At 37.3% G+C, this 57,671-nt stretch carries 47 protein-coding genes (2 of these 47 cut by a window edge); 30 read left to right on the top strand and 17 right to left on the bottom strand.

Going from position 1 to position 57,671, the window contains the following annotated elements; genetic code table 11:
• The 4 genes from FRZ67_RS21070 to FRZ67_RS21055 form a co-directional block, all read left to right on the top strand.
• On the top strand, positions 1 to 2,001 hold the 3' portion of the coding sequence (locus tag FRZ67_RS21070; protein ID WP_225975426.1) for a TonB-dependent receptor. Its footprint begins 933 nt before the window's first position; the window shows 2,001 of its 2,934 coding nt (coding positions 934-2,934); the start codon falls outside the window, past its left edge; its stop codon occupies positions 1,999 to 2,001.
• A gap of 426 nt (positions 2,002 to 2,427) precedes the next feature.
• Positions 2,428 to 2,751, top strand: coding sequence for a circularly permuted type 2 ATP-grasp protein (locus tag FRZ67_RS21065; RefSeq protein WP_225975425.1), 324 nt, complete (start codon positions 2,428 to 2,430; stop codon positions 2,749 to 2,751).
• Between the two features lie 93 nt (positions 2,752 to 2,844).
• Positions 2,845 to 2,976: a hypothetical protein gene (locus FRZ67_RS23835; RefSeq protein ID WP_262713652.1), complete on the top strand. Its 132-nt coding sequence runs from the start codon at positions 2,845 to 2,847 to the stop codon at positions 2,974 to 2,976.
• 169 nt (positions 2,977 to 3,145) lie between these two features.
• Positions 3,146 to 3,610 (top strand): hypothetical protein, encoded by a 465-nt coding sequence (locus FRZ67_RS21055; RefSeq protein ID WP_147192544.1) that lies wholly within the window; start codon positions 3,146 to 3,148, stop codon positions 3,608 to 3,610.
• 109 nt (positions 3,611 to 3,719) lie between these two features.
• On the opposite strand, the gene FRZ67_RS21050 is transcribed toward FRZ67_RS21055, so the two are convergent.
• Together FRZ67_RS21050 and FRZ67_RS21045 are read right to left on the bottom strand one after the other, a co-directional pair.
• Positions 3,720 to 4,658 carry an SGNH/GDSL hydrolase family protein gene (locus FRZ67_RS21050; RefSeq protein ID WP_147192543.1) on the bottom strand — a complete coding sequence of 313 codons (939 nt, stop codon included), beginning with the start codon at positions 4,656 to 4,658 and terminating at the stop codon, positions 3,720 to 3,722.
• Between the two features lie 10 nt (positions 4,659 to 4,668).
• On the bottom strand, positions 4,669 to 5,973 hold the full coding sequence (locus FRZ67_RS21045) for an MBOAT family O-acyltransferase (protein WP_225975604.1): 1,305 nt from the start codon (positions 5,971 to 5,973) through the stop codon (positions 4,669 to 4,671).
• Between the two features lie 343 nt (positions 5,974 to 6,316).
• Here FRZ67_RS21045 and FRZ67_RS21040 point away from each other — a divergent pair, with 343 nt between their 5' ends.
• Positions 6,317 to 8,359 (top strand): glycoside hydrolase family protein, encoded by a 2,043-nt coding sequence (locus tag FRZ67_RS21040; protein WP_147192541.1) that lies wholly within the window; start codon positions 6,317 to 6,319, stop codon positions 8,357 to 8,359.
• Between the two features lie 263 nt (positions 8,360 to 8,622).
• Entirely contained in the window at positions 8,623 to 9,066 is a 444-nt protein-coding gene (locus FRZ67_RS21035) for a hypothetical protein (RefSeq protein WP_147192540.1), read from the top strand.
• Positions 9,067 to 9,349: 283 nt separating this feature from the next.
• Here the strand turns inward: FRZ67_RS21035 and lon are convergent, their stop codons facing one another.
• Positions 9,350 to 11,752, bottom strand: a complete 2,403-nt coding sequence (gene lon, locus FRZ67_RS21030; RefSeq protein ID WP_147192539.1) for an endopeptidase La — start codon at positions 11,750 to 11,752, stop codon at positions 9,350 to 9,352.
• A 180-nt stretch (positions 11,753 to 11,932) separates the two neighbouring features.
• Complete coding sequence (locus FRZ67_RS21025; protein ID WP_147192538.1) at positions 11,933 to 12,508, bottom strand: porin family protein; 576 nt, start codon at positions 12,506 to 12,508, stop codon at positions 11,933 to 11,935.
• Positions 12,509 to 13,146: 638 nt separating this feature from the next.
• On the opposite strand from FRZ67_RS21025, the gene FRZ67_RS21020 reads away from it, so the two are divergent.
• Positions 13,147 to 13,653 (top strand): c-type cytochrome, encoded by a 507-nt coding sequence (locus FRZ67_RS21020; RefSeq protein ID WP_147192537.1) that lies wholly within the window; start codon positions 13,147 to 13,149, stop codon positions 13,651 to 13,653.
• Between the two features lie 166 nt (positions 13,654 to 13,819).
• On the opposite strand, the gene FRZ67_RS21015 is transcribed toward FRZ67_RS21020, so the two are convergent.
• Positions 13,820 to 15,046 (bottom strand): TCR/Tet family MFS transporter, encoded by a 1,227-nt coding sequence (locus FRZ67_RS21015; RefSeq protein ID WP_192903888.1) that lies wholly within the window; start codon positions 15,044 to 15,046, stop codon positions 13,820 to 13,822.
• Between the two features lie 419 nt (positions 15,047 to 15,465).
• On the opposite strand from FRZ67_RS21015, the gene FRZ67_RS21010 reads away from it, so the two are divergent.
• Together FRZ67_RS21010 and FRZ67_RS21005 are read left to right on the top strand one after the other, a co-directional pair.
• Positions 15,466 to 18,615 (top strand): 4-alpha-glucanotransferase, encoded by a 3,150-nt coding sequence (locus tag FRZ67_RS21010; RefSeq protein WP_225975424.1) that lies wholly within the window; start codon positions 15,466 to 15,468, stop codon positions 18,613 to 18,615.
• 160 nt (positions 18,616 to 18,775) lie between these two features.
• Positions 18,776 to 19,789 (top strand): dipeptide epimerase, encoded by a 1,014-nt coding sequence (locus tag FRZ67_RS21005; RefSeq protein ID WP_147192536.1) that lies wholly within the window; start codon positions 18,776 to 18,778, stop codon positions 19,787 to 19,789.
• An 87-nt stretch (positions 19,790 to 19,876) separates the two neighbouring features.
• On the opposite strand, the gene FRZ67_RS21000 is transcribed toward FRZ67_RS21005, so the two are convergent.
• A complete protein-coding gene (locus tag FRZ67_RS21000) occupies positions 19,877 to 21,202 on the bottom strand; it encodes a 4Fe-4S dicluster domain-containing protein (protein ID WP_147192535.1) in 1,326 nt (441 codons plus the stop codon).
• A gap of 194 nt (positions 21,203 to 21,396) precedes the next feature.
• On the opposite strand from FRZ67_RS21000, the gene FRZ67_RS20995 reads away from it, so the two are divergent.
• From FRZ67_RS20995 to FRZ67_RS20970, 6 genes are all read left to right on the top strand, one after another.
• Complete coding sequence (locus FRZ67_RS20995; RefSeq protein WP_147192534.1) at positions 21,397 to 21,897, top strand: phosphoribosyltransferase family protein; 501 nt, start codon at positions 21,397 to 21,399, stop codon at positions 21,895 to 21,897.
• A 158-nt stretch (positions 21,898 to 22,055) separates the two neighbouring features.
• Complete coding sequence (locus tag FRZ67_RS20990) at positions 22,056 to 22,871, top strand: alpha/beta hydrolase (RefSeq protein WP_225975423.1); 816 nt, start codon at positions 22,056 to 22,058, stop codon at positions 22,869 to 22,871.
• Positions 22,872 to 22,880: 9 nt separating this feature from the next.
• Positions 22,881 to 23,693: an alpha/beta hydrolase gene (locus FRZ67_RS20985; RefSeq protein ID WP_147192533.1), complete on the top strand. Its 813-nt coding sequence runs from the start codon at positions 22,881 to 22,883 to the stop codon at positions 23,691 to 23,693.
• A 96-nt stretch (positions 23,694 to 23,789) separates the two neighbouring features.
• Positions 23,790 to 25,106: a GntT/GntP/DsdX family permease gene (locus tag FRZ67_RS20980; RefSeq protein WP_147192532.1), complete on the top strand. Its 1,317-nt coding sequence runs from the start codon at positions 23,790 to 23,792 to the stop codon at positions 25,104 to 25,106.
• Between the two features lie 11 nt (positions 25,107 to 25,117).
• Positions 25,118 to 25,579, top strand: a complete 462-nt coding sequence (locus FRZ67_RS20975; protein ID WP_147192531.1) for a RidA family protein — start codon at positions 25,118 to 25,120, stop codon at positions 25,577 to 25,579.
• Between the two features lie 270 nt (positions 25,580 to 25,849).
• Positions 25,850 to 26,950 carry a D-TA family PLP-dependent enzyme gene (locus FRZ67_RS20970; protein WP_147192530.1) on the top strand — a complete coding sequence of 367 codons (1,101 nt, stop codon included), beginning with the start codon at positions 25,850 to 25,852 and terminating at the stop codon, positions 26,948 to 26,950.
• A 166-nt stretch (positions 26,951 to 27,116) separates the two neighbouring features.
• Here the strand turns inward: FRZ67_RS20970 and FRZ67_RS20965 are convergent, their stop codons facing one another.
• Positions 27,117 to 27,791, bottom strand: coding sequence for an NlpC/P60 family protein (locus tag FRZ67_RS20965; protein ID WP_147192529.1), 675 nt, complete (start codon positions 27,789 to 27,791; stop codon positions 27,117 to 27,119).
• Between the two features lie 163 nt (positions 27,792 to 27,954).
• Between FRZ67_RS20965 and dnaE the strand changes: the two genes are divergently transcribed.
• The gene (gene dnaE, locus FRZ67_RS20960; RefSeq protein ID WP_147192528.1) at positions 27,955 to 31,632 is read left to right on the top strand and encodes a DNA polymerase III subunit alpha; all 3,678 of its coding nucleotides are present in this window, start codon (positions 27,955 to 27,957) and stop codon (positions 31,630 to 31,632) included.
• 102 nt (positions 31,633 to 31,734) lie between these two features.
• Here the strand turns inward: dnaE and FRZ67_RS20955 are convergent, their stop codons facing one another.
• The 3 genes from FRZ67_RS20955 to FRZ67_RS20945 all read right to left on the bottom strand — a co-directional run bounded on the left by FRZ67_RS20955 (position 31,735) and on the right by FRZ67_RS20945 (position 36,045).
• Positions 31,735 to 32,847, bottom strand: coding sequence for an HNH endonuclease (locus tag FRZ67_RS20955; RefSeq protein WP_147192527.1), 1,113 nt, complete (start codon positions 32,845 to 32,847; stop codon positions 31,735 to 31,737).
• Positions 32,848 to 33,520: 673 nt separating this feature from the next.
• A complete protein-coding gene (locus FRZ67_RS20950; RefSeq protein ID WP_147192526.1) occupies positions 33,521 to 34,252 on the bottom strand; it encodes a CPBP family intramembrane glutamic endopeptidase in 732 nt (243 codons plus the stop codon).
• Positions 34,253 to 34,638: 386 nt separating this feature from the next.
• The gene (locus tag FRZ67_RS20945) at positions 34,639 to 36,045 is read right to left on the bottom strand and encodes an OmpA family protein (protein ID WP_147192525.1); all 1,407 of its coding nucleotides are present in this window, start codon (positions 36,043 to 36,045) and stop codon (positions 34,639 to 34,641) included.
• Between the two features lie 325 nt (positions 36,046 to 36,370).
• Between FRZ67_RS20945 and FRZ67_RS20940 the strand changes: the two genes are divergently transcribed.
• From FRZ67_RS20940 to FRZ67_RS20915, 6 genes are all read left to right on the top strand, one after another.
• On the top strand, positions 36,371 to 37,135 hold the full coding sequence (locus FRZ67_RS20940) for a hypothetical protein (RefSeq protein ID WP_147192524.1): 765 nt from the start codon (positions 36,371 to 36,373) through the stop codon (positions 37,133 to 37,135).
• Positions 37,136 to 37,372: 237 nt separating this feature from the next.
• On the top strand, positions 37,373 to 38,050 hold the full coding sequence (locus FRZ67_RS20935; RefSeq protein WP_147192523.1) for a DUF4328 domain-containing protein: 678 nt from the start codon (positions 37,373 to 37,375) through the stop codon (positions 38,048 to 38,050).
• 164 nt (positions 38,051 to 38,214) lie between these two features.
• The gene (locus tag FRZ67_RS20930) at positions 38,215 to 39,711 is read left to right on the top strand and encodes a YfcC family protein (RefSeq protein ID WP_147192522.1); all 1,497 of its coding nucleotides are present in this window, start codon (positions 38,215 to 38,217) and stop codon (positions 39,709 to 39,711) included.
• A 91-nt stretch (positions 39,712 to 39,802) separates the two neighbouring features.
• Complete coding sequence (locus FRZ67_RS20925; protein ID WP_147192521.1) at positions 39,803 to 40,174, top strand: hypothetical protein; 372 nt, start codon at positions 39,803 to 39,805, stop codon at positions 40,172 to 40,174.
• A 190-nt stretch (positions 40,175 to 40,364) separates the two neighbouring features.
• Entirely contained in the window at positions 40,365 to 41,273 is a 909-nt protein-coding gene (locus tag FRZ67_RS20920) for a hypothetical protein (protein ID WP_147192520.1), read from the top strand.
• A gap of 182 nt (positions 41,274 to 41,455) precedes the next feature.
• Positions 41,456 to 42,118: an O-methyltransferase gene (locus FRZ67_RS20915; RefSeq protein ID WP_147192519.1), complete on the top strand. Its 663-nt coding sequence runs from the start codon at positions 41,456 to 41,458 to the stop codon at positions 42,116 to 42,118.
• An 89-nt stretch (positions 42,119 to 42,207) separates the two neighbouring features.
• Here the strand turns inward: FRZ67_RS20915 and FRZ67_RS20910 are convergent, their stop codons facing one another.
• From FRZ67_RS20910 to FRZ67_RS20900, 3 genes are all read right to left on the bottom strand, one after another.
• Positions 42,208 to 42,939 carry a LytR/AlgR family response regulator transcription factor gene (locus FRZ67_RS20910; protein WP_147192518.1) on the bottom strand — a complete coding sequence of 244 codons (732 nt, stop codon included), beginning with the start codon at positions 42,937 to 42,939 and terminating at the stop codon, positions 42,208 to 42,210.
• Positions 42,940 to 42,948: 9 nt separating this feature from the next.
• Entirely contained in the window at positions 42,949 to 43,806 is an 858-nt protein-coding gene (locus FRZ67_RS20905) for a sensor histidine kinase (RefSeq protein ID WP_158638421.1), read from the bottom strand.
• A gap of 286 nt (positions 43,807 to 44,092) precedes the next feature.
• Entirely contained in the window at positions 44,093 to 45,091 is a 999-nt protein-coding gene (locus FRZ67_RS20900) for a sensor histidine kinase (protein ID WP_147192516.1), read from the bottom strand.
• Between the two features lie 306 nt (positions 45,092 to 45,397).
• On the opposite strand from FRZ67_RS20900, the gene FRZ67_RS20895 reads away from it, so the two are divergent.
• Positions 45,398 to 47,845 carry a tail fiber domain-containing protein gene (locus FRZ67_RS20895; protein WP_147192515.1) on the top strand — a complete coding sequence of 816 codons (2,448 nt, stop codon included), beginning with the start codon at positions 45,398 to 45,400 and terminating at the stop codon, positions 47,843 to 47,845.
• A gap of 196 nt (positions 47,846 to 48,041) precedes the next feature.
• Positions 48,042 to 50,477 carry a beta strand repeat-containing protein gene (locus tag FRZ67_RS20890; protein ID WP_147192514.1) on the top strand — a complete coding sequence of 812 codons (2,436 nt, stop codon included), beginning with the start codon at positions 48,042 to 48,044 and terminating at the stop codon, positions 50,475 to 50,477.
• 164 nt (positions 50,478 to 50,641) lie between these two features.
• On the opposite strand, the gene FRZ67_RS20885 is transcribed toward FRZ67_RS20890, so the two are convergent.
• Positions 50,642 to 51,412, bottom strand: a complete 771-nt coding sequence (locus tag FRZ67_RS20885; protein ID WP_147192513.1) for a LuxR C-terminal-related transcriptional regulator — start codon at positions 51,410 to 51,412, stop codon at positions 50,642 to 50,644.
• A gap of 234 nt (positions 51,413 to 51,646) precedes the next feature.
• On the opposite strand from FRZ67_RS20885, the gene FRZ67_RS20880 reads away from it, so the two are divergent.
• The 3 genes from FRZ67_RS20880 (at position 51,647) to FRZ67_RS20870 (ending at position 53,036) form a co-directional block, all read left to right on the top strand.
• The gene (locus FRZ67_RS20880) at positions 51,647 to 52,045 is read left to right on the top strand and encodes a hypothetical protein (protein WP_147192512.1); all 399 of its coding nucleotides are present in this window, start codon (positions 51,647 to 51,649) and stop codon (positions 52,043 to 52,045) included.
• Entirely contained in the window at positions 52,005 to 52,367 is a 363-nt protein-coding gene (locus FRZ67_RS20875; RefSeq protein ID WP_147192511.1) for a hypothetical protein, read from the top strand. Before FRZ67_RS20880 ends, FRZ67_RS20875 begins: the two co-directional genes overlap by 41 nt.
• A gap of 126 nt (positions 52,368 to 52,493) precedes the next feature.
• Positions 52,494 to 53,036 (top strand): vanadium-dependent haloperoxidase, encoded by a 543-nt coding sequence (locus FRZ67_RS20870; protein WP_147192510.1) that lies wholly within the window; start codon positions 52,494 to 52,496, stop codon positions 53,034 to 53,036.
• Between the two features lie 142 nt (positions 53,037 to 53,178).
• Here the strand turns inward: FRZ67_RS20870 and FRZ67_RS20865 are convergent, their stop codons facing one another.
• Positions 53,179 to 53,538 (bottom strand): nuclear transport factor 2 family protein, encoded by a 360-nt coding sequence (locus tag FRZ67_RS20865; protein WP_147192509.1) that lies wholly within the window; start codon positions 53,536 to 53,538, stop codon positions 53,179 to 53,181.
• Positions 53,539 to 53,714: 176 nt separating this feature from the next.
• Here FRZ67_RS20865 and FRZ67_RS20860 point away from each other — a divergent pair, with 176 nt between their 5' ends.
• Positions 53,715 to 54,107: a VOC family protein gene (locus tag FRZ67_RS20860; RefSeq protein ID WP_225975422.1), complete on the top strand. Its 393-nt coding sequence runs from the start codon at positions 53,715 to 53,717 to the stop codon at positions 54,105 to 54,107.
• On the opposite strand, the gene FRZ67_RS20855 is transcribed toward FRZ67_RS20860, so the two are convergent.
• Both FRZ67_RS20855 and FRZ67_RS20850 read right to left on the bottom strand, forming a co-directional pair.
• Positions 54,104 to 54,490 (bottom strand): Dabb family protein, encoded by a 387-nt coding sequence (locus tag FRZ67_RS20855; protein WP_147192508.1) that lies wholly within the window; start codon positions 54,488 to 54,490, stop codon positions 54,104 to 54,106. The genes FRZ67_RS20860 and FRZ67_RS20855 overlap by 4 nt on opposite strands.
• A gap of 22 nt (positions 54,491 to 54,512) precedes the next feature.
• Positions 54,513 to 55,412, bottom strand: coding sequence for a class I SAM-dependent methyltransferase (locus tag FRZ67_RS20850; RefSeq protein WP_147192507.1), 900 nt, complete (start codon positions 55,410 to 55,412; stop codon positions 54,513 to 54,515).
• A gap of 97 nt (positions 55,413 to 55,509) precedes the next feature.
• Between FRZ67_RS20850 and FRZ67_RS20845 the strand changes: the two genes are divergently transcribed.
• Both FRZ67_RS20845 and FRZ67_RS20840 read left to right on the top strand, forming a co-directional pair.
• Positions 55,510 to 56,883, top strand: a complete 1,374-nt coding sequence (locus tag FRZ67_RS20845; RefSeq protein WP_147192506.1) for a DUF58 domain-containing protein — start codon at positions 55,510 to 55,512, stop codon at positions 56,881 to 56,883.
• Positions 56,884 to 57,071: 188 nt separating this feature from the next.
• Positions 57,072 to 57,671, top strand: the start of a protein-coding gene (locus FRZ67_RS20840; protein WP_147192505.1) for a transglutaminase-like domain-containing protein. It continues 2,025 nt past the right edge of the window; the window shows 600 of its 2,625 coding nt (coding positions 1-600); its start codon is at positions 57,072 to 57,074; the stop codon falls past the right edge of the window.

The following is a 57,671-nucleotide window of genomic DNA, read 5'->3' as shown; positions in this document are numbered from 1 at the left end:
ATACCAGGCACAAGAGCTAGTGACCCTAATTACGATGGAGTGAATGTATTTGGTGATGAAGCAAGCGCGAATATGAATGCATTTGCAAACGTTGTACAATATCAAACTCAGCAAGGTATACTTGCCGCAACAGGAGGTACTTTAGATATAGTAAACTATTTGAATACGTACCTACCTTCTCCGATGCCAACTCCCGATCAAGTTACTGCTGCAATCGGTGGACTTTATAATATTGACCCCAGTGGTGGTTTGGCTCAATCTACAACAAACCTTTTGCCATTTTATTTGGGTTTAAGGAATAATATTTATGGCTCGCAGAATGTAAGCCGCACCGGCTATTATGAAAAGGATATCGTTAATTATGATGCCAAAAATTTAAAATTTACTGCTGGTTTATATTTTAATATAACAAACAGCACCCAGCTATCGCTAACAGGTAATTGGGGATCAGGAACAAGTGTTTATACAGGTGCTGACAGATATTCATTAAAAAATTTTAGAATTGGTCAATATAAATTAGAAATCAAAAGCAAAAACTGGTTCTTCAGAGGGTATACTACTCAGGAAAATTCAGGCGACTCCTATGCTTCAACGCTTACTGCTTTGGCAGTAAACAATGCATGGAAAGCAAATAGTGATTGGTTTGGACAATATGTGGGTTATTATTCAGGTGTTGTTTTAGGTGGGGGTGATGCTGAAACTGCACATGCGTATGCCCGCAGTAAAGCTGATTCAGGAAGGGCTTTGCCTGGATCTGCGGCATTTAATACTGCTTTTAATAATTCAGTTACTACCTCTATCAGCAAAGGAGGCTCACAATTTGCAGATAAATCAAGTCTATATCAATTCGAAGGACAATATAACTTGACTCCTTATATTAAAGTAATAGATGTTCTTGTAGGTGCCAGCTATCGCTGGTATAACTTAAATTCTAATGGTACTATTTTCGCTGATACAATGGGTTCTATAAAAATTGGAGAATTTGGTGGTTACGTACAATTACAAAAGGCTTTGCTTAATGATGTATTGAAATTAACTGCCTCAGGAAGATTTGATAAAAATGAAAATTTCGACGGTCGCTTTACACCACGAGTAACAGCTTCTGTAAAAGTTGCCAAAGACAATCGTATACGTCTTTCCTACCAGCAGGCATATCGTTTCCCTACTAACCAGGATCAATGGATCAATCTGAGAACACCAGGAAGTCTTTTGATTGGGTCACTGCCTAGTTTTGACGATCACTATAAATTTTCCTCTACTAATCCTGTTTTCACTGCAGAAAGTATCGTGGCTTACAGGGATGCATATGGACAAACGGGAGTACCTGATCCAACAAAACTTGTTCAGGTACAATTAGCAAAAGTTGGTCCTGAATCTATGCAATCTTTTGAAATAGGTTATAGGGGTATTATAGCAAAAAAATTACTCATTGATGCTTATTATTATACCAGCAAATACAAAGACTTTATTGGTAGAGTAGCTGTAGGTGGTGGTGCAAGTATGGATGCTACAAAAACTTATACTGAACTTTTAAGTCCATTTACTACGCAAAATTATTCCTTTGTAACTAACAGCACTCACCCTGTAACAGCAAATGGATGGGGCATTGGTGGGGAATATGCTGCAGGGAAAGGTTATACCATTAAAGCAAATATTTATGGCGACCAGTTAAAAGATGTTGACGAAGGTTTTGTAGCTTTCTTCAACACGCCAAAAATACGTTACAACCTTGGCTTTGGTAATCCGAATGCATTTAAAGGAATTGGTTTCAATATACTTTACAAATGGCAGGATAAAGTTGATTGGGAAGGCACTTTTGGTACAGGACAGATACCCTCATTCGGCACAATGGATTTTTTGCTGAGCTATAAAATTGGTAAATCAAAAAACCTAATCAAACTCGGCGCTACTAACCTCTTTAATAATTACTATCGTAATGCATTTGGTAATCCTTATATAGGCGGCTTATACTATGTAAGTTTTGGCTATAATGTTTTTTAGTTCCTAATGGTTGCTTGCTTTGCTCTGAAACCCTCTCACTGTGGAGGGTTTCTCTTTTAATATAATTATTTTTTGTACACGGCTTATGTACAGGTATTTGGCTTTTGTTGCGTCGCACTCCTGTACGTTTTGTTCATTAACGATCTTAACGTTGAAGTGAGTGACACAACAACCGATGCCATATAATACAAAAGCAGGCATCCTAAAAAAACTACCTTAACTTACTGTAAAAATTTTTCCTGATACCATTCTTCTTGTATTGAGCAGGTAAAGGGTTGCCTGCCATTTTTTATGGAGTGCAACCCTTTTACGTTTTATATAAATACCGCGCATATGAGCATTGAAAATTTGTTTGACTATAATTGCGGGGAAGGCATATGGGATGAAATGTGCCATAAAAAACAGGTGCGTGAGCCTTAGAGTAAAGTGTTTAATGCACTCCAGTATTTACAGGTAAATGATCTTCACCTGAAAGACAGGCTGGCCGGTGAACTTTTTATGAACCAGGGTATAACTTTCACCGTGTACAGCGATAATGCAGGTATTGAAAGAATATTACCTTTCGATATTATTCCACGCATCATTACAGGCAAAGAATGGGATCATGTAGAGAAAGGCATTCAGCAAAGATTGAAAGCGCTGAACCTTTTCCTGAAAGATATTTACAATGACCAGGAAATTATAAAGGCAGGTGTAATACCTGCTGAGTTGGCTGGGCCGGAATTGATCCCACCAACAATATGTGGGTAACCAACAATCACATTAAACTGGCTGTGGGCAGGCATTCAACGATTGCAGCCCCGTAAGAGGAACTTTTAAGGGCCTGCCAAACAAAATTCATCAGTGTATGTTTCTGTTGGCTATGAGGATGGACACATTTTTGAAGAAGTAAACAACGTACAAATAGAGCTTGTGGATTCAGGCATTAAAGATGATATGATTGAGGCACATATTGCGGAACAGCAACAACAATAACTTTTTGGTTCCCACTGTTGATCATATATTAAGCCTCCGTTGTGTCACTCACTTTTACGTTCCTATCATTATTCAACAAACAGTGCTACTATACAAAAATTAACTGTATGTGTCATTTTATATAGCGCAATACTTAGTTTCTTTGCAGTCCTGAAAATAAATATATACAATGATCATTTACCGCATACTTAGTTTTATTGTTACAGTGTTTTGCTCTTTACTTGCTATGATAACATTGTTTGGCATTATGATGGCGTTCTCAAACCCGGCTGTACTTTTCCAATGTTTCTTAATGGCAGGTGTTGTGCTGTACGGATGGTTTGCTAACAGGTTCTTTGCTTATGTTGTTATTGGTAAACGCCAAATGAGTAAAAAACAAAAAGACTGGTTACAGGTAAATGCAATAGTTGCTTTTATTTTCAGTCTAATGGGTGTGGTAAGTTGTATTGCTATCATTACAAATCCGGATCAGTTAAATGAACTGATCAAACAAATACCTTCTGAAACAGAAATTACAATAAAAACTTTTCTGAATATTTCTTATGGCCTGCTTGTTATATGTAGTCTTCTACTAGTGCATATTGTATGGACCTACTTATTATTAAGAAATAATAAGGCTGGTATAGAATCGTAGAATTACAAGGCGTTTTGAGAAGTTTTAAAATGCTGATTAATGAACAAAGCGAGCAAGTGAGTGACACAACAGGCGATGCCATCTTTTACCATTGCCCGAAACAAAAAAATTATTGCTTAATAATCCCTTCGCGCTTCATTCTTGACGCAATTTCTTCGGAAAATAATTTAGCGCCTTCTGCATTCATATGAGCCATGTCATAAAAAAGTTCCTTTTTTACAAACCTTGGATCCGTAGAATAATCCCAAACCTGTACGCCATATTTGGCAACGATCTGTTTGCTCAGTGTAAGCGCATAATTTTCTTTGAATGGCTGCACATACATGGGGGATACGATAACAACGAGCGGTATTTTTTTGTCGGTAACAGATTTCACGAAATACTCTAATTTCTCCTTACTAAATTCATCGATCTTATCGACGCCCGCGGTATATACTTCGGGCTCTTTGGATACTTTGCTACCATGTAAAGGCTGAAAACCATTTATATTATCATTGTGACGACGTGAATAATTTTTAATAATAGAAACTATGTGCGAGTTATAAGCGTATAGTTTAGATACTCTGGCCTTATAATATTCTTTGGGAAAAAGATCTTTTGCAAGCGATGCAAAATTATCGTTGGTAAGCACGTACGGCAATAGCATATTTGCCAAAACATCTCCACCGTATTGGTCTGAACGCCATGCTATTTCTTTTGCTACAAGATCAAGCACAATTGCTTTGGGCTTATGTGGGCCATTAAGTGCCCCGGGTAAAATTGCGGAATGATAAATAACATTGGAAGCATTACGACCGCAATTAAAAGTAGAAACGCCAAGTGTATCTACAAATACTTTTGTATTGTAAGTATGGACTGCGCGTGAACTTCCATAGATTAACAGGTCCTCAGTTGGATTATTGATAGCATGTGAGAAGGCAGCCACATCGCCCATTGGCTCGTGCAGGTATAAGTATTCAACGAGGCCTCCAAGGCTTCTGTCTACTATAAACATTATAGCAAGCAGCAGGAAGGCTTTTTTAATAAATTTTATGTAATCCTTATTCATAGTGCTGGATTTAAAATTGGAAATAAATAAATTGACCACCATTAAATACACCCACCATCAGTAAAATTGTAAGCAGCAAAACATAACCCGTATACCTTACCACAACATTACTATTACCCATAATTTTAAAGTTTGGATAGTATTCCTGTATATGTTCCACTATAACAAGAAAAAAAACAGCGAACAGGTAGTATGCAAAATTAGTTGGTGGCTCCCCTTTGAAAATTCCGCCATGTTTCATGGTAAGTATTGACTTGGTAATATACCAACCCTGCTCTACTGTCAACGACCTAAACCAAACTGCAGTGAGCGTTACAAATACAAATACCCCAATGCTTCTAAAAAAGTTAGCTGTAAACCCAAGCAGTTTATGAATTTTACGCAGGAATGGATTAATAAGCCTTTCTACGGAAATGAGTAATCCATTTAGGAGACCCCATATTACAAATGTCCAGTTAGCTCCATGCCACAAACCACTTAACGCAAATACAATAAGTACATTTCTTGTGCTTTTTAATGCTCCTCCCCTGTTACCACCTAAAGGAAAATAAAGGTAATCCCTGAACCATGTTGTAAGAGATATGTGCCAACGCTGCCACAATTCACCTACACTTTTTGAAATGAACATCGGCCTTCTGAAATTGGTCATCAGATCATAGCCCATTACTTTTGCTGCGCCAATAGCTATATCGGAATAACCGGAAAAATCACAGTATATCTGAAAACCGAAAAAGATTGTGGCTATTGCCATGCTTATACCGCTATGATGCTGGGCATTGTTATAAACTGCATCTACATATATAGAAAGTCGGTCTGCTACCACCAGCTTTTTAATAAAGCCCCATAACATCAATTTTAAACCACTTACAACCCTGTCGTAATCAAAATATTTTTTCTCATAAAACTGGTGCAATATATTTTGCGGACGTTCAATTGGACCTGCTACCAACTGTGGATAAAACATCACATACAATGCATAAATACCAAAATGTTTTTCAGGTTTTTGATGACCACGATAAACTTCAATGGTATAACTCATGGCCTGAAAAGTGTGGAATGAAAGACCTACAGGGAGTAATATATCAAGGTGAGGGATTGGATCTTTATACCCAAAGTCACCTAATAAAGATGCGATATTATAATTGAGGAAGTTATAATATTTGAAAAATGCCAGCACTCCAATATTGGCAACTAAACTGCAAATAAGCCATAATTTTCTTTTCCGGCCCTCGCTTTTGGCAATATAGATACCTGCAAAATAATCAACCACAATTGTAAAACCCAGTATCAGAATGTAAATGGGCAAGAAGTACATGTAGAAATAACAGCTTGCCATTAACAATAAGAACCATCTGTATTTATGTGGCAATACAAAAAAAAGGGTTGTTACAACGATAAAAAAAGCGATGAAGATTAATGAATTGAATACCATTAAACGTATAGTTTTGGATAGGAATTTAGCCGCAATGATACTGAAAAAATCAACAGCCTGACCGTCTCAAACATCATGGCATATTAAATTATTCTGATTATTGGAGCCTATTCGGTTTAAAAGATAAAAGTAATTAAACAAGAAATACTTTAATATAACTTCGGCACGATAATAGTTTTTTTGCTGCTGCATCATGAAATAAGACTATTAATTAAACCTACACCATATGTTATACAACAAAATCTTCTTTGGCGCTTTCTGTATGCTTTTCATGACGCTTTGCTCAACCCCTACAAATAACGCACAAAGTAACGAGAACGAAAAAGAAAATACCACCGCTTCAAATCAAAACAATTCTGGTACAAATAACGCTTCAACCAATAATATAGTATATAATACAACTGGAAAATACAATAGTATTTGGGGTGTTTGGGGGGGTGGAGAATTAACTTCTGATCAAATGACAAAGTACAGTTTTCTCAAAGGCTGGTATATTGTTTATCAATGGAGAAAATTGGAACCTCAAAAAGATAATTTTGACTGGAATTATTTTGACGAACAAATGAAATTTGCTGCTGATCATAACCTTGCAATTGGTTTCATGGTTTGGGTAGGGCCACACAGCCCGGAATGGTTGTATAGTAATGGTGTTCCAAAAGTTACCTCCCAAACAGTTAAAAGATCTGGAGAATTTCCTTATTATCTGGATAAAACTTACAAAGACCGATATTACAATATGCTCGCTAAAATATCTGAGCACATAAAAAAAATGCCCCCAAAGATCAGGGATAAAGTTGTTATGTGGATGTCAGCAGAAGGAAGTACAGGAGATCCGCAACCTTATAAAGGCTTGCTTGATGATTCAAAATATAATATCTCTGAACAACAATGGTTCGATTTTAAAAAAGAAGTATGGACTTACATGTATAAGCTCTGTGCATCTGAAAACCCAAGTGTTCATTTACTCGTTAACCAGGCAAATGATGGAAAATATTTCAATTGGCTATTTAATAATTTACCGGGCGTTTGGATGAAGGCAGGGGATATCTCGCACACTTACCAATTTAATGGCGAATTGGATTTTTATGATCGAATGAAAAAAATGGAAACTAAAACGCAGCAAGACATCAGTTCAAGTAGGCTACGTGGCGAAATCACTGTTCAGGGTACATGGTTTAATCAAAATGAAAGCTGGAATATGTATGCTTTATTAACATCAGCACTTCATTTTGGTCTGGACATTTTTAATGCAGCTCCAAAGTATCTTCAAAACCCTACTGACACAATTGCCTTTAATTTTTTCAATCTATATGCTGGTCAAAAAGTAGCTTCAGAATCACCCGGTGCTTTTTGCGTTTTAAAAGATGCATTGGATGCCGCAGATACAAAGCGCTTTCCAGAATCGAAATATGGGCCAGTTCTCGATCCTGAAAAGGTTACCAACTATACAAGAGAAGTAGAAAAAAAGAAAATGAAAGCCATCAAAACAGGTGATGCCGAAGATGAAGATAATGATGAGGACCAGGGTGCTGTTGAATCTACAGCTAAAAACAATAATCTCTCTGAAGAAAGGATTAATAAAATTTTACAGGAGTACTCTGCTTATGGGGCTAAAAGAGGAGATTTTAGTGACCTTGATGCTACACCAGAAAGTGACAATAGCGCAGAAACATATAAACAAACACGCACTACAACAAAAGACGGCAGACCACTAAACGCAAAGCGCCAGGAAAAATTAGCGGCTAAAACTAAAAAAGGTGCGGGTAAAGATCAGTCAACCAATTACCAGAAAAAGAGAGAAGCTAATATGGTTATCAATGATATCGGCGTAAATCTCATCCCCGATAATTATTATCGTTTCCTTACCCAATATTCTCCAAATACTACAAGCCGTGGCTACTGGCGTGTTGGTCCGGGGAATCAGCCTTATGGAAGATTTGCCCGTGGTTTTGAAGCTAAAACCGGCAGAACTGAAATGTTCTTTGCATTGGATAAGACCTTTTTCAAAGACAATACGTCTCAAAAAAAAGTTTCTATAAAAATAATTTATCTTGATAAGGGCACCGGATCATGGTCACTTAATTATTTTGATGGCTCCGCTAAAAAAGAAGCGTATAAAGTAATATGCACCAATTCCGGGAACTGGCAAACTAAATTAGTAACGATAGACGCTGTTTTTGCTCAAAAGCTCGAACATAGTTGCGATATATCTATTAAATATTTATCAGGTGATAATACTATTTTTAATTCTATAGAAATTTTAAGATAATAATTATCAGCCAATAAAAAGGCCCTGCTGTCAGCGGGGCTTTTTTTATTAAGATTTATTTTTAAACCGGCTTTCACCCATCTGTTAAGCTTCGTTGTGTCACTCACTTGTACTTTCCGTCCTTATCTGATCATTTTAATTTTTATTCCCGTTCATCAATTCTAATAACCGTTCGACTTAAAACATGGTACTATGTGTTACATAGTACTTACTTTTGACTTGTAATAATCAAACACAAGTACTGAAAATATAAGGAGGACATTATGAAAAAGAATTTAATTATCGCAGGAATTGTAGCAGCTACAGTAGTAATAGGGTTAATTGCATATAAACCCATAAAACAGGCATTAACCGAAAGACCAGTAGAAAAAAGCATTGCTTTCTCTGTTTACAGGGCAAACAATTATACATCTGATGCCTATAACCAAACCTCTGCCCAGGTGCATATTATTGTAGAAAAGGTTAGTAAGCATAGCCGCACAATTGTTTGGGAAAAAACAATGGATGCAAAATTGCTGAAGCAATATCCCAGCGCAGACCAGGCAATGTCTCAAAAAATCATAGTTCCAGGCATATTGGACAAAAAAGAACACCTTGAAGTAAAATATGTACTTATCTATGATTCAAAGGGAAGTCAACTGGAAATGCAGGATGGAACAGTTGTATCAACTGGTGCAAAATCTGGCAGATTGGATATTACTATATAATGGCTGATTTTTGAAAAACACATGCCCACTTTTAATATGGCAGCCTTGAGCTGCCATATTGTTTTTATTATCGCTTACCTAAAACAATGCAAATACCTGCTGAAAGGCATTCTGAAAGTACAAGTGAGTGACACAACAAAGATGACAGCGATCCATAAGTTAAGCAAAAAAAATCCCCCATAGAAATGGAGGATCATTAACCCTTAAAACAACCAACATGAAAAATAATTCAACTACATAACAACAAGAACAACGCCATATTTGTTGATGCCGGTTGCAAAAATTATTGTAGAGCAATATCGAGTACCTGCTGCATTGTTTTTACATAGTGAAACTGCAGGCCTTTTATAAAATTGCTGTCGATTTCTTTTACATCTTTTTCGTTTTGTGCGCAGAGAATAATTTCCTTGAGGCCCGCCCGCCTTGCTGCGAGTACTTTTTCTTTAATACCCCCCACCGGCAGTACTTGTCCGCGCAAAGTAATTTCTCCTGTCATTGCCAGGTATGGTTTAACTCTCCTGCCTGTAAATGCAGAGGCAAGTGATGTAAGCATAGTAACACCTGCACTTGGCCCATCTTTTGGAACAGCGCCCTCCGGCACATGAATGTGTGGATTTTTTTTACCAAAAAACTCAGGATCAACGCCCAACTTTTTTGCGTTTGCCTGTAAATAAGTGTAAGCCGTGGTGGCACTTTCTTTCATTACATTACCAAGATTGCCGGTAAGTTTAAGATCACCTTTTCCGTCACTTAAAACTGTTTCTATAAAAAGGATGTCGCCGCCAACATATGTCCATGCAAGACCAACTGTTACACCAGGCATATTGGCCGTTTTATATATCTCATTACTGTAACGGGATGAACCAAGAATTTTTTCTACATCATTTTGTGTGAGTATTGATTTGATCTTATTTTTTACAGCATATTCTTTTGCTTCGAAACGCATAATACTGGCAAGCTGCCTGTCTAACTCACGTACACCACTCTCTCTGGTATATTGTTCAATTACCTTTTCCAGTACTTTATCACTTATCTTAAAATTGACTTTATCCAATCCATGCGCCTCTTTTTGTTTGGGAACAAGGTGACGTTTTGCAATTTCAATTTTTTCTTCTACTGCATATCCACTTAGGTCGATAATCTCAAGCCGGTCGCGCAAGGCAGGTTGAATATTCTGAATATTATTTGCAGTTGCTATAAACAATACCTTGCTAAGATCATACTCCAGTTCAAGATAATTATCGTAGAAGCTATTGTTTTGTTCCGGGTCTAAGACTTCCAACAAAGCAGAAGAAGGGTCACCACGAAAATCGCTGCCGATCTTATCGATTTCATCCAATATCATTACAGGATTTGAGGATTTTATTTTTCTGATATTCTGTATGATCCTGCCAGGCATTGCACCAATGTATGTTTTACGATGGCCGCGTATCTCACTTTCATCATGCAGGCCCCCAAGACTCACACGCACATATTTTCTGCCTACTGCATGTGCAATGCTTTTACCCAGAGATGTCTTACCAATACCAGGAGCCCCAACAAAACAAAGAATGGGACTCTTCATATCTCCTTTTAGTTTTAATACTGCGAGATATTCGAGAATACGTTCTTTTATTTTTTTCATGCCATAGTGATCATTATCCAATATTTTGGCGGCACGTTTAAGATCGTAATTGTCTGTGGTATAATCCTGCCATGGAAGATCAAGCATCAGGTCCAAATGATTATATACAACAGAATAATCGGGTGTACTTGGATGCATGCGTTCAAGTTTTTCAACACCGGATTTGAACATACTTTTTGCAGCATCTGGCCATTTTTTTGTTTCGGCTTTTTTCTTCATTTGAGCTATTTCACGCTCGTTGGTATCGCCACCCAGTTCTTCTTTAATACTCTTCATCTGTTGCTGCAAAAAGTATTCTCTTTGCTGCTTATCAATTTCAGTACGCGTTTTATTGGTTACTTTGTTTTTTAATTCGGCAAATTGTAATTCACGTTGTAAAAGATGCACCAATTTTTCTGCCCGCAATTTTATATCATCTGTTTCAAGCAGTGTTTGCTTTTCTGTCAACTCACTGTTTAAATTACTACTTACAAAGTTTATGAGGAATGAAGCGTTCTCTATATTCTTTAAAATAATAGAAGCCTCCGTAGGCATATTGGGTGAAAGTTGAATGATCTGCGCAGCAAGATCCTTTATAGTAGCAGTATACGCATCAAAGTCATCCCCTGCAAGTAATTCATCCATGGGCAGCAACTGAATACTAGCCTTAAAATATGGTTCTTCTTCTACTATGGATAGCATTTTAAAACGCTTCTTTCCCTGTATAATAATAGTAGTGCCCCCATCGGGCATTTTAATAAGCTTAACGATCTTAGCCACTGTTCCTGTGGTACAAAGATCTTTCAGCTCCGGGTCTTCTATATTCGAATCATTTTGTGCCACAACACCAATCAGTTTATCACCTTTGTAAGCATCATTAACTGCTTTTATACTTTTATCACGTCCAACTGTTATTGGGATTACAACACCTGGAAACAAAACTGTATTTCGCAAGGGTAGCAATGGAAGTGTATCAGGAATGGGCATGTTCTTATCCTGCTCACTCTCATTTTCATTGATGGGAATTATAGGAAGAAAATCTGTATCCTCATCTGTTCCAAACATTAATCCATTAATATTCATAATTCTTTTCTTAAAGTCAAATTGTCATTAATAGCCTGAATATAACAAATTCAGGGCGGAAGTACAATTGGTCAATTAAAGTGCCAAAGGAAATCAATTGTTGCTCCACTAACAAATTGACGTAAAAAAGGCGCAAAGATTTTTTCTTTGCGCCACGTTAGTATATCTAAAAGTCAGCGATTACAAAATTTTAATGCCTACGCCAAATTGTATTTGCTGGCTCTTCCAATTACCTTGATCACTTACATCTTTTATATCACTTAATCCAATATTATAACGCCCATACACTTTAAGCATGCCAAGATTTACCTGCGCACCGGCAACCATTGCAAAATCTCCACCTTTAAATGCATCAACAACATTGCCTGCTGTTGTCTTGTGATTATTGGTAAGTATGCTAAATTGCGGACCTACATGAAATGTTAACAGCTTGCTCGCATTTAGTCTTAAGAGAACAGGTACACTTATATAATTGAGATTTATTTTTTCTCCCCCTTTTAAACCGCTCAAAGGTTCATCTGTAACAGTGGTGTTTGTCTGGCTAAACAATACTTCGGGTTGTATACCAAAACCCTTTGTAAAATCAATTTCAGCAAATCCTCCGAGTTGATAACCCAGGTTAAACTCATCTTTAAAAGATGTGCCGTCTATCTTACCAAGATTTGCGCCTGCTTTGGCGCCAAGATGAAACCCCTGTGCATTTGCAATTGATACAACTGCAAACATTGTTACAACTGATAATAAGATCCTTTTCATAGTTTGTTTGTTTTAAAAATTTTATTAGCCAATTCCTGTGCCATATTAATGCAAAAAACGAACACTGCTGAACATGTATTGTTAAAAGAAATCCTAATTAACATGATATACACCGGTTTACACAATATTATATCTCCGGATTATTGAAGTAAAATACCTGTATGCTATTTTAAAATCAATTTCAATTTGGCATCCGTTAAAAACTGATTGAAAATTGTTACGCACCATATGAAACAAAACAGCACAATACTTAAGAAACGTATGCAACACAGAAAAACAAAAGTTATACGTTTTACTGAAAAAAATGTTACAGATCCCAAATGCATCAAGCAAAAAAATATCAGCATGAATATAATTTCAAAACAATGATATTACTTATGTGCCCATCATTAGTAATACTATTATACTTTCGTTGCGTCGCACACTGCATCGTTCAGCTCATTAATGTGCAAAGTGTACGAGTGAGTGACACAACAGAAGCTGATAAAACTACTATGATAACTACGAAAAATTAACTGCTTTATTAAATTAAACATGAGGTTTGACTGGTTACATTATCTTTTTGTCGCTTGATTTTCCAATTTCATCGCTTAATTTCATTAGATTATTAGTATTTCATACATTAGAAAAAAAATTCCATGTTCACAACCAACAAAAACAAACTTGTAGTGCTATTAGCATTAGGTGCATTTGCCACATTTGGCATGATGGCCTATACTCCAGACAAACCGCAGGAAGGTTATAAAAACCTCCAGGTGCTGCCCAAAGATATTTCTCATGAAGACCTTGACAAAGTGATGCACGGCTTCAATGATGCGCTCGGTGTAAAATGTATGTATTGCCACGTGCATGAAGGAGATGATTTCAGGCAGGGATGGAAATTTGACAGTGATGACAAGCCTGAAAAAGGAATTGCACGACATATGCTGCGCATGACCATGGGAATTAACTCAACCTATTTCAATTTCGAAAATTCGACCAGGACCGATACAATACATGCTGTTACATGTATTACCTGTCACAGAGGTATAGCTCACCCGGATGCCAAGGGTATACAGGAACAAATGGCAGGCGGTATGGGTGGCATGAAAATGTCTCCACCACCTCCACCACCAACTCCTCCAGGTGCGCCAAATAAAAATTAATTTTTATTTACCCGTCACTTAAACCATAAAGCAACAACTGTTGCGTCGCACTCTTGTACTGCAGAAAGTGTTGCATCAAAGAAAGCCGGGGAAATTATTCTGACATTTATAATAATAAGGAAGCCACACCATGGTGTGGCTTCCTTATTATTTAGCAATTAATTTTTTATGCTCTTCTAAAGACAGGCTTACCTTTAAAGTTTCTATAAGCAATAATCGCACTGCTTAACGTAAGAAGTGCAGCCATAATAAAAGGTGCACCAGGAAAAATAACAGGTGCTGTACTGCTGGTAAAATAGCGAAATATATAGGTCATCATAACAGGTCCGATAATAGAAGTAGCGCTCATTAAACTTGTCAATGCACCTTGTATTTCCCCTTGCTCATTTAGCGGAATTGTTTGTGATATGATTGACTGTATTGAAGGTCCTGTAATTCCACCCAGTGCATAAGGAATAACAAAAGCATACATCATCCATCCTTGTGATGCGAATGCAATGAGTATTAGACCTGCAGTGGATAATAATAAACCCACATACGCACTGCGCTGCTGACCAAGCTTAGGAATAATAACACGAATCAAACCGCCCTGCACCACAGCAAGTATAACGCCAACAAAAGTCAAAGAATAGCCCACTGTTTCACGTGTCCAGTTAAATTTTTCCATGCTATAAAATGTCCAGGTACTTTGAATAGCATGTGCAGAAAGATAAACCAGTATCAATGAAATAAGTAAACCGGTAAGTGATGGATATTTTCTAAGTTGTTTGATCATACCAAAAGGATTGGCTCTTTTCCATTCAAACTCCCTGCGATTTTGTTTTGACAAAGATTCTGGCAAAATAAAAAAACCGTATAACCAGTTTATCAAAGCAAGACCAGCTGCTGCATAAAAAGGAAACCTCAAACCATAATGCGAAAGCTGACCGCCAATACCCGGGCCAATAATAAAACCTAATCCAAATGCTGCGCCTATAAGACCAAAATTCTGCGCTCTTTTTTCAGGTGTGCTAATATCTGCTATATATGCTGAGGCTGTTGTAAAACTTGCACCCATCATACCGGCAATAATTCTACCCACAAAAAGCCAGGCTATAGTTGGCGCCAGTGCAAGAAACATGTAGTCTACGGCAAATCCAAAAAGGGAACAAAGCAACACAACGCGACGCCCATATTTATCACTTAATCCACCCATTACCGGGGCGCAAACAAACTGCATAAATGCATAAGAAAAAGTAAGCCAGCCTCCATACACAGATGCCTTGCTGAGGTCTCCATGAATCATTTCTCGTATAAGATCAGGCATTATTGGAATAATGATACCGAAGCCAATAGAGTCAATAAGCAGTGTTACGAAAATGAAACCGAGTGCAGCGTCTTTTTTATTTCTCATCAGAAGTATTTGAGCATGCTTTGCAGAAGCAGGCAAATTTCAGGAATTGCTATTACAAATATTTTTGTTTTTTTAAAAGAAGAAAACCGCAATAAAAGATTTGTGTATTTATTACACATTACTTATTTTAGCCGCAGCATTTACTGTTACTTAACGAATTGCCATATGCACTGATCAGCGATAGCGTTTACATTAGTTGTTGCGCGGTTTTATTTTATGCTTATCATAATAATCGCGAACAGTTTTATAAAGCTCCATACAATACTGAAAGTCGAAGTGTGCGACGCAACGGCAGTTTAATTTGTAACACGAAAGTCTGGCTCATAATAACTAATGATCGTTATGTAGCAAATAATTAATCTTGTTTGCGATACATGCAACTAAAGCATCTTACTTATTTTCGCAACTCGGAAAATTTTATGAAATCGGCAACCGAAAACTACAACATGAGTAAAGCAAAAAATATTGAGGAAACCCGGGTACAAGCTTTGAATGGTACAGAAAATAGTGAAACAACAGAACCTGTTTCAAAAGAAATTAAGGCGCCGAAAAAAAGCAAGACTATAAAAAACGATGAAGCAAATGTTGTGGGCGATGTAACAACTAACAATATTCAAAAATCTAACCTTGCAAAAAAAAAGTTACAGACTCTGCCTGGAAAAAAGACTTTAAAAAAATCTGTAACTGTAAAAAAAGAAACTGAGATAAATACAGCAGTTACTGAAAAGAACGCCAAAAAGGAAGACACAGCTAAATCTGCTAAGGAAAAAATTCTTGCGAAAAAAGAGCCAGCCAAAGTTGCGGATAAAAAAGCTGCTGCAAAAAAAACTGTTGAAAAGAAAGCAGAAATATCTGCTGCTGTAAAAGTGACTTTCGTTGTAAGGTTTCATACAAAGCATGGCCAGTCATTATACATTTCTGGCAAGCATCCGGTTTTTGGTAACGATGAAATTGCAGCTGCATTACCGATGCAATACCTTAACGAAGAACTTTGGACCGCTACAATTGACCTTGATAAAAATGATCTTCCAAAAGAAGGTGTTGTTTATAATTACCTGCTAAAAAATGATGATGGTTCCCTCAGTTATGACTGGGGTAGTGATAAAGTGTTAACAGCTGAATTATTTACGTCTGAAGACATATTAATAATAGATTCCTGGAATTTTGCCGGTTATTATGAGAACGCATTTTATACAGAGCCTTTTAAAAATGTATTACTTAAACAGAATTATACACCAGTAAAAATAACAGCCCCTAAAACATATACTCATACATTTAAAGTAAAAGCCCCTTTACTTAAAAAAGGAGAAACACTTTGTATAATAGGAAACGATGTAGCGTTGGGTAACTGGAATGAAGCAGATGTGGTATTGATGAATAAGAAGGAGAAAGAAGATTTTTACGCTGCAAAGATCAATCTTTCAAAAGCGTGGTTCCCTATTGTATATAAATATTGCGTGTATGATATTGGTTCCAATAAAATCATTCGCTACGAAGATGGCAACAACCGTATATTATACGATGCGTTTGTAAAAAATAAAAAGACAATTGTAAATGATGGCTTTGCGGTATTGCCTGCCAATACATGGAAAGGTGCCGGCGTAGCAATACCTGTCTTTAGCCTTCGTTCAAAGAACAGTGGCGGTATTGGTGAGTTTACTGACATCAAGCTACTCGTTGACTGGGCCAAATCTGTTGGATTAAAATTAGTGCAAATACTACCTGTAAACGATACGACTGCTACACATACATGGACTGATAGTTATCCTTATGCAGCTATCTCCGCATTTGCATTGCACCCTATGTTTTTAAATCTTGCAAAAGCCGCTGGTGATATATATGCAGATTTATTAAAAGATATTACAGAAGAGCAACTAAGGTTAAATAAACTGGAGGCAATTGATTATGAAGCAGTCAATAATCTGAAATGGAATTTTATAAAACAATTATATCCATTGCAGAAGAAAACAATATTCGCTTCTGCTGATTACAAACAGTATTTTGAATTAAACAAACACTGGCTTGTTCCTTATGCTGCATTTTGTTATTTCCGCGATAAGTACAGCAGTGCAGATTTCAATACATGGCAATCGCATAAAAATTATAATGCAGAAGAAGCAGCTTTATTGTTAGAACCTTCTGCAAAATCGTTTGATGAGATTGCCATCCATTTATACGTACAATACCTGCTGCACCTGCAATTAAAAGAAGCAGCCCAATATGCACATGACAATGGCATTATTGTGAAAGGAGATATTCCTATTGGTATTTATCGTTATGGTGCAGATGCCTGGCAGCATCCGGAATTATATCACATGGATATGCAGGCTGGTGCACCGCCTGATGATTTTGCAGTAACCGGCCAAAACTGGGGCTTCCCTACCTACAACTGGGAGAAGATGAAAGAAGATGGCTTTGCGTGGTGGAAACAACGCTTTGAACAAATGAGTTATTACTTCGACGCATTTCGTATAGATCATATACTTGGTTTCTTCCGCATCTGGAGTATTCCTACTCATTCTGTAGAAGGCATCATGGGTCATTTTGAACCTTCCATTCCCGTTCACATTCATGAGTTCAATCAAAAGGGAATATGGTTTGATTATACCCGTTATTGCAAACCATATATAACCGAACAATTATTGGATAATAATTTCGGCGATCAGAAAGATCATGTAAAATATACCTTCCTCAATTATGATGGCTTTGGCAGATACCAGGTAAAGCCTGAATTTGCCACACAGCAAAAAGTAGAAAGTTATTTTAGCTGGCAGCAGGATAATGACCATAACCGCTGGCTAAAAAAACAACTATTCAGTTTGCTTTCCAATGTTATTTTATTTGAAGCTGAAGGATCACAGGGACAGCAGTTTCACTTCCGCTTTGGCATAGAAGACACCATCTCTTTCAAAGAGCTTGATGCCCATCTTCAATATCAGCTGAAAGAATTATATATAGATTATTTCTTTAAACGCCAGGATAATTTTTGGATGTATGGCGCTTTACAAAAACTGCCTGCTCTAAAGCGAGCTACCAATATGCTTGTGTGCGGAGAAGATCTTGGCCTGGTGCCGGGTTGCGTACCCGAAGTAATGCGCCAGTTAGGTTTGCTTAGTCTCGAAATTCAACGCATGCCCAAAGATCCTAAACGCACATTCTTCCATCCTGCAGATGCTCCTTATTTGAGTGTGGTTACACCTTCCACACATGACATTAGTACTATTCGCGGCTGGTGGGAAGAAGACCGCAATCTTACACAAAAATTTTTCAATGATGAACTTGGCCAATGGGGCGCTGCACCTTATTTCTGTGATGCATGGGTAAACAAAGCCATCGTTGTGCAACATCTTTATTCACCTGCCATGTGGAGTATCTTCCAGTTGCAGGATATTCTCGGCAGCGATAGAAAAATCCGTCGTCCTAATCCCCACGATGAGCGCATAAATGTACCCGCTAATCCAAAGCATTACTGGCGTTACAGAATGCACCTTACATTGGAAGATCTTATAAAAGCAAATGAATTCAATACAGAATTTGCAGCCAATATAAAAGCCAGCGGCAGAGTATAAAATTTTTTTTATGAGCCAAACTACAATGCCTGCAGGAAGCTCTTGTTGCGTCGCACTCTTGTACTGTAACAAAAGACTCAACAACTAAAATACATAAAGCCATCCTCATTAACAGGGTGGCTTTATCTTTGAAAATAATTCAGCTAAATAATTATTGTACATGAAACTGCATTATCATTCTATTAATCTTCCTTTTCAATATCCATTCACCATTTCAGGTGGCAGAACAAAAACACACCAGCCATCTTTATTAGTTGCGTTACAGTTAGGCAACCTTATTGGTTATGGTGAAGCGCCTGCCATTACTTATTATAATATTACAATAGAGCAAATGATCGCAGATATTGAACAGAAGAAAACAATGATAGAAAAGTTTGCATTTACAGAGCCGGAAAGATACTGGCATTACTTACATCATCTTTTACCCAAAAACCCATTTCTTGTTTGTGCATTAGATATGGCAGCATGGGATCTTTATGGCAAAATGAAAGCACAACCATTATCTAAATTATGGAATACTGAATGGATAAATACACCTGTTACAGATTATACCATCGGCATTGATACCATAGAAAACATGGTTGCAAAAATGAAAGCAAAACCATGGCCGGTGTATAAAATAAAAGTAGGTACTGAGAATGATATTGAAACAATTACTGAATTAAGAAAACATACAGAGGCTGTGTTTCGTGTAGATGCCAATGCAGGCTGGACTTTAGAAGAAGCATTGCAAAAAATACTACAACTAAAACAACTTGGTGTTGAGTTAGTAGAACAGCCTTTGGCAAAAGATAACTGGGATGGCATGAAAGTTTTATTTGAACAATCAGCTTTACCATTGTTTGCAGATGAAAGTTGCGTAAGCGAACATGATGTAGAAAAATGTCACAACCATTTTCATGGCATCAATATCAAACTTACCAAATGCAGTGGCATTACGCCTGCCATACGGATGATAGAAAAAGCACGCAGCCTTAATTTAAAAGTAATGATGGGCTGCATGAATGAAAGTACTGTTGGTAGTGCAGCAATAGCACAGTTTATTCCGCAACTTGATTTTGTAGATATGGACGGCCCGTTGTTGTTAGCGCAGGATATTGCAACAGGTATTGATTATGATTTTGGAAAAGTTATGATCACCGATGTACCAGGTCTTGGTATAAAAATGAAATGAATTTATTTGCTGAATTAAGCTCAGAACGTACAAGTGAGTGACACAACAAAAGCTTTATAGTAGCACTGCAGTTTGTCACCAAAAAAATTATTGCATCTCCCCTACCCATTTATCCCTATCATCAGGTGAGAATTTCCAGGGCGCAAAATTATTTTCAATATTACTAAAAGTACCATTCCATTCCTGGGGTGCATTACTTTCTTCCATGATAAGATAGCGGCGCTGTTGTAAAATAATATCAAGCGGGTTAATACTTACGGGGCAGGCTTCTACACATGCATTACAGGTAGTACAGGCCCGCAATTCTTCTTCAGTGATATAATTATGCAATAAAGATTTGCCATCATCAACAAAAGACTTATTGGCATTTATATTTCGCCCCACTTCTTCTGCACGGTCTCTTGTTTTCATCATGATCAGTCTTGGGCTGAGCTTTTTTCCGGTAATATTTGCAGGGCATGCAGCAGTACATCTTCCACATTCTGTGCAACTGTATGCATCCAATAAATTCTTCCAGCTAAGATCAAAAATATCTTTAGCGCCAAACTTATTTTTATGCTCCGCAGCATCCGCAGGAATTAATTCAGGCTGCATTGCATACAAAACTTCCTTTTGTATGTCTGGCATGTTTTCCATTTTTCCCTGCGGCTGCAACCTTGCATAGTAAGCATTTGGAAAAGCAAAAAGAATATGCAAATGTTTTGAATAAGGCAGATAATTCAGGAATGCAAAAATCCCGATGATGTGCAACCACCAGCAGGTTCTTTCGATATCCGCAATGGTACCATCATTCATTCCATTCAAAAAAGGATGCAGGAAAGTGGAGAATGAAAAATTGCCGGTGATATGTTCTCCATAATGACTATAACCTCTCTGCTGCAATAAAGTGTCGCACGCATTCATGGTAAGAAATAATGTCATTAAAATGATCTCTGTTATAAGAATATAATTAGCATCGCTGCGTGGCCATCCGTTCAGATCCTTGCTGATAAAGCGTTTCAGCTTTAGTATATTTCTCCGTATTAAAAATATCACACAAACAGTAAACACTCCCACAGCAAGAAATTCAAAGGCATTGATAAGAAAATTGTATAACCCTAATGGAAGTACGCTTGTAAATAAACGATGTGTTCCTAAAATTCCATCCAGTATAATTTCAAGCACTTCTAAATTTATAATGATAAATCCGGCATAGATCACAAAATGCATTACAGCAACCAATGGATTCTTAAACATTTTCTTTTGTCCGAATGCCAGCAGCAAAACATTGCGCCAACGTTGCGCCGTATTATCGTTGATCGTTTCATCGCGGCCAAGCAAAATATTTCGTTTTAATTCTCCCAGCTTTTTACTAAATAACCAGATCGCAACTGCTGCAAATGCAATAAAAGCTATTTGAAAAATGATCTCCATAAATAAAACTTATTATGCTAAGGTAAAGGATTGTTTCTTGCAGCTAACAATCGTATAAGTATGATTTTTTTGAACCGAGCCAAAGTAATGCTATTAAACTTTTGTTGCGTCGCACTCTTGTACATTCTTATCGCTACTGTACAGAGTTAATTTATCGACAGAGTTATTACTTTTGAATTTATATTTACAATATTATGGAGCAGATAAGAAATTTCCTGAATAAAGAAGTGGCCGAGCAAAAGATGCATCGTCTCGCATTAGAGATTGCAGAGAATTTAAGCGGAGATGATGCACCTCTGATACTTATTGGTATTCGTAATAGTGGCATGGTGGTAGCAGAAAAGATCGGCACATTTCTACAACCTTATATAGATACACCCATAGAAATAATTTCTTCCTCATTTGATAAACACGTACCAAAAGAAATTGTATTAAGCAAAGAAGTTGATTTTACTGATAAGAACGTTATCATTATTGATGATGTTTGCAACTCGGGTAAAACATTGCTTTATGCATGCAAACCATTGCTGAGTTATTATCCACGCCGTATTCAAACGCTTGTACTAATCGAAAGAATGCATAAACTCTTCCCTATTAAACCTGATTATGTTGGTTTATCTATGGCTACTACTATGCAGGATCATATTCATGTAAAAGTAGAAGCAGGCGAAGTTGCGGGAGCTTATATTGAGTAATGAATAGAAAGTATCTAAGTAGTATAAAGTATATAAGGTTATAAGCAGTTGCTTCTGCTGCAAATTGTTCCGAACGTACAAGAGTGCGACGCAACAGGCGATGCCACCTGCACTACAGCCCGGCTTACAAACTCCTTTTTATTGGTTATTTTTAAAGCATGGAACTGCTTGTGTTACTACTGCGTATAAACCCGGTCATAATCTATATTGCCGGTGGTTATATTCTATTGGTAGTATTACTATACTTTATACAGGATCGTTTTATTTTTAAACCGGAAAAGCTTTCCAAAGATTTTGAATACAAATATGATGTTCCGTTTAAAGAATTGTTTTTTGAAGTAGAACAAGGTGTAAGTATTAACGGGCTTCATTTTTATTGCAATAAACCACATGGCCTTATACTTTACCTGCATGGAAATACGCGCAGCATAAAAGGCTGGGCTAAATATGCACGTGATTTTTATCGCTACAACTATGATGTGGTAATGGTTGACTATCGCGGCTTTGGCAAGAGCACCGGCAAGCGTAGTGAACGTGATATAAAAAAAGATATGCAATTTGTGTATGATACACTGGCAGTCCAGTACCACGAACATCACATACTTGTATATGGCAGAAGTTTGGGTAGTGGCTTTGCAACCAAACTTGCATCAGATAACAAACCGCGTTATCTGATCATTGATTCGCCATATTACAGTTTTAGAAAAGTAGTAGAAAGATATCTTCCTTTTTTACCAAGTAAATTTGTATTGCGTTATCATCTAAGAACAGACAAATGGATAACAAGAGTTAACTGTCATACTTATATTATTCATGGTACAAAAGATTGGCTCATACCGATCAGCCATAGTGAAAAACTGCAGAAATTAAACCCTCATAAAATAACGTTGATAAGAATACATGGAGGCGGTCATAACAATCTCCCTTCATTCCCGGAATACCATAATTTTATCCGCGATATATTATTGTACTAAATAATTTTCATGAAAAAAAGAATTGGAAAATGGCTTATTGTTATACTTATGATTTATGTGGTTGTAGGTGTGTTGTTATATCTTCTTCAAAATAAATTATTACTGCATCCCGAGCCATTGCCGCATGACCAGGTCTATACATTTAACACTCCGTTTGAAGAAAGAAAAGTATTGTATGACAGCAGCACCCTATTTGATATTGTAAGGTTTAAACCAGTGAATGATTCAATAAGAAAAGGCGCTGTTATATATTTTCATGGCAACATGAATAATATTGCCTATTATGCGCATTTTGCTGACAACTTTACCAAACACGGTTATGAAGTATGGATGATGGATTATCCAGGTTTTGGCAAATCTACCGGTAATCTTACTGAACCCTTATTATACACTGAAGCTGACGAAGTTTACAAAATGGTGAGCGCTGCGGGCTTTACAAAAGACAGCATAATTATTTATGGAAAATCTTTGGGAACAGGCATTGCAACGGAGCTGGCTTCTACAAGAAATTGCAAAAGATTAATCCTGGAATCCCCGTATTATAGTATATCAAATGTGGCTGCACATTATGCCTGGATGTATCCTGTGGATTGGATGAGTACGTTTAAAATTCCTACAGATGAATACATTCAAAAAGTGGTGGCACCAATTACCATTTTTCATGGTACATCTGATGAGACAATTCCATTTAGTAATACACAAAAACTGCAATCATTTCTTAAACCAGGCGACGAAGTAATAACTATTGAAGGTGGCGGGCATAATGATCTTAATGATTTTCCATTGATGAAAAAGAAGTTAGATAGTCTTCTTCAGCAATAAGATACAAACAGTTTTTCCACCTGTTGTTGGCGTATCATTTCCCTTTGTATCTTACCATCGGTTATTTTTACTTTCTTAATTACCAGCTTCCACATAATGTCTTTCATCATTCTTGCCATAGGAATTCTGTTACTTATCCTGTTTATTACATGGGCTAAATTAAATGCCTTTATTTCTTTTATTATCGTGTGCCTGTTTGTCGGGCTTACCAACGGAATGCAAATTGGAGCAATATCTGCTTCCATACAAAAAGGAATGGGCGATCTTTTGGGATCATTGGTCATTATTATCGGCCTTGGCGCCATGCTGGGCAAACTCGTCGCTGAGAGCGGCGCAGCAGAAACAATCGCTAAAGGGCTTATAAGATTTTCAGGTGAAAAAAATCTTGCCTGGGCCTTACTGCTAACTTCATTTATTATAGGCATACCACTCTTTTACAATGTTGGATTTGTCATCATCTTGCCGCTTGCCATTAGCATTGCTATAAAATATAAAATACCACCTGTATACCTGGGCCTGCCCGCATTGTCTGCAATGTCTGTTACACACGGATTTTTGCCGCCTCACCCATCGCCAACTGCTTTGGTGCAGCAGTTTCACGCAGATCTTGGCCTTACTTTACTGTATGGCTTTATTGTAGCGGTGCCTTGTATAATACTTGCAGGTCCGGTCTTTGCAAAAACGCTTAAGAAATACAATAACAGGCCGCTTGAATCTTTTATTCCACCGCCGAAAGATGAAGCTTCATTACCAGGTATGTTCCTGAGTATTTTCTCTGCCTTTCTGCCTGTAATACTGATCTCGGCGGCTACTATTACCGATATTCTGGTTAAGCAAGACACATTCCCGAAAAAAATAATCATGGGGCTGGGCGACCCTGTTATGGCTATGCTTGTGACAGTTTTGTTTAGTATGTATAGTCTTGGGTTGAGACAGGGCAGAACAATGACACAGATAGGTAATTCATTGGCGGATGCCGTAAAAGACATAGCAGTAATATTATTCATTATAGGTGGAGCAGGTTCTTTAAAAGAGGTACTACTTGATACCGGTATCAGCGGGCAAATAGCAACATCCTTACAAAGCATTCATATCAATCCGCTCATGGCAGCATGGAGTATTGCCGCCGTTATACGCCTTGCTATCGGTTCTGCTACCGTTGCTGGTTTAACAACTGCAGGCATTGTTGCACCGTTAATTGTTACGTCAGGAGCAAACCCGAACTTAATGGTACTGGCAACTGGTGCAGGCAGCCTTTTTTTCTCTCACGTAAATGATTCCGGTTTTTGGTTATTTAAAGAATATTTCAATCTTTCTATCAAGCAAACAATGAAAACATGGAGCATGATGGAAACCATTGTTTCTGTTGTTGGTATTATTGCTGTTTTGATACTTAGTTATTTTGTTCACTAAAAATGTATGTTATGACGCCTGATGAAAATTTTGCACAATTAGATCTGCAATTACCTCCAGCTCCCACACCAATGGGTGTTTATAAACCCTTTCTTATAGATGGTAATCATTGTTATGTTTCCGGTCACGGACCTTTGTTGCCGGATCAAACACTCATAACAGGCCGTGTTGGCAGCGATATAAATATAGAAGACGGCAAACTTGCTGCAAGACAAGTTGGTCTTGCCATCCTGGCTACGCTCAAAGCTAACCTCGGGTCACTTAATAAGATTAAGCGTGTTATAAAAGTGTTGGGCATGGTTAGTTGTGCGCCCGATTTTGAAAAGCATCCTTACATTATCAATGGCTGCAGTGAGCTCTTTGCCAAGGTATGGGGAGAAGAAAATGGTATAGGAGTAAGAAGCGCTGTGGGCATGGGTTCCCTGCCGGGAAATATTCCTGTAGAAATAGAAGTATTGTTTGAACTGGTATAGAGTTTATGTACCAATCTTCATTACTGATATTATACATCGTTGCGTCGCACACTTGTACTAAATTACACATGTCAGCTAAAACAGTCGTTTACATATTCAAGTTAAAAAAATAGATTCCACCATATTGAATATACTGCTATATTGCAGCAGCATTATCTAAAGGCCTTGCCTGTTGTACTTAAGCCGTTGCCCCATTACACTTCGCACCAGTTGTGTGTTACTGGATTACACCCGAATGAAACAGCACTCCTGAACAAAAAAAACTTATTTATGAGTTGGTTCGTTATTGATAACGTGGATACGCTTGACTCTCCTGCATTGGTCATTTACAAAGAAAGAGTGGCAGAAAATATAAGGTTACTGATCAGTATGGTAAAAAGTGTGGATCAGTTGCGTCCGCATGTAAAGACAAATAAGATTGCTGAAGTATGTAAAATGATGATGGATCAGGGCATCTATAAATTTAAATGCGCCACCATTGCAGAGGCTGAGATGCTCGCCATGCTTCATGCACCCGATGTATTGCTTGCTTATCAGCCAATAGGGCCAAAAGCAAAACGCCTACTCAGGCTTGTTGAAACTTACCCTGACACGCATTTCTCCTGCATTACGGATGATATAACTTCTGCCAATAATTTATCCGAACTATTTGCAAACAATAACCGTGTTATCGATGTATATATAGATCTTAACACCGGCATGAACCGTACTGGTATAAGGCCTCTGCATGCATTGCAGCTGATTGAAATATTTCAGTCTTTCAGTGGTATAAAAGTTGTTGGCCTACATGCATATGATGGACATATACGTGACGCAGATTATGCAATAAGGAAAGAGCATTGCGATGAAGCTTTCCAGTTGGTAAGTACTTTGGCCGATGCTATCAAAAGATTAATCAAACAGCAACCAAAAATTGTAATTGGTGGCACACCAACTTTCCCTATTCATGCCCACAGAGAAGGTGTGGAATGCAGCCCCGGTACATTTATTTTCTGGGATTGGGGTTATCAAAATATCATGCCCGATGAGCCTTTTATTTTTGCGGCGCTGGTTGTAACCAGAATTATTTCCATACCCGATGCAGACACTGTTTGCACAGATCTTGGTCACAAATCTGTAGCAGCCGAAAATCCTTTTCCACGAGTACATTTTTTAAATCTTCCCGGTGCAGAGCCCATTGGTCAAAGTGAAGAACATTTAATGTTGCGTGTACCCGATACTTCTCTATTCGCTGTTGGAGATGTCCTCTATGGCGTGCCTTTTCACATATGCCCCACAGTTGCATTGTATGATACCGCAAAGATCGTAGAAGATAAAAATATTGTTGATAGCTGGCGTGTAATTGCAAGAGACAGGGCAATCACCATTTAAAGAATAATTTTTATGTACCCGGCAATAGTAATGCAATTTAGCATCGTTGCGTCGCACTCTTCAACGCTTTGATCATACATGAACCGAACGTACAAGTGAGTGACACAACAGGCGATGCCACAAGTACAAATGCCCGGCTCAAAATAAAAAGGATAATTACAAACGATTAACTTCTCTTAACTCTTCCCGCAGCCCTTAATCTTTTTTTCCAATAGTCTTCATTAAGATCGCTGATCATAACGCCGCCACTGGTAGACGCATGTGCAAATTTGTTGTTGGCAAGATAAACGCCCACATGAGAAATGGTGCGCCCTGTTGTTTGAAAGAAAACAAGATCCCCTTCTTTTAGATCTGTATAATTAATTGGGGCTGCCATATTGAATTGCTCTTCGGCAGTTCGTGGCAATTGAATAGAATAAATATCGCGTATTATTGTTTGCGTAAAAGCAGAACAGTCTATACAGTTTTGTGTAGAGCCACCCATGCAATATTTAGTGCCCCACCAGTTTTCAATATCTTCCAACAAAGGAATATTGGTTAATTCTTCCACAGGTACATTAAGCATTGTTGCATATTTGAATTGCACTTCCTGTGCAGATTCTATATCGAAATTTTTTGCTGCTTTTATTGCTGTATAAGATGGTGCGCCTGGATTTGTGTTTAATACCGAAGTTCTTTCATCGCCTGGTGTTACATTTATATTGTCGAGAAATACAGTATTATTTGATTGCTTTTTTTGTGATGCAGATGAGCTGCTGCTTGCAGAAGTGTTCTTAAAACTCTTACAACTGCCAAGCAAAGCGAAAACGCAGAGAAGATATATTGGGGCTATTCTTTTCATGCAGTGCGCAATATAGGTTTCAAATACATAACAGGCAAACAAAGTGTAGAACTTTTACACTTTCTATGTGCAAAACGACTGATGTGGATAAATTTTTAGCATCTTCAACCCATTTGAAATGGCGAAATTTGAGGTTTGATTTTTTACAGGAAATTTATTGAACATGCAATTCTCACACTTACACGTACACACACAATATTCCTTGCTCGATGGTGCCGCAGGCATTAGTGACCTTTATAAAAAAGCAGGTAAGCTTGGTATGCCTGCATTGGCTATTACCGATCATGGCAATATGTTTGGCGTGTTTGAATTTGTAAAACAGGCATGGAACAATACAAAGGTCGTTGGTAAAACCGCTGATGGAAAAGATATTCTTGAACCCGTTGTAAAGCCAATTGTTGGTTGCGAATTTTATGTGGTAAAAGATCGTCACCGTAAAACATTTTCCAAAGAACAAAAAGATGAACGTTACCACCAGGTATTGCTGGCAAAAAATAAACAGGGTTATGCGAATTTGGTAAAACTTACTTCGCTTGGTTTTATTGAAGGCATGTACAGCAAATATCCACGCATTGATAAAGAGCTAATTGAAAAATATCATGAAGGTTTGATAGCAACAACATGCTGCATTGGTGCTTATGTGCCCCAAACTATTTTGCATGATGGAGAAGCGTCTGCTGAAACAGAATTCAAATGGTGGCTGGATTTGTTTGGTGAAGATTACTATATAGAACTGCAGCGCCATAACATAAAAGAACAGGAGATCATCAACAACACATTATTGAAGTTCGCAAAAAAATACAATGTGCCGGTGATTGCAACGAATGACAGCCACTATACAGATAAAGACGATTATAATGCGCATGATATTTTGCTTTGCATCAACACTGGTGAAAAACAAAGTACGCCGGGCTTTGATGATTTTGTAAATGATGATATTGCATTAAAGAACCGTCGTTTTAAATTTCCTAACGATCAGTTCTATTTTAAAACGCAGGATGAAATGGCAGAACTCTTCAATGATGTTCCGCAAGCATTAGATAATACTCAAGCCATCGTTGATAAAATAGAAGTATTAAATCTCAAGAAAGATATTTTGCTTCCTGCGTTTCCTATTCCAAAAGAATTTCAATCAAGTGATGACAGCAACCTTAACCAATGGAATTATCTACATCACCTAACATACGAAGGTGCAAGACAACGTTACAGCGAAATAACAGAAGAGATAAGAGAACGTCTAGACTTCGAGTTATTTACGATCAAGACAATGGGCTTCGCAGGTTACTTCTTAATTGTAAGTGACTTCATAAAAGCCGGTCGTGATATGGGCGTATTCGTTGGCCCCGGCCGTGGTTCTGCAGCTGGTAGTGTGGTAGCTTTTTGTGTCGGCATTACGAATATTGATCCTATCAAATACAATTTGCTATTTGAAAGATTTTTAAATCCTGATCGTAAGTCAATGCCGGATATTGATACCGACTTTGATGATGAAGGTCGTCAAAAAGTGATTGACTATGTGGTGCACAAATATGGAAAGAACCAGGTTGCACAGATCATCACTTATGGTACGATGGCTGCAAAGATGAGCATCAAAGATGTGGCACGTGTAATGGATCTTCCGCTAAGTGAAAGCAATGCATTGGCAAAGATGGTTCCCGACAGACCGGGCACAGATCTTGGCCGTGTGCTCACTGCACCATTCACTGCGAAAGATGCAAAAGAAGGACAAAAATCTTTGGAAGATAAAGAAGGTTATGGTGGCGAAGAATTAGAAAATATTAAACGTCTTCGTGAGATATATCATGGTACTGACATTCGTGCCCAGGTATTACATGAAGCAGAACGATTGGAAGGTTCTGTACGCAATACCGGTGTGCATGCTGCAGGTATCATCATTGCACCAAGCGATCTTACTGATCTTATTCCCGTTGCTGTTGCCAAAGACTCTGATCTTTGGGTTACACAAATTGAAGGCAGCACCATTGAAGAAGCAGGTGTGTTAAAAATGGACTTTCTTGGGTTGAAAACATTATCCATTTTAAAGACTGCATTGTTTCTCATCAAACAAAATCATAACATAGATATTGATCTTGATAATATAGCATTGGATGATGAAAAAACTTTTCTTTTATACCAACGTGGCGAAACAAATGGTACGTTCCAGTTTGAAAGTCCAGGTATGCAAAAATATTTGCGTGAACTAAAGCCCGATAAGTTCGCCGATCTCATTGCAATGAACGCCTTGTACCGTCCAGGCCCGATGGCATACATTCCAAAATATGTTGCACGCAAACACGGCCGCGAAGAAGTGACTTATGATCTTGATGTGATGAAAGAATACCTCGAAGAAACTTATGGCATCACCGTTTACCAGGAACAGGTAATGTTGTTGAGTCAAAGTATTGCAGGTTTCTCTAAAGGCGATGCAGATGTACTCCGTAAAGCAATGGGTAAGAAAGACCGCAAGACGCTTGATAAAATGAAAGGCAAGTTCATGGATGGCGCTGTTGCAAAAGGCCACAACAAAGACATACTTGAAAAAGTATGGACTGACTGGGAAGCCTTTGCACAATATGCATTCAACAAATCGCACTCTACCTGTTATGGTTTGGTGGCTTATCAAACAGGTTATTTAAAAGCACATTACCCCAGCGAATATATGGCCGCTGTGTTGAACCACGCAGGCGCTATTGAAAAGATCACCTTCTTTATGGAAGAGTGCAAACGCATGGGTTTAAAAGTACTCGGACCAGACATCAACGAATCACTAAAAGGTTTTGCGGTAAATAAAAAAGGTGAGATCCGTTTTGGTCTCGGTGGTTTAAAAGGTGTTGGTGAAGCTGCTATTGAGGGCCTTATTGAAGAACGTAATAAAGGCGGCCACTACAAAGATATTTTTGATCTCATCAAACGTGTTAATCAACGTACGGTAAATAAAAAATCTTTGGAAAGTCTTGCGTATGCAGGCGCTTTCGATTGTTTCAAAGAGATTCACCGTGCACAATATTTTTATATAGCACAAGGCGAGCCGCTTACAGGCATTGAAAAAATTATTCGTTTTGGAAATGTTTTTCAAACCAACAAAAGCCAAAGTGTAAACAGTCTCTTTGGTGACAGTGTAATGCCGGAGATCGCTACACCAAAATTACCAGCCTGTGAAGAATGGACACTTACTGAAAAACTCGATTACGAAAAAGAGGTCACCGGCATGTTCATGAGCGGCCACCCGCTCGATCATTTTAAATTCGAGCTGCGTTATTATGGCATTATGAACCTTGCCGATTTTAATGAAGTAAAAGATTCTCCCACACTCATAGCAGCCAATGCCAACCGCAATTTCCGCATTGCAGGTTTGGTTACCGATGGGCAGCACCGCGTAACAAAAACGGGCCGACAGTTTGGTTCGCTTACCATAGAAGATTTCAGCAGCAAAACAGAGATCATGTTGTGGAGCGATGACTATGTAAAGTTTCAAAACTATCTCGAAAAAGGAAACAACTTACTCATCAATGGTTTTTTTAAACAGCGCTACAACAGCGACCAATACGAGTTTAAAGTCACCACCATGATGTTGCTCGAAACCGCCAAGCAGGCGCTCACACGGCAAATAGAAATTAATATTACACCCGCATCTGTAACAAAAGATTTTGTAAACTTTATAGACAGCAACGTAAAAGCCAATCCAGGCAAGCATTCCCTGCGTTTCAATGTATACGACCCTTTGGAAAATTTGAAAATAACCATGTACACATTAGAAAAAGGTTTTACCATGAACGAAGAAATGGCCGAGTATTTAATGACCAACCCTGATGTAGAGATTAATGTGGGACTGGCGGGGTAATCCCGGTCAGACCAAAGGTCAGACCGGTAAAAGAATTTTTATGAGGCCAACTGCATTGCTGCTATGATGCTTTCGTTGCGTCGCACTCTTGTACGTTCCGACTTATGCATCACCATTTGCTAATTTAATTTCAGCATTGCTTAACCAAATACCTTTTATCTCATTAGGGTTGAATGATTTTTGTTTTTCGATAGAATTAGTTGTTGGGTTGAATGCAACAAAATTATTTAATTCTCCTTTCTGCATTTCAACAACTAATATTTCACTATCATTTTTTACAACTATTGTAGAAGATAAATCCCTACGAAAATATTTAAATGGTGTCTTGTGTAATTCGTAAGGCTTAAAGAATAACGGAGGACAATCCTTTACTTTTATAGCTTCCTTTGTATAATTAAATTTATCATTCTTATTGAGTGGAATTTTAATTTCCAACATTATATTTTTTGCATGCAAGACAAATACGTGGGTAGGAATATTGTCTTCAAAGTTTTTCTTTTTAAAAAGAAAAATAAGAGGGTATTCATGCCCAAAAGTTAATGGTAATAGATATCCACTCAATAGTAATCCGCTCAACTCACGAATCAAATCTTTTTTTACATGCAAAAATTCAATTGCATGCTCATAATCTTCAATTTCCTTTTCATTCATTACGCAAATAGCCATCTTAAGTAATGATTGAAAAACTAAAAGCGGCATATAAGGATTTTTCAAAAAGTTTATTTTGTAAAGAGAATTAGTTTCATCATATATAAATGAACCGTTGCCATGTTGTGTCAACTCAATATTTAATGCATCCTTATCTGAATAAAATTCCTTGTTTTGAACTAAAACCTTTTTATCAGCAGATGGGTATTTAGGTATTTTAGTTTTTTTCTTTGCTTTTGTTCCATTCAATGATCTACTTACGCCTATAAATTTTATTAGCTGATCATCTAATTTTCCAAACTTTTGGTTACACTCGTCACACTCAAATTCTGAAGTTAGATATCGATTGCCTAATGCTTCTGGAATAATATGAGCATCGTTTCTAAATGTTACTGCAGGATATTTTCTTTTACAAAATCTGCAAAGTCTTTCTTTTGGCGGAATAATCATCTTTTGCTTTTCTTCAGGGCAAAAGATGAAACTCTGAATATCGTATTTATCAAAAAAACTTACCGCATGATCATCATATTCAGGTGATGTATATAAATGAATTGTTTGTTCAGTCATTATTTAAAAGCTTGAATACTAAAAAAGCAACAGCAAAAATAAATATTTTCTATACCATTAGTCTCCGAAGTCCTCTATCTCCGCAGTGTCTCCTGCAAGGGACGCTGCGTATTACTGGTAATAAATAAATTCTTCATCACCAAACCGCAGCACCCTCAGCCTGCACACACAAACCTGTGGAGAGACACTGCGGAAACATTCTTATTTGAATATTTCATCAGCTTCTTTCCGTCTCCGCAGTGTCTCCTGCAAGGGACACTGCGGGTTACTGGTAATAAATAAAATTCTCAGCTAGTCTAAGTATATTTCAGTCTTCGCAGAGTCTCCTGCAAGGGACTCTGCGAGTAATAACACTTGATTGAATAACCGCAGCGTCCTTAGCCAACACACAAGCCTTTGAAGAGACACTGCGGAAACGTTATTACTCTTGCCGCCTGAGTTGGTCTAAGTATATTTTCAAAACGAAATGCTGGCGCAGGATTGAGGCGTTGGCTTTGTGTTTAGCATCCTGTGCCTTTGCAACCAATCTTATCTTCATTACTTGCCGCCACATAATTTATTCGTACAAGTGTGCGACGCAACAAAAGCCTAATAGCACTACTACAGCAGGCTACAAATATTTTCTCACAATAACAATATCTTTTCCATCAAGTACGCCTTCCATCCCTGAAAATTATTTTGTTTGCTTGCGGCTATGCATTAACAGCAATATCAAAAATAACAGTGCCCAGATTAATGCCAACATCCATGTAGCGTTGGTTCCATTATCTTTTTCTTCTAGTTTAAGACATGCATTTGATAGCTCGAACGCAACATTTGCGCCCCAGTGAATACCAAAGGCAAACCATAGAGATTTATTAAGCAATACTGCATATGCTAAAACCAAGCCCAATAAAAAAAGATAAGATAATACGGCTATTCCATCGCCAAGCCTCCAGATATGATTAAGTACATAAACACTTGTTGAAATAAAGGCCCACATACCCGGTGGAACATTTTTTATATGTGCATATAAATATCCGCGGGTAAGTATATCTTCTGCTACAGAAGGAAAAACAGTCATGAATAAGATAATAGGTAATGCCTGAAGTATAGCTGGAAAAGATTCAATAGATAAAATCTTTTCAAACCCAAACTTTACAGATAATAATATAGAAAAGAAATAAAAAACAACACCTATGATTAATCCACAAAATAACGATGCATGCCATTTATTGGAAAGCGCTAACCCATACCCACCAAGCCCTTTCCAACCTTGTATTCTTGCAAGAAAAAAAGCAATAAGCAGAAATCCTATTTTAAAAACTGCGGTTACCCAGAAAGATTCAAAAAATTCCGGAAAATGATAGACAAAAAATAAAATCAAAAAGCCAGATAAAAAGGAGTAGGCTTTGGAAATTTTCATCGCCAAATTTATTGAAAAATAGGCTCCATAAGTAGCACAAAATTGAAGCGCTAGCTTCTGTCTCCTGCAAGGGACGCTGCGGATTACTGGTAGTAAATAAATACCGCAGTATCCGCAGCCTGCACCCAGTTGGTCCAAGTATATTTTCAAAACGAAATGTTGGCGCAGGATTGAGGGGCTGGTTTGTGTTTAGCATCCTGTGCCTTTGCAACCAATCTTATCTTCATTACTTGCCGCCACATAATTTATTCGTACAAGTGTGCGACGCAACAGGCGATGCCATTAGTGCTACAGCCTGGCTAAAAATAAAATTTCAGTAAAATAAAAAGGTGCATTTCCAAATGGAAAATGCACCTTCTCTCTACACTTAAAAAGTGCTATGATAATTAGAACAATGTAAACTCTACTCTCCTGTTTTTCTGCCTGCCTTCATTTGTTTTATTGGAAGCAATGGGCTGTGTTTCGCCGTAACCTGTTGCTTCTATACGGGAAGCATTAACACCTTTTGAAACAAGATATGCTTTTACTGATTCTGCACGGTCTTTGGAAAGTTTGAGGTTTGCAGATTCTGAACCTACATTATCTGTATGTCCTGCAAGTTTGAGTGTGAAATTTTTCTGCACCAATAACTCTGCAACCTTATCAAGGCTTGGATAAGATTTTGACCGTATGGTAGCTTTTCCAAAATCAAATTCAAGATCTTTAATTGCCTCGTTTACAATTTTCCTGTCTTCTTCTGTGATAACAATTGTCTGCGGAGGTTGTACGACTGCAGGCTTAGGCAAAGGACAACCCGCACCATCCACTTTTGTACTGTCTGGCGTATTTGGGCATTTATCAAAATAATCAGATACACCATCTTTATCTGCATCAGCTTTCATTTTATCTATCTCTGTCTTTAATGCATTTACCTGGTTTAGCTTTTCATCATTAGCGCGTATACTTGCATCTAAAGAAGCTTTCATTGCGTCATTCTGATCCTGCAAATCCTGTTGTAATGCAGACACAGGGTTATTAACCATTAACTGGGGCTGATCTTTTTTGCCCAATGCAAATTCAAGGCCCGCAAATCCATAAGAGAATTTGTCTTTGTTAGGGCCTGCTGCATAGCCATCAAAATTATCACCATCAACAAAGTGGATACGATAACCAAGATCTACATTTATACCTGGCGCCGCATTGATCTTAAGACCACCTGCAACGGGTACAAAAAATTCCTTTATTGACTCATCGTTCGCTTTGTATTTAATTGTTTCTCCAGATTGCGTTGTTAATTCAGGCTTATAAGCTGCCAATCCACCACCTACAGATAAGTAAGGGATAACAGCAACTTTACGTGACAGGTAATTAATATTGCCAAAGGTTACAACCCCACTTAAACTGGTTGCCCAGTCTAATGTTGTTTTTACAGAACTATATGGGTTAGCAGAGCTTGTGCCATTACCCAATTTATCTTCATTGTTTGCTTCTGTTGTACCACGCAAAAAATCAAGTTGTAATGCAAAATTGTGGCGGAACTGATTCTTTATATAGGCACCATAACCAAAGCCTGTTTTCCATTTGGTAAAATCATTGCTTCCCCCTGTGGCTGCAACAGGTGCAAGTAAGCCGCCATTTATACCAATAGAAAATGTTCTGAAACCTTTTGTTCCTGTAAATGGTTTTACTGTTGTCGTAGTTACTGTTTTTACAGCAGGGCTTGTTGAATTTAAAGAGTCCTGGCAGAATGCAGGTACGCTGATGCCAATTAGTAATGCAGTAACAGCACCATTTCTTTTTAAGAAGTTCTTCATAAATAAGTGTTGATTTTGATAATATGATTGATTTTATTTTGGATCAATCAATAAGTCACTCCTATAATTTCAAACATAGTGCCACATTGCCATTGCATAAGGATGCTATTATTGAGCGAATGATGATGTAGAAATTAATCGCCATTAAATGAAATGTAAGCAAAGGTTTGGGGTTAGGGCCAGTAATTGGGCTTCGCAAGGCAGTCAAGTAATGTCAAACTATAGTTTAGTTATGTTATGAAGCCGGTTATGAACCCATGCTAAATATAAATAGCTGGATTAGGATGTGGATTACTAATTTAGCTTACAATACAATTATGGTTTTATGAAAAAGGTTTTTCTGCTATTGCTGTTTATACCTTCTTTCGTTTTGTCTCAGCAAATTTTTACAAAAGCACATGGCACGCTGATATTTGTTGCAACGGGAATTGACGGTATTATGCTGGCAGTAGATTCAAGGCTAAGTTTATCAAGAAATAATGAAATAATAGGCATTGCAGACGGTATTGACAAACTGTATAATTTAAAAGGTTTTGCTGTTTGTTTCGAAGGCAATGGCATACTGGATAGTACACGTTTTTTAAGCGCCACCTTCAAAGAATACAACAGCCTTCACAGGAAAAAAGAAACATTTTCAAAAGCTATTACCGGGTATATTGAATACATGAAAAAATATTATCAGAAACAATTAAGAAATGACCTGGGTAAGAACATTTTTATTTTTGCAGGATTTGAAAAAAGGAAACCTTATGTTACTATCTGGAGTCCTGATAATACATTTACCACCTTTAATGAAAAAGACTCTGTTTTTGAATGTACAGATGCAAAAGCAAAAGAGTACTTTGGTGTCTACAATCCTAAAGAAACATGTAGTCAACTTGCTGTAAAAGCAATGAAAGCTATGACCAAATATGTGGAGGAAGATAAAGCTTTTAAAGCTGGTAAGCCATTTAGGATAGTAATGATAAAACCTAATAACAGAATTATTTCCTTAAATAAGTTTAGGGGAAAACAATTTTACAACACTGCAACATTTGAAAGGGCCGTGAATAATGGTGAGGTGAAAATATTCATGATCAAAGAGCAGTAAAAAATAAATACCGGCAGGGCTTTGATCTTAGTTTATACTCAGTGTCTTTGCATTCAATCTTACCATTGTTATTTGCCGATACGTAACCCAAACGTACAAGAGTGCGACGCAACGAAGCTTAATGAAATTAGCTGCAGTCCGGTAAAAGCAGTTCCCACTGTTCCCATATCAGGAATTCAACACTTAATAAAATAATCCGAAGATTGAATACGTTATCGAAAGACCAAAACACTTGTCATGGCCCCTTTTAAAAACAATATCCTGTCGAGGTTCATTATTCTTGTCTTGTTTATTGAGACGATAGCGATCTTCTTATATCTTGGATTTAGCGTTTATAAACTGCTCTTCTTTAAAAAGGTATTGCAGGGTTCAACCATATTGAGCGGAGAAACTACACTAATTGGAGACATTAATAAAATGAGCTTCAGGATAATTATCTACATTTTTGTTTCGGGGATCTTGTTGTTCTTATGCTGGATCTACAGGTTGTACCGCAATATTGAAGCTTCCAGAAATATAGAACATGGATTTACACCATTTACAAGAGTTCTGGCATTGGTAATTCCATTTGCAAATTTGTTTATACCAAGAAGAGTAGTGAATGAGATCTTTAATATTTATACGATAAGTGAACGAGAAAAATATACAGCAAGGCGTATACTTAATAAATGGAGATACCAGCTTGCATTAGTGATCATTTATTCTTTGTACTGCATTTTTATTTTTTATGCACCGGCGTCTGTAACAGACGTGATTAAAGGAATTTATTATAAAATATTTCTGCTTGTACTTTGTATTCATTTCTCTTTTCTTACTATGGAGATCGTTGAAATGCTGAATGAACTGGAGAGAAAAAAATTATTTTTATTTCCGGGCAACGTTGATAAAGCACCGGCTTCACAGTTATCGGTTTGATACCAGAATATTAACATGTAATAAATATCCGGCGTTTTATTATTAACCTTACACAGCTCATTTTTGTATAATTAACCCCAATTACATATCTTACTGAAACAGTAACGGACTTGTGCAATTGTTTATTCAACCAGATGACTTAATTTGTTGCATAAATCTTTTGCATGGCCCCAAAGCGTAGCTTCCCCGCACCTCTTACTGTAATAATGATTGTTATAATCCTGGCAGCAATTGCCACATGGTTTGTACCTCCCGGCTCTTATAACAGGTTATCTTTTGAACAAGATCATTTTACACTGGTTTCGAATAACGGCAATATTAGTTTACCTGCTACACAACATACGCTTGACAGTATCCATATCAATATTACACTTGAAAAATTTCAACATGGCGATATAAGAAAACCTGTAGCTGTTCCGGGATCTTATCATAGTGAACCCAGGAACGGGCAAGGTTTGCTAAGTGTTTTACAAGCTCCGTTTAAAGGCATGTATGATACGGTAGACATTATATTGTTTATCCTCATCATCGGCGGCTTTATTTCCATTTTTTATGAGTCAGGCGCTTTGGAAAAAGGGATCAGCAGGCTAGCCATAAAAATGAAAGGAAAAGAAACCAGCCTTATCATCATCTTTACCTTTTTATTTGCATTGGGCGGCAGCAGTTTTGGTATGGCCGAAGAAACACTTGCTTTTTATCCATTACTCGTTCCCATATTTCTTGCTGCAGGCTATGATTTGCTGATGCCCGTATCAGTGATCTTTCTGGGATCGAACATTGGCACCATGGTAGCAGTAACCTGTCCGTTTTCTGTTATCATTGCATCAAATGCAGCAGGCATTAATTGGACTGTTGGCACTTCCGGTCGCATAATTATGTTTATTATCTGCGTGGGCATTACTATAACATATTTACTTCGTTATGGAAAAAAGATAAAGAGAGATCCGTCTGCATCAATGGTTTTAAAATACGATGGTCCAATAACGCCAAGATTTGCAGCAATTGATACATCCGTAAATATAACTATGAGCAAACGCGATATACTTGTGCTGATACTCTTTGCCGCAACTTTTGTAATGCTGGTGTATGGTGTAGTAGTATTGGGTTGGTGGCTGCTGGAAATGTCTGCGCTTTTTTTTGCATCATCGATCATGCTGGCAATTATCATACGGATGAACGAAAAAATATTTGTAGAAAAAATTATTAAAGGCGCAGAAAGTTTGTTATCAGTAGCATTCATTGTAGGGCTTGCAAGAGGTGTGACGATCATATTGAATGATGGCCATATCAGCGATTCAATATTATACCAGGCATCACACCTTGTAGAAGGCATGTCGCCTGGTTTATTTATCATCAGTATTCTTGTACTCTTTCTTGTGTTGAGTATTTTTATCTCATCTTCTTCCGGAATGGCGGTATTAACCATGCCCATTATTGCGCCGCTTGGTATTATGATTGGCATGGGTAACCAGCATATTGTAAATGCTTATCTGTTTGGCATGGGCATCATGAATATCATTACACCCACAGGCCTGGCGTTACCTTCACTGGCCATGGTAAACGTAAGTTATAAAACGTGGATAAAATTTATGCTGCCACTGATGATAATACTATTTATCATTTCAGCAATCTATCTTTTGATAAGTGTGCTTTTTACATAAAGAATAATAAGCACTTGTTTACAACACTAAATTAATTCACCCATATGATTTAAATCATTTTTACTTTTGGTAATCACAGTATCTTTGCCGCATGTTAAAACAATTTGTAGCTGCTTTTTTGCTGCTGACCTTTATGGCGCAGACATTCAGCAATGCTATTGTTGTTGCAGACTATTACACTAACACAACTTCATTTGCCGCCAAATGCGAGAACAAAGACAAGCCGCAAATGCATTGCAACGGGCAATGCCAGATGGTAAAAAAATTAGAGAAAGAAACCAACAGCAGCAAGCCTTTTAATAACGCTTCAAAAGAAAAAAACGAATTACAACTATTTTGCTATAATGATTTAACTACCGAAGCCTCTTTACCTTCCGTAGTTTCAATCTTTCAATACAATCCCTTTCAGTTTGCTATGCAGCAATGCATCAGAACCTTTTTTCATCCTCCATCTGTAGCATAATTACCTCTTAAAGCTTTGGTGGCATATTTATGAACCCGGCTGCATTGCAGCTATTGAATGCCTGTTGCGTCGCACACTGCAACGCTTATATCAATGTTCAGCAAAAAACATTCAACGCACATTAAAGCTTAACTTTTTTATTAACTGAAAAGTTTTCATTGATCAATTATTTGTTATTCAAAAATGCTAAATGAAAAAGATAACCTTAACTATACTTGTATTATCAATAACATTGTCATCTTTCGCCTGCCCTTTTTGCGGATGCGGGGTTGGTAATTTCTATCTCGGATTATTACCTGATTTTCAAAAAAGATTTATTGGCCTCCGTTACCAGTATCTTCCTTACCAAACACATATAAAGGGAGACGAAACACAATTCAGCAAAGACTATTATCATACCATAGAATTATGGGGCGGTATAAGCCTTGGAAAAAAATGGCAGATACTCGGGTTTATTCCATACCAAATAAATTATCAGAAAACAGATGATGGCATAAAAAAGATGAGCGGTATAAGTGATGTTTCCGCTCTTGCAAATTACAAACTGCTTGATAAAACCAAAATGGGCGAAGGCAGATCAACCGCACAACAATTATGGATCGGCGGTGGTATTAAAATGCCAACAGGTAAATATCACATTGATCCAAATAATCCAAATACTGAACTCGGCGATGTAAACTCACAGGCAGGCACGGGCAGCATTGATTTTCTGTTAAACAGCTCTTATAATCTTCGTTTCAACAAAATCGGAATCAACACATCTGCCACTTATAAGATCAACACAAAAAATAATGAAGATTACCAGTTTGGCAATCGCTTTAATGCAAGTAGTTTTGTCTTTTATGCTGCCAGGATGAAGAGTGCAACACTCTCACCAAATATTGGATTGCTTTACCAACATTCAGCAACTAATCATTTCAATAACACAAAAGTTGACTTTACCGGCGGTCATCTTGCAATGGCTGCTGCAGGCATTGAATTGGGTCTAAGAAAAATAACGATCGGGGGAAACGTACAGTTACCATTCAGCCAGAGTTTTGCTGCCGGTCAAACAGAAGCAAAAACCAGGGCAATGATTCATATGTCATTCTCTTTCTGAATAATAAACTTTATTTCCCTAATAAACTCTTCCTTTTGGAAGGGTTTATTTATTTACGAATCTGTATTGCAGCAATCATCGTTCCTTGCGTCGCACTCTTGTACTGCATAATAAGTTTCAGCAAACTATCAGCAGATTGCATACATTAGCTTTAAAATTTTTTAAAGCAAAACAATCAGCATATGAACCAGCAATTATTCGAAGCAGTAGATAATTATATCTGCGATCTTGTAGCACCGGAAGATGATGCATTAAAAGCAACTGTTGAATCAATAGAAAAAAATGGTATCCCACAAATAAGTATTTCAGCCAGCCAGGGAAAATTTTTACAGGTACTTGCAAAGCTTTGTAATGCAAAAAAGATATTAGAGGTTGGTACACTTGCAGGATACAGTACCATATGGATGGCAAGAGCATTGCCAAAAGATGGTAAGCTTATTAGTCTTGAATATGAGCAATTGCATGCAGATGTGGCAAGAGAAAATATAAAACGTGCAGGGCTTGACAACATCGTTGAGATACGCGTTGGAAAAGCAATTGACCTGTTACCGGAACTTGCAAAAGAAAATATGGTATTTGATATGATCTTTATAGATGCAGATAAAGAACCCTATGCAGAATATTTTCAATGGGCTTTAAAGTTATCTCATTCGGGAACATTGATCATTGCAGACAATGTGATACGCGAAGGAAAAGTACTGGAAGAAAATCCTGATGATGAAAGAGTCGCTGGTGTGCATCGTTTTAATAAATTACTTGCAGCAACAAAAGAAGTAACAGCATGTATAATTCAAAATGTTGGCGCAAAAGAGCATGATGGAATGGCAATAGCAGTGGTGAATTAGTTTTTATGCCGACATAATAATAAACCGTACAAGAGTGCGACGCAATGAAAGCTTAATTAATTTACTAAAGTCTGGAACAAAATAACATTCTATTTCTTTAGTGCTTTTTCAAATTCATGGCGGTAACTGCGACTGATGGGGATTTCGTATTTGCTTATTTGTACAAGCTCCTGGTTGAATGAATCAATTTTATTCACCGCAATAATAAATGAACGGTGTACACGAATGAATTTATCAGCCGGCAATGATTCTTCGAAAGATGAAATGGATTGTTTTGCAATAATCGTTTTATCTTTTGTAATGACCTTAATATAGTCTTTGAGGCTTTCCACAAATAGAATATCATTCAATAATAATTTTATATTCTTTCTGTCTGCACGCAGGTAGATGAACGAATCTTCTAAATTTTCCTTACCAGCTAACGAAATCTTACTACTATCTTCTACAGTAGAAATATTCAACCGCATTACTTTATTTACAGCCTTAAGAAACCTTTCAAATGAAATTGGTTTGAGCAAATAGTCAACTGCATCAAGTTCAAAACCATCTACTGCATATTTTCTGAAAGCCGTTGTGAATATTACTTTGGGAGGGTTAGAAAGTGTGCGCATAAAATCTGTACCGAAAATGTGGGGCATTTGTATATCGAGAAACATAAGATCTACATGCGTATTTTGCAATACCGTAAGCGCTTCGACAGCATTACTACAGGATGCTACTAGCTGCAGTGATGGTATTGCCGTAATATATTTTTCTATCACCTGTAATGCAGGTGGCTCATCATCTACCGCAAGGCAGACTATCCTTTTATCATTAGACATTTCAATTTTTTATATTAATCGTATTTCAGAAATATTGATCAGCGGCACCTGCATGTTTACTGTGAATGTATTCACCGTTGACTCAAAATTGACAAGATGATTTTTGGGATACAAAAGCTCCAGTCTCTTTTTTACATTCACTAATCCAATTCCGCCTTTTCCTAAAGATATTTCCTTCGAAGGTTTACTATTAGTAAGTGTAAAATGTAATATGGTCTCATCAGCCTGGATGAATAATTTTATCCAGGCATTATGCAACAGTTTGCTTGCGCCATGTTTAAAACTGTTTTCAATAAAAGGTATCATTAATAATGGTACAATTTTTTTATTTTCTGTTTCGCCGGAAATCTCAACAGTAAAATTAAGACGATCCCCATAACGCACTTTTTCAAGATCCACATAATCCTTTATCATTTTTAATTCTTGATGAAGGGAAACCATGTCAGCTTCGCAATCTGTTATCATGTATTGAAGTGTGTCAGACAAATTCATTACAAGTTGCGGTGCCTGCATTGATTTATTTAATGTAAATGAGTAGATGTTGTTCAGCGTATTAAATAAAAAATGCGGGTGTATCTGTGCTTTTAATAATTGCAATTCTGCGTTTGCATTTTCTCTTGTTAGCTGTTGATTTTCCTGCACCTTAATGTAAAATCGCTTTAAAACCTTGATGGCAATTGTAACACCGATACTCATTGTCATATAACTCAAAGCACCAACCAAATTTATCCATAAAATAACAGGCGTTCCATTCCAGAATGGCATTCCGGCATAATTATGTAATGCCCTGAAAATTGTGATGGTTTCAGCAAAGAAAATACCGTAAATAAAAATGAATGAAAGAGCGACGCCGATTCCAAAAGACACGTAGCGCCGCCTGTCTAAGAATTTTGGCCATAAAAAGTATATAATAAAATAGCAAAAGAATATTTGAGTTGTAACATGCATGACCAACTCTCCCCCATGCACAACAGTATACTTTCCAAGTGTCGTTTTATCAAAAAAAGGGTGAAGACTGGCAAACCATGAAAACAAGTAATACGCAAACCAAAACGCTATATGTCGATATAATCGTTGTGGAAACTTTTTAGTGAATATGAAATCATGCCTTGTCATTATTAAATAGGGGTTTCTTTTTCAATTTTATACAATGTCAGTTAAGGTGTTCATTTTTTAATTGAAGTGAAAGAGATATAATTATTTTGTTTTCGGTGCTGCTTAAATTAAACTCATAACCATTCGGATATTGGGCCTTCAATCTTTTTTGTACTTGCAGTAATTGTACATCTTCTTTTAAGAATGTTTTTTCAAATGTTGACTCACCTTCAATAATAAAATAAAACACTTGTTGCTTCACCTGCGCATTCAATGTTAAATGCATTGGCTGCCTTTTATTTTTATCGGCATGAATAAAAATATATTCAGCCATTGGCAGTAGTAACAACGGATCAATTGATTGTTCAATTGAATTTATATCGTCTTTAATATTTACAGTTAAGTTTTGTCCCCAGCCTGCCTTTTCCAGGTCAATATAATTTTTCAGCAGCAGTAACTCTTTATCAAGCGGCACAGCTTTATTGCTTTCATACAAAATATAACTCAGCAATTCCGAAAGCTTGAGCAACATCTCAGGAGATTGCCTTGCGCCATCAAGCATATCATTATAAATACTGTTTAAAGAATGAAATAAAAATCTTGGATGCACCTGGCTTTTCAAAAGCTGAACTTCTGCATCAATTTTCTGTTTGGCCAACTCTTCATTTCTTTTTTGTTGCAGGTAAAAATTTTTGCTCATTTTAATGCCAACAGCAAACCCACTAACAACAAATGGCAATACAAATCCATTTGTATAAATAAAATCTACCTGCCGAATAATTTCAGCACGCTCCAATGGCAGATCAAATCCAAGTTTTATATCTAAATGAGTGCTTATCCAATATGATAATACGATAAAGCCGACGCTTATAAGTAATACGGTGCCTACAAGCTTGAAATATTTTTCGGTTAGTATATAGCGTGGCAACAAAAAGTAAAGACCGAGATAAGCATAAAACAATGAAACTGGTAAAAAGAGAAGAATGTTTTTTAATCGTATAAGGTATGTATCAGTTACTGATAAAAATTTTATATCACCAACATAAAACCTGTACATAAAAAAATACAGTATAAAAGCAAACCAGAATATTGCGTGCCTTGCAATCCGATGTGAAGTTTTGTCTGAAAAAATAAATTCGTAAGCAGTCACAAATGCTATTTTCTCTAAAGGTAAATAGCAAGTCGATATATTATCTCATTTTTCAACAAAATCAAATTTTTTGAAGACGAACGCTATTCGTCTTCAAAAAAAAGAAAAACTTGTCGACAGGTGTAGAGTATAGTTACATGAAGCCCATACATCGAAATAAGGAAATTATCGCAAATCTGCTTTATACTTTAGTATTATCAAAACAACAGCTTTATGAAAACAAGAATTTTTGCTTCTTATTTAACAAACTTAATTATAGGAGCATTTTTTTTAGCGTCAAGCTCAAATAATGCAAACGCCCAAAATATTTTCCCTGCTACGGGAAGAGTAGGTATTTATACAACATCACCTGCAGCATCTTTACATGTGCGTGGCGGTGCACGTATTGGTACTGCCGCAAACTATGTAAACATTGATAGTGCAACAGGCAACTTAAGTTTTGCAGGTACATCTGCATATAGAGTTGCAGGAAATAAATACGCATTTCAATATTCAGGAAATACCAATTATGGTCTATTCTTTAATTCCACAAACGTGCAGTATGAATTCCGCAATGGCAGTGCTGTTCCTGTTTTTAGTGTGAATGCAAATACAGGCAATAGTGTATTCAACGGTACACTGAAAGTAGGTGCGTATACATTACCTGCAACAGATGGTACAAATGGACAGGTATTAAAAACAAACGGTGCAGGTGTGCTTACATGGAGCAATGACAATGTTAGCGCAGGTTCTGGTTGGTCGCTTACCGGTAATGCGGGTACGGATGCAAATACAAATTTTATTGGAACCACTGATGCGCAGTCATTAGTATTTAAGGTGAATGGTTTAAGGGCAGGGCTCATTGATTACAGTACCTGTTGCTCCGGCACCCGTAATACTTCGTTTGGACAAATTGCGCTTAACTCCGTTACATCCGGTGCTGATAATACAGCAATGGGTTACGGTACACTTTACACAAATACAACTGGTAATCAAAATGCGGCATACGGTAAATATGCTTTATTTAATAATAATGCAGACAACAATACAGCTATCGGGTTTAATGCAATGTTCTTTAATACCACAGGCATAAACAATACCGCCTCGGGAAGTGTTGCACTTCAAAACAATACCACAGGGCAGCAAAACACAGCCAATGGTTTTGCAGCGCTTGCTTCAAATAGCACGGGAAGTTATAATACTGCCGTTGGCTCTGCTGCTTTAAACAATAATACTGCGGATTATAATACTGCTACAGGTGCGTACGCCTTGTACTTAAATACAACGGGTACAAACAATACGGCTAATGGATATACATCCTTATACATAAATTCAACCGGGAACTATAATACTGCAAGTGGTAATAATTCCTTGCACGACAATACCACGGGATCTTTTAATACGGCCACCGGCTACTTATCACTGCTTAATAACCAAGTTGGTAGTTACAATACTGCCGCAGGTGTAAGTTCTCTTGAAAAGAATGTTGACGGATCTGAAAACACTGCGTTTGGGTATAATGCGCTTAATACTTATCGTGGAAACGGATTTGGAGGCAATACCGCAATAGGCTCTAATGCGATGAGAGGCAATGACAATGGCAGTTCATTCGCCTTTCAAGGGTCAACTGCAGTTGGTAGTTATGCTCTTTATAACGCCACGGCAGATCTCGGAGGGGGTGGGGGTAACTTCTTTAATACTGCAATTGGTTACTATGCACTTTATTCAAACACTATTGGTCACCATAACGTATCGGTGGGGGCCTTTGCGCTTGACAATGTTATATCCGGGCGTGAGAATACAGCGATAGGAGTGGCAGCTGATGTAAACTCCTCTAATACAATTGAAGCCACAGCAATTGGTTATAATAGTATAGCTACAGGGAGTTTCCAAGTCAGGATAGGTAGCGCTTCTGTTACCAGTATTGGTGGGCAAGTAGGTTGGACAACAATAAGTGACGGAAGGGTAAAGAAAAATATCAAAGCCGATGTTCCGGGACTTGCTTTTATAAAGAAGTTGCAACCGGTAACTTACAATATTGATCTTGAAGCTTTTGACAAAATAGTGCAAAAGCCACAAAAAAAAGATGCAAACGGTAAAATCGTGAAGCCTTCAGAAGAACAGCTAACTGCGCGTAAAGCAAAAGAAGCAATTATTTACACAGGTTTCGTAGCGCAGGATGTGGAAAAAGCTGCAAAAAGTTTAAACTATGATTTCAGTGGTGTTGATGCAGCAAAGAACAATAAAGACTTATATGGCTTGCGTTATAGCGATTTTGTTGTACCGCTGGTAAAAGCAGTCCAGGAACTGAGTGCTAAGAACGATGATCTGCAAAGACAAATTGATGAATTAAAAACCTTGATTACGGCTAATTCATCAACTACATCTTCCTCACAAAATATAAACAATACTATTTTATCATCAGCATCGCTTGATCAAAATATTCCCAACCCATTCGCAAACACTACAACCATTAATTATACACTTCCACAAAAGTTTACTACTGCACAAATTGTTATTACAGATAAGAATGGCAAAACATTAAAAGCAATAAACGTTTCAGGCACCGGAAAAGGAAACCTGAAAGTAGATGCCGCAACACTTGCATCGGGAGCATATAGTTACTCACTCGTTGTTAATGGCAAACTGATCGGCACAAAAGAAATGATATTGGCTAAATAAAATTGCTGAATAGAATTAATGTAGTACAAGTGTGCGACGCAAGTAAAGCCAAATAGTAAATCAAATGTTGGGAGCAAAAAAATTTACTGAAGTATTTTTTGTAACCAACTACTGAATGTCTATTAAAGTTTTGTTGCGTCGCACTCTTGTAGTGCATAACATAACTGAACATCGGTCATAAAATAAAACCAACGTTATGAAAACGAAGTTTACATTTTTATCAATCATAGTTATAATAGTTATTAGCAGCAATACTAGTGCTCAAAATGTTTTTCCTTCAACAGGAAGGGTTGGCATCTACACAACTTCACCTGCTACATCTTTGCAGGTACGCGGTGGTGCACGCATCGGTTCAACAACAAATTATACTAGTATAGATAGCGCAACTGGAAATCTTAGTTTTGTTGGTAATGCTGCTTACAAAGTTGCCGGTAACAAGTACGCCTTCCAATTCAGTGGCAATAGTAATTACGGGTTGTTCTTCAATTCCACCAATGTGCAATATGAATTCAGGAACGGAAGTGCAGTACCTGTGTTTTATGTAAATGCAAATTCTGGTAATGGTGTATTCAATGGAACATTAAAAGTTGGTGCATATACATTGCCTGCAACCGATGGAACAAACGGGCAAGTATTGAAAACAAATGGTGCTGGTGCATTAGCTTGGAGCAACGATAATTCATCAGGAGGTGGCAATGCGTGGTCTCTTACAGGGAATGCAGGTACTGACCCGTCTATAAATTTTATTGGAACTACTGATGCACAATCATTAGTTTTTAAAGTAAATGGCTTCAGAGCCGGACTTATAGATTATAGTACCTGTTGTTCTGGTACACGTAATACTGCATTCGGTCAAATTGCCCTTAACTTTGTCACTGCAGGTGCTGATAATACTGCAGTGGGTTATGGTACACTTTACACTAATACAACCGGTAATCAAAATGCGGCTTATGGTAAGTACGCTTTATTCAATAATAATGCTGACAATAACACAGCTATCGGTTTTAATGCAATGTTTTTTAATACAACAGGCATAAACAATACCGCCTCGGGAAGTGTTGCACTTCAAAACAATACAACCGGCCAGCAAAATACTGCCAATGGTTTTGCTGCTCTTGCTTCAAATAGTACAGGAAGTTATAACATTGCTGTCGGTTCTGCTGCTTTAAATTCTAATACAACAGGAATCTGGAATTCTGCCAACGGTAGCTATGCCTTGTACCTTAATACCACTGGTTACAACAATACCGCATCAGGTGGTAATGCACTTTATAATAATAATGGAACAGATAATACAGCAAATGGCTATAATGCTTTATATTCAAACACAAGCGGATTCGGGAACACTGCTATTGGATCAGGTTGTTTGTATAACAACACCTCTGGCTCATTGAACACAGCCGCGGGTATCGAAGCACTCAATTTTAACACGACCGGAGGCTCGAACACGGCATTCGGATATGAAGCTTTGTTGACCAATACAACCGGCAATAGCAACACCGCCGTTGGTCATGGAACGCTGATCTCTAATACTTCGGGAAGTTTAAATACTGCCCTCGGATACGAATGTTTAAATTGGAATACAGTAGGAAAAATTAATACCGCGATAGGTAATACTTCAATGTATAACAATACTACAGGTAACAATAATGTTGGGATAGGGTACTTCACTTTGTTCAGCAATAAAACCGGAAGCAATAACATAGGTATAGGAACTCAGGCTGGGCTATCTGTTGAGAATTTATCTTACACAATAGCTATCGGCGCATATTCTGATGCAGCAGCAAGTAACCAGGTGCGGATTGGTAGTGTTGGGGATCCTTTGGCTGATCCTACTTCGATTGGTGGTAAAGTTAGCTGGTCAACACTTTCTGATGGAAGAGTGAAGAAAAACATTAGAGACAATGTTCCTGGTCTTTTATTTATCAATAAACTCAAACCAATCACCTATAATATAGACAATAAGGCTATCGATCAAATTGTGCAGCGCCCAGTAATAAAAAATAAAAATAGCGTAGAAATGAAGCTCTCAGCGGATGAGCTGGCTACTGCTAATGAAAATGCAAAAACTATTTACACGGGGTTTGTAGCGCAGGATGTTGAAAAAGCAGCAAAAAGTTTAAACTATGATTTTAGTGGTGTAGATGCTGCAAAAAATGATAAAGATTTATATGGCCTAAGATATGCGGAATTTGTTGTGCCACTTGTTAAAGCGGTTCAGGAGCTTTCTAAAATGAATGACGACAAAGACAAAAAAATAAATGAGCAGGATGAAAAAATAAATGACCTGCAAAAGCAAATTGATGAATTAAAAGCGTTGATAACAAGTTCTCAACCACAAACCATTAAGCAGCAATCAGCAGTTATCAGCAACGCTTCACTCGAACAAAACATTCCAAATCCTTTTGCAAATACAACAACCATCAATTACACTTTGCCACAGACAAATTCTATTGCACAAATTATTATAAGAGATAAAACAGGAAAGAATTTAAAGACCATCGATGTATCCGGTAGTGGTAAAGGTTCATTGAAGGTAGACGCAACAACCCTTGCATCAGGTGCATATAGCTACTCACTTATTGTTAATGGTAAGCTGATCGGCACAAAAGAAATGATACTGGCTAAATAAAATTGCTGAATAGAATTAATAAAGTACAAGAGTGCGACGCAATAAAAGCTACTCATTGATCTGCAGACAGAACCAAAATATTTTTATGTTTTAAGCTTTTCTATTTCATGGCGATAACTTTCCTGTTTGCTTTGATATATTTAAAAAATAACAACCTTTACAATTCATATCCACCCATACATAATTGCTTTACCTACAAGTTCACCCGTATTACTCAGTTTCTTTTTATGCAGCATATTCTTGCGGTGTGTGTCAACAGTTTGTTTACTGATGTTTAAAATGCTGCTTATTTGTTTGCTTAATTTGCCTTCAATTAAAAGTTTAAGCACTTCTTTTTCCCTTGCAGTAAAATCTTCCCTGCTTTCAAGAAAAGTATTTTGTAAATCTATATTTATATAAGATGGCTCGCCATCCATACCAATAAAGGACAGCACAGGCTTTCCTTCTTTTTTAAGATATGTAATATCGGTATTTATTCCCAGCGTTCTTAATAGCCTTCCTGTTTCATCATGTTCAATTATAACTCCCTGGTAAAGCATTCGTGCATACTCGCCATTTTTTTTTCTATAACGAACATCATACCTCAATTTATACTTCATCAACTTTTCTAATGACAGCAGTGAAAGAAACTCTATTACTTTATACCCCAAAGAAACAAACCATGGTTGGTCATCAGGATGCAGCTTTTCATTTATAAATTCAAAAGTAAATTCAGTTGGGGCGTACCCCAAAACATTTTCAACGCTGCTGCTCACAAAATCAAAATCAAGGCTATGATGATTAAGCACAAAATAATATGAATCTCCGGCAAGAAAAAAACTCCAAAGTTTTTTATATAAGTCAAGTTCCAGCTTCAGTAACCCGGGTTCACTTGTTTCATTTGTAAACCATGTAAACATTTTATTGAATTCTTTATCAAAAGTTTTGGGCTTCATAAAGATGAAATCACATTTGATTTTAGCACTTAAAAACAGATGAGCACTTTAACCTGGTTTTTCTTCTGATACAAATCGTATTACCTGTACTTATGATAATACAATATAATAAAAATAATTGCTACCTACAAATAGGTATTTCTTTCGCGTAAAACAGCCATTATTTTTATTGTGAGTTTACCAAATGCCCAACTATTAATCCTCAAAATTTTTAATCTTCAAAAACAAATAATCATGAAACCGAAACACACTCTTGAGAAATTTCAGGTTGTTGCACCCAGTGAAACACTTGTAAGAAACAGCCTGTGGTTGTTAATTGTATTTTTTACAATACTGTTTGGTAGTTGTAAAAAAGATATGAATGATGCATCAACTTCTAAAAGTAATACAGAAGATGCATTGGCTCTGCAGCCCGCAAAGCCCGGTGCATCTGTTGCAACGGACTGGTATAAATTACAATTACGCTTTCTGCTTAAGAAAAACTCTTCATTAACAAATGGTGTTTTTTTTTGGCTATATAGGTATTGGTTTATACGAAGCGGTAAGAAATGCAAGTCTAAATTCGATAAGTTTTTCAGAAAAACTTTACCAGATGCCCGCAATGCCATCAACAGACAACAGCAAAAAATATAATTGGGAAGTAAGTGCTAATTCAACAATGGCAGATCTTACACGCAAATTCTTTATTGGAATTTCTACTGCAGACTCAACAAGTATAGATTCTTTGGAAAATGCATACAATCAAAAATACAATACAAGCTCTGATATTTTTTTACGCTCCCAATCATTTGGAAAAGGCATTGCCGATGCAATATATAGTTGGCGTCTAACTGATGATATTAATTTCACAAACACAGGATATATACCACCCAGTTTTCCCGGTGCCTGGATACCAACTCCACCTTCATATCTTAACCCACCCGTATTGCCATATTTAGGAAATGCACGTACATAACTTGAAAAAGATCTCGAAGGCGTTGCACCGGAGTTTCCTGTCCCTTACTCCGAAGATCCGAACTCACGTTATTATAAAATTGCAAAAGAACTGTATGACATTTCAAAGAGTCTAACGACAGAACAAATGAACATTGCAAACTATTGGGTAGACCAGGGCGATGGAATTGGCTATACACCAGCTGGACATGATATGTCTTTAGTAACAGAAGTAATTGAACAAACCGGTACTAATCTTTTAAAAGCTGCCGAAGCTTATGCAAAAGCAGGTATTGCAGAAAGAGATGCTTCTATTATTTGTTTCAGATCAAAATATAAATACACACTTATAAGGCCTGTATCTTATATCAGGAAAGTAATAGATACAACATGGTCTCCATTTATTGTTACACCACCGCATCCTGAATATCCCGCGGCACATGCTGTGGTTACAGGCTCTGTAATGCAAGCTGCTTCAGGTGTATTAGGTTATCAAACAGGTTTTACGGATCACACTTATGATTTCAGAGGATGGGCGCCAAGAAGTTTTACAACATTATTTGATGCTGCAGAAGAAGCCGGTGTTTCAAGATTATACGGCGGCATTCACTATCATATTTCAATTCATACAGGGTTAAACATGGCTAAGGTTATTGGTACGAGAATAGGCGAACTGAAAATGAGTAAATAAAACAGCCAGTAAAATTTTATGAACCTAGCAGCAGTATTTATAGCGTCGTTCCTTGCGTCGCACACTTGTACAGCAACAAACATATCAACAATAAACAAAAGGCGCAGACCGAATGTCTGCGCTTTTTTTGCACTCACTTCTTTTACATAAAAAATTCTTCTTTTATAATCTTTCCATCTTTTACTGTGTACACACAAAGTTCTTTCATATCCATTTCTCCATGTTCTTTCATCGTTACATGCATATGCATGGTACACGCAAATGAATTAGCAGCAATCAATGGATCGGAAACTTCCATGCTGTGCGTTTTTTCTACCATACTCATCCACTTTTCTCCTTTTGCTTTAATAGCATCAAGGCCTTTTGTTTCTTTTTCAAAGTCTGGTGTTGAATATGGTTCAACGCTTACAGCATCTTTTGAAAACAGTTCAGACTGTGCTGTGTTAAATTCACCTTTACGGCAAAGTTCTACAAGCCGGCCAGCAATTTCCTGTGTTGTCATAATAAATGTTTTTCTAATCTAATAAAATGTCTTAAAACGTGTAATACCACAATTATTATTCCACGCTTAAATTGTTGCTCCGCTGTATACAGTACAAGTGAGTGACACAACAGGTGATGCCATGAAAATGTATAGCTGGTATCAAAATTTGTATCTTCACATGCAAAGCAAAGAACATGAATGCAAAAGCACTGAACCTCTCTCCTATGCTGGAGACAAAAGACCTGCAGGCTACCATGCATTTTTATACAGAAGTGCTGGGTTTTAATTGTGACACATTCAGCGAAGAATGGGGCTGGGCACACTTTTCAAAGGACAAAATAGCTATCATGTTCAGCAGGCCAAATGAAGAAAGAAATATTCCGGAACCTATTATGAGCGGCTCTTTATATATAGAAGTGGATGATGTGGACAGTGTTTGGGATGAACTAAAATATACAGCCAAAGTTTGCTACCCACTCGAAAATTTCGAATATGGCATGCGGGAGTTTGGCGTGTTTGACAACAACGGTTATCTGCTTCAGTTTGGTGAAGTGATCAATAAAAATATTACGGTGGATGAAGATTAATCTCTTGCCCAGTAATCTATAACAAGTGCTTTATCAAGATAAGGCTTCAGTATTTCTACAAACGCTTTGTGAGCAGGATGCACCAAATAATCATCGCGGTCTTTTTCACTGGCAAATGTTACAAAGAAACAATGCGTAAAACCCTGGTTTAAATTTTCAGGACTGTTGTTCTTACCAAATTCAAAATCTTTGATAAGATCAATCTTTGGTTTTAGTTGTTTAAATGCATCTTCTACTTTCTGCACATCTGCAGCAGCCGCATCGTCTTTAAATTTAAAGAGCACAACGTGTCTTAATACTTTTGTCTTTTCCATATTTTTCTGAGCAAATGTTGTTGTTGAGGCAAGCATTGCAAGTGTAAGGCAAACAAGGATTGGTTTCATACTTATGTTTTATAAAATTAAATTAGCTTTTCTTAATAATATAAATAACCGAGCTGCATCGTTTCACGTTATTCATGGTCCTTATGTTGGAGCGTAAGCCATTCCAAAAAGCACTCAATAAATTATTCTTTCCTGTTTTATATTGTTCACTCAGCATGCTTACATAAAAACTATCGAACCACATGGGTTTGTACCCTGCAATTGTAAACCCATGTTGCTTTACCAATGCATTCAATGCCTTTGGTGAGAAATGATACAAATGCCTTGGCACATCATAGGCTGCCCAGTGTATATCATATTTTTTGGCATCATAGCTGGTATAATTAGGTACAGCAATAATAAGTGTACCGTCTTTTTTCAGGATCTGTTGAAAAGCATCAATGTACTCATGCAACTGGTGCACATGCTCCAGCACATGCCACATGGTAATTACATCAACAGTTTCCGGTTTAAAAGAAAAGATAGCATTCATATCTCCGAGCTGCAGGCTATAATTCTTTAAGGCATTTTCTTTTGCAGTTTTATCTGGCTCAAGACCTATCACTTTCCAGCCCTCTTCATGCATTTCATTGGCAAAGGCACCGGTGCCTGCTCCTACATCCAGCAATATCCCTTTTTTCTTTCCACTTTGTTTTTCTATAAGCCTGCGTTTTGCTTTAAGGGTGTAATTGCGCACCGTATGGTATAACCTGTTTACCAAACCCTGTTTCGTATCAGAATGAGAAATATAAGTATCGGACTGGTAATAGCGGCCTATTCCGTTAATATCGGGTATCTGTTGTGTAAACCTGCAGGAACAGTTATAGCAATGCCAGATAGGAAAAATCTCATGACTAACCGTATAGTCTTCTACATCCAAAATATAAGATATATGGTTACTCCTGCAGACCGGGCATTGACTATAAGTGATGATATTGCTCATGTGCAGGCAAAGAAAGTAAAGTTTCAGTTAAAAAATACCCCTGAGCTGGTAGTAGTTTTTTTATACGGTACATGTTTCTTTACTTTAACTTTCAGAAATGATGGGAAGACTATTCAAAAATATCCGTGGCTTTGCCCAACCAGCCGTTTTCTTTATACCATTTACATTCTATTTTGTTTTGTTTACGGTGGCAATTGTACTTGCCAATATATGGCTGGGAACAAAGCTTCACGTGCCTGACGGTTCTTTTACAGATATATTCAAGCTATTGTTGAAAGCAGGCACCTGGTTTATCATTATTATCATTTGCGTTGCATTGCTCTCTGCTTTTGTCTCCTTTCTTATATTTCTTGTCAAAAAGAAAAAGAATGCCATAAGGGTTTCAATAAAAACGGTTGCGGCCGGCAACAGCAACGACCCGGTTCAAAAGATACATATTTCTATATCCCCTGTTTTAAAACCATTTCTCGGTTTCATTAAACTGCGTCTGCATTATGATCAATCGCTTTATTCTGAAAAATTTATACTGGCAGAAGAAGATCAGAAAAAAATATTCAGTACACGTTTTGCAGGCGATTATAAATGGCAGTTACCTGAAATAAAAGAATACCACGTAGAAAAACTGATCGTTTATTTTGAAGATTTTTTCCAGTTTTTTTCTTTTACGGTTGCATTACCGGTTCAGGATCGTTTTCACACACATCCTTTTGCACCACCTGTAAAGGACATACAGCTTTCGCCACGCAAAACAGAAGATACTGCTACAAGGATAGAAGAATTAAAAAAAGTTGAAGGCGAATATTTGAATTATAAAAATTTCGAGAATAATGATGATGTGCGCCGCATAGTGTGGAAAATTTATGCAAAAAATAAAGAACTGGTGGTTCGTATACCCGAAGTGCTTGATCCCTACGCATCGCATGCTTATCTCTATCCTTCTTTTTATAACAGCTTTGATATTGCAGGTAATTCAGTTGCTGAAATATTTTTTCTTAATTATTATAAAACAGTATTGTGGGGTATTTACCAGCAACTAGGCAAACAGGGCTATGCATTGCGTTTTATACAGGATCAGCAAACAGCTTATGGTAGTTTCAATGATGAGCAGCAGGCAACCCGATATGCTATTACTACCAGCAAATGGCAACAGGATAAAGACCTGAAAGTATTTGTAAATAATAAAGATGCTTCAATTATTATTATTTCTTCTTTGTGTAACGCAGATGACGTACAATCGATACTCGATGCACAATCCGGCGGTACAGTGTTTGTGTTGGTAAAGCTTAGCAAAAGTTTGCAGCATTCTTATTTTGTGAACATGATAAAATGGTTGTTTGTGCAGCAGGAAAAAAATGAGATAGAAGTATATAAATCAAAATGGCGTTTATCATTGCTTCGGCCAAAGATCATGGCAAATGAGAAGAAGATAGAAGCAATACTTGCAAAATACAGTAAGACAATAGTGATATAACTATAGTGACAGGCTCTTGAATTACTATTAAGCAGCTGTTGTGTCACTCACTTGTACAGTTGAAGCCCCCATCCCCTAAAGGGGAGAAGAATATGAAGCTGGTAAAGCCCCTTCAGGGGTTTGGGGCACAAGGGTGCGACGCAAGGGACGATGAGCATTAAATAAATGGTTGGTTCATAAAAAATAAAATGGCAATAGGAAAAGTACATAGCTGGAAAAAAGTAATAGCGCAAATTGTACTGTTGGGCATACCAACTGCTACATTGCTGTTTTATATAATATGGAAAGCCAATAGTTTTTATAACATACTGCAAAACGATTGGGTAATGCAGGGCAGCTATTTTGCTGCAGGTATTGTAGCTGCGATTATTTTTTACAGTTACCGTTTCAGGTTTCTTACAACTAGTTTGCTATTACTAGGCATTTATTTTTTGGCATATAAAATAATCGGCAACTATGCGGTGGGTGAGTTTGACGCATTCTTTGCATCGGTAAAATTTTTATTGTTTGCTGTTTTATTTTCTGCAGGCTGGTTAACAGGTTATGGGTTTTCAAGATCGAGGTACTATACTATTTTCTGGGGCGCCTTGTTATTGTGTACACAAATTATTATCGTAAGTAAGACCACAGACTTTAAAGCACAAACCATCATCGGAGATTTTGCACCTATTCTTGCTTATTCATTTTATATCATTTTTACTGCGGAGCTTATCCGCAACATGAATGAAAATGAAAAGAATTTTGGATGGTTCCTGTTTAAAAGATTTATCGGTTTTGCTGTTGTAATT

This window comes from Panacibacter ginsenosidivorans (assembly GCF_007971225.1).
Taxonomy (GTDB): domain Bacteria; phylum Bacteroidota; class Bacteroidia; order Chitinophagales; family Chitinophagaceae; genus Panacibacter; species Panacibacter ginsenosidivorans.
The sequence above is the reverse complement of the archived record's forward strand: the minus strand, read 5'-3'. Positions and strand labels throughout refer to the sequence as shown.

What these genes read in the sequence shown, in the direction of transcription:
- FRZ67_RS21050 (WP_147192543.1), bottom strand. Translation starts at nt 4,658, where the DNA reads ATGAATAAGGATTACATAAAATTTATTAAAAAAGCCTTCCTGCTGCTT.
- FRZ67_RS20970 (WP_147192530.1), top strand. Translation starts at nt 25,850, where the DNA reads ATGAGTTGGTTCGTTATTGATAACGTGGATACGCTTGACTCTCCTGCA.
- FRZ67_RS21035 (WP_147192540.1), top strand. Translation starts at nt 8,623, where the DNA reads ATGAAAAAGAATTTAATTATCGCAGGAATTGTAGCAGCTACAGTAGTA.
- FRZ67_RS20850 (WP_147192507.1), bottom strand. Translation starts at nt 55,412, where the DNA reads ATGAGCAATATCATCACTTATAGTCAATGCCCGGTCTGCAGGAGTAAC.
- FRZ67_RS20975 (WP_147192531.1), top strand. Translation starts at nt 25,118, where the DNA reads ATGACGCCTGATGAAAATTTTGCACAATTAGATCTGCAATTACCTCCA.
- FRZ67_RS21020 (WP_147192537.1), top strand. Translation starts at nt 13,147, where the DNA reads ATGTTCACAACCAACAAAAACAAACTTGTAGTGCTATTAGCATTAGGT.
- FRZ67_RS20875 (WP_147192511.1), top strand. Translation starts at nt 52,005, where the DNA reads ATGCCCGCAATGCCATCAACAGACAACAGCAAAAAATATAATTGGGAA.
- FRZ67_RS20995 (WP_147192534.1), top strand. Translation starts at nt 21,397, where the DNA reads ATGGAGCAGATAAGAAATTTCCTGAATAAAGAAGTGGCCGAGCAAAAG.
- FRZ67_RS21055 (WP_147192544.1), top strand. Translation starts at nt 3,146, where the DNA reads ATGATCATTTACCGCATACTTAGTTTTATTGTTACAGTGTTTTGCTCT.
- FRZ67_RS20880 (WP_147192512.1), top strand. Translation starts at nt 51,647, where the DNA reads ATGAAACCGAAACACACTCTTGAGAAATTTCAGGTTGTTGCACCCAGT.
- FRZ67_RS20895 (WP_147192515.1), top strand. Translation starts at nt 45,398, where the DNA reads ATGAAAACAAGAATTTTTGCTTCTTATTTAACAAACTTAATTATAGGA.
- FRZ67_RS20920 (WP_147192520.1), top strand. Translation starts at nt 40,365, where the DNA reads ATGAAAAAGATAACCTTAACTATACTTGTATTATCAATAACATTGTCA.
- FRZ67_RS20930 (WP_147192522.1), top strand. Translation starts at nt 38,215, where the DNA reads ATGGCCCCAAAGCGTAGCTTCCCCGCACCTCTTACTGTAATAATGATT.
- FRZ67_RS20865 (WP_147192509.1), bottom strand. Translation starts at nt 53,538, where the DNA reads ATGACAACACAGGAAATTGCTGGCCGGCTTGTAGAACTTTGCCGTAAA.
- FRZ67_RS20985 (WP_147192533.1), top strand. Translation starts at nt 22,881, where the DNA reads ATGAAAAAAAGAATTGGAAAATGGCTTATTGTTATACTTATGATTTAT.
- FRZ67_RS20990 (WP_225975423.1), top strand. Translation starts at nt 22,056, where the DNA reads ATGGAACTGCTTGTGTTACTACTGCGTATAAACCCGGTCATAATCTAT.
- FRZ67_RS20885 (WP_147192513.1), bottom strand. Translation starts at nt 51,412, where the DNA reads ATGAAGCCCAAAACTTTTGATAAAGAATTCAATAAAATGTTTACATGG.
- FRZ67_RS21025 (WP_147192538.1), bottom strand. Translation starts at nt 12,508, where the DNA reads ATGAAAAGGATCTTATTATCAGTTGTAACAATGTTTGCAGTTGTATCA.
- FRZ67_RS21000 (WP_147192535.1), bottom strand. Translation starts at nt 21,202, where the DNA reads ATGGAGATCATTTTTCAAATAGCTTTTATTGCATTTGCAGCAGTTGCG.
- FRZ67_RS20870 (WP_147192510.1), top strand. Translation starts at nt 52,494, where the DNA reads ATGAACATTGCAAACTATTGGGTAGACCAGGGCGATGGAATTGGCTAT.
- FRZ67_RS20950 (WP_147192526.1), bottom strand. Translation starts at nt 34,252, where the DNA reads ATGAAAATTTCCAAAGCCTACTCCTTTTTATCTGGCTTTTTGATTTTA.
- FRZ67_RS21005 (WP_147192536.1), top strand. Translation starts at nt 18,776, where the DNA reads ATGAAACTGCATTATCATTCTATTAATCTTCCTTTTCAATATCCATTC.
- FRZ67_RS21015 (WP_192903888.1), bottom strand. Translation starts at nt 15,046, where the DNA reads ATGAGAAATAAAAAAGACGCTGCACTCGGTTTCATTTTCGTAACACTG.
- FRZ67_RS20845 (WP_147192506.1), top strand. Translation starts at nt 55,510, where the DNA reads ATGATGGGAAGACTATTCAAAAATATCCGTGGCTTTGCCCAACCAGCC.
- FRZ67_RS20915 (WP_147192519.1), top strand. Translation starts at nt 41,456, where the DNA reads ATGAACCAGCAATTATTCGAAGCAGTAGATAATTATATCTGCGATCTT.
- FRZ67_RS20945 (WP_147192525.1), bottom strand. Translation starts at nt 36,045, where the DNA reads ATGAAGAACTTCTTAAAAAGAAATGGTGCTGTTACTGCATTACTAATT.
- FRZ67_RS20900 (WP_147192516.1), bottom strand. Translation starts at nt 45,091, where the DNA reads ATGTACAGGTTTTATGTTGGTGATATAAAATTTTTATCAGTAACTGAT.
- FRZ67_RS21010 (WP_225975424.1), top strand. Translation starts at nt 15,466, where the DNA reads ATGAAATCGGCAACCGAAAACTACAACATGAGTAAAGCAAAAAATATT.
- FRZ67_RS20935 (WP_147192523.1), top strand. Translation starts at nt 37,373, where the DNA reads ATGGCCCCTTTTAAAAACAATATCCTGTCGAGGTTCATTATTCTTGTC.
- FRZ67_RS20910 (WP_147192518.1), bottom strand. Translation starts at nt 42,939, where the DNA reads ATGTCTAATGATAAAAGGATAGTCTGCCTTGCGGTAGATGATGAGCCA.
- FRZ67_RS20955 (WP_147192527.1), bottom strand. Translation starts at nt 32,847, where the DNA reads ATGACTGAACAAACAATTCATTTATATACATCACCTGAATATGATGAT.
- FRZ67_RS20855 (WP_147192508.1), bottom strand. Translation starts at nt 54,490, where the DNA reads ATGAAACCAATCCTTGTTTGCCTTACACTTGCAATGCTTGCCTCAACA.
- dnaE (WP_147192528.1), top strand. Translation starts at nt 27,955, where the DNA reads ATGCAATTCTCACACTTACACGTACACACACAATATTCCTTGCTCGAT.
- FRZ67_RS21040 (WP_147192541.1), top strand. Translation starts at nt 6,317, where the DNA reads ATGTTATACAACAAAATCTTCTTTGGCGCTTTCTGTATGCTTTTCATG.
- lon (WP_147192539.1), bottom strand. Translation starts at nt 11,752, where the DNA reads ATGAATATTAATGGATTAATGTTTGGAACAGATGAGGATACAGATTTT.
- FRZ67_RS20965 (WP_147192529.1), bottom strand. Translation starts at nt 27,791, where the DNA reads ATGAAAAGAATAGCCCCAATATATCTTCTCTGCGTTTTCGCTTTGCTT.
- FRZ67_RS21045 (WP_225975604.1), bottom strand. Translation starts at nt 5,973, where the DNA reads ATGTACTTCTTGCCCATTTACATTCTGATACTGGGTTTTACAATTGTG.
- FRZ67_RS20980 (WP_147192532.1), top strand. Translation starts at nt 23,790, where the DNA reads ATGTCTTTCATCATTCTTGCCATAGGAATTCTGTTACTTATCCTGTTT.
- FRZ67_RS20925 (WP_147192521.1), top strand. Translation starts at nt 39,803, where the DNA reads ATGTTAAAACAATTTGTAGCTGCTTTTTTGCTGCTGACCTTTATGGCG.
- FRZ67_RS20860 (WP_225975422.1), top strand. Translation starts at nt 53,715, where the DNA reads ATGAATGCAAAAGCACTGAACCTCTCTCCTATGCTGGAGACAAAAGAC.
- FRZ67_RS20940 (WP_147192524.1), top strand. Translation starts at nt 36,371, where the DNA reads ATGAAAAAGGTTTTTCTGCTATTGCTGTTTATACCTTCTTTCGTTTTG.
- FRZ67_RS20890 (WP_147192514.1), top strand. Translation starts at nt 48,042, where the DNA reads ATGAAAACGAAGTTTACATTTTTATCAATCATAGTTATAATAGTTATT.